The 57671-nt window shown below is 46.6% G+C and carries 53 protein-coding genes (2 of these 53 running past the window's edge); 30 read left to right on the plus strand and 23 right to left on the minus strand.

Going from position 1 to position 57671, the window contains the following annotated elements; genetic code table 11:
• Both ACFS25_RS21895 and ACFS25_RS21900 read right to left on the minus strand, forming a co-directional pair.
• Window positions 1-303, minus strand: the 5' portion of a protein-coding gene (locus ACFS25_RS21895; RefSeq protein ID WP_381505255.1) for an RNA polymerase sigma factor. 252 nt of this gene lie to the left of the window's left edge; 303 of the gene's 555 nt are visible here — the first part of the coding sequence; the start codon lies at window positions 301-303; its stop codon lies beyond the left edge, outside the window.
• 26 nt (window positions 304-329) lie between these two features.
• Window positions 330-587, minus strand: a complete 258-nt coding sequence (locus ACFS25_RS21900) for a hypothetical protein (RefSeq protein WP_381505258.1) — start codon at window positions 585-587, stop codon at window positions 330-332.
• A 128-nt stretch (window positions 588-715) separates the two neighbouring features.
• Here ACFS25_RS21900 and ACFS25_RS21905 point away from each other — a divergent pair, with 128 nt between their 5' ends.
• The 6 genes from ACFS25_RS21905 to ACFS25_RS21930 all read left to right on the plus strand — a co-directional run bounded on the left by ACFS25_RS21905 (window position 716) and on the right by ACFS25_RS21930 (window position 5785).
• Window positions 716-1816: a carboxylate-amine ligase gene (locus ACFS25_RS21905; protein ID WP_381505260.1), complete on the plus strand. Its 1101-nt coding sequence runs from the start codon at window positions 716-718 to the stop codon at window positions 1814-1816.
• Window positions 1817-1878: 62 nt separating this feature from the next.
• Entirely contained in the window at window positions 1879-2715 is an 837-nt protein-coding gene (locus ACFS25_RS21910) for a type 1 glutamine amidotransferase (RefSeq protein WP_381505262.1), read from the plus strand.
• 149 nt (window positions 2716-2864) lie between these two features.
• Window positions 2865-4091 (plus strand): hypothetical protein, encoded by a 1227-nt coding sequence (locus ACFS25_RS21915; RefSeq protein ID WP_381505264.1) that lies wholly within the window; start codon window positions 2865-2867, stop codon window positions 4089-4091.
• A 92-nt stretch (window positions 4092-4183) separates the two neighbouring features.
• Window positions 4184-4972, plus strand: coding sequence for a glucose 1-dehydrogenase (locus ACFS25_RS21920; protein ID WP_381505266.1), 789 nt, complete (start codon window positions 4184-4186; stop codon window positions 4970-4972).
• Between the two features lie 11 nt (window positions 4973-4983).
• Window positions 4984-5493: a DinB family protein gene (locus ACFS25_RS21925; RefSeq protein ID WP_381505268.1), complete on the plus strand. Its 510-nt coding sequence runs from the start codon at window positions 4984-4986 to the stop codon at window positions 5491-5493.
• A 106-nt stretch (window positions 5494-5599) separates the two neighbouring features.
• Window positions 5600-5785, plus strand: a complete 186-nt coding sequence (locus ACFS25_RS21930; RefSeq protein WP_381505270.1) for a hypothetical protein — start codon at window positions 5600-5602, stop codon at window positions 5783-5785.
• A gap of 73 nt (window positions 5786-5858) precedes the next feature.
• Here ACFS25_RS21930 and ACFS25_RS21935 read toward each other — a convergent pair whose 3' ends face one another.
• Window positions 5859-8138 carry an OmpA family protein gene (locus ACFS25_RS21935; protein ID WP_381505272.1) on the minus strand — a complete coding sequence of 760 codons (2280 nt, stop codon included), beginning with the start codon at window positions 8136-8138 and terminating at the stop codon, window positions 5859-5861.
• Window positions 8139-8257: 119 nt separating this feature from the next.
• Window positions 8258-9616 (minus strand): tRNA lysidine(34) synthetase TilS, encoded by a 1359-nt coding sequence (gene tilS / locus ACFS25_RS21940; protein WP_381505274.1) that lies wholly within the window; start codon window positions 9614-9616, stop codon window positions 8258-8260.
• A gap of 33 nt (window positions 9617-9649) precedes the next feature.
• Between tilS and ACFS25_RS21945 the strand changes: the two genes are divergently transcribed.
• The 10 genes from ACFS25_RS21945 to ACFS25_RS21990 all read left to right on the plus strand — a co-directional run bounded on the left by ACFS25_RS21945 (window position 9650) and on the right by ACFS25_RS21990 (window position 19225).
• Window positions 9650-11494, plus strand: a complete 1845-nt coding sequence (locus ACFS25_RS21945; RefSeq protein WP_381505276.1) for an OstA-like protein — start codon at window positions 9650-9652, stop codon at window positions 11492-11494.
• A gap of 115 nt (window positions 11495-11609) precedes the next feature.
• A complete protein-coding gene (locus ACFS25_RS21950) occupies window positions 11610-12266 on the plus strand; it encodes a T9SS type A sorting domain-containing protein (RefSeq protein WP_381505278.1) in 657 nt (218 codons plus the stop codon).
• Between the two features lie 124 nt (window positions 12267-12390).
• Window positions 12391-13290 (plus strand): outer membrane protein assembly factor BamD, encoded by a 900-nt coding sequence (locus tag ACFS25_RS21955; protein WP_381505280.1) that lies wholly within the window; start codon window positions 12391-12393, stop codon window positions 13288-13290.
• Between the two features lie 24 nt (window positions 13291-13314).
• Window positions 13315-13629, plus strand: a complete 315-nt coding sequence (locus tag ACFS25_RS21960) for a DNA-directed RNA polymerase subunit omega (protein ID WP_381505282.1) — start codon at window positions 13315-13317, stop codon at window positions 13627-13629.
• Between the two features lie 123 nt (window positions 13630-13752).
• Window positions 13753-14976, plus strand: coding sequence for a bifunctional phosphopantothenoylcysteine decarboxylase/phosphopantothenate--cysteine ligase CoaBC (gene coaBC, locus ACFS25_RS21965; protein ID WP_381505284.1), 1224 nt, complete (start codon window positions 13753-13755; stop codon window positions 14974-14976).
• Window positions 14977-15004: 28 nt separating this feature from the next.
• Entirely contained in the window at window positions 15005-15910 is a 906-nt protein-coding gene (porD, locus tag ACFS25_RS21970) for a type IX secretion system protein PorD (protein WP_381505287.1), read from the plus strand.
• Between the two features lie 67 nt (window positions 15911-15977).
• Window positions 15978-17651, plus strand: a complete 1674-nt coding sequence (gene recN / locus ACFS25_RS21975) for a DNA repair protein RecN (protein ID WP_381505288.1) — start codon at window positions 15978-15980, stop codon at window positions 17649-17651.
• 65 nt (window positions 17652-17716) lie between these two features.
• Entirely contained in the window at window positions 17717-18172 is a 456-nt protein-coding gene (locus ACFS25_RS21980) for a viral A-type inclusion protein (protein WP_381505290.1), read from the plus strand.
• 13 nt (window positions 18173-18185) lie between these two features.
• Window positions 18186-18809: an SCO family protein gene (locus ACFS25_RS21985; RefSeq protein ID WP_381505291.1), complete on the plus strand. Its 624-nt coding sequence runs from the start codon at window positions 18186-18188 to the stop codon at window positions 18807-18809.
• Entirely contained in the window at window positions 18806-19225 is a 420-nt protein-coding gene (locus ACFS25_RS21990; RefSeq protein WP_381505293.1) for a c-type cytochrome, read from the plus strand. Before ACFS25_RS21985 ends, ACFS25_RS21990 begins: the two co-directional genes overlap by 4 nt.
• A gap of 33 nt (window positions 19226-19258) precedes the next feature.
• Here the strand turns inward: ACFS25_RS21990 and lptC are convergent, their stop codons facing one another.
• The 3 genes from lptC to ACFS25_RS22005 form a co-directional block, all read right to left on the minus strand.
• Entirely contained in the window at window positions 19259-19789 is a 531-nt protein-coding gene (lptC, locus tag ACFS25_RS21995) for an LPS export ABC transporter periplasmic protein LptC (protein WP_381505295.1), read from the minus strand.
• Window positions 19790-19874: 85 nt separating this feature from the next.
• Entirely contained in the window at window positions 19875-21176 is a 1302-nt protein-coding gene (locus ACFS25_RS22000) for a hypothetical protein (RefSeq protein ID WP_381505297.1), read from the minus strand.
• Window positions 21133-21939: a type III pantothenate kinase gene (locus ACFS25_RS22005; RefSeq protein WP_381505298.1), complete on the minus strand. Its 807-nt coding sequence runs from the start codon at window positions 21937-21939 to the stop codon at window positions 21133-21135. The genes ACFS25_RS22000 and ACFS25_RS22005 overlap by 44 nt, the downstream gene beginning before the upstream one ends.
• 529 nt (window positions 21940-22468) lie before the next feature.
• Between ACFS25_RS22005 and rho the strand changes: the two genes are divergently transcribed.
• From rho to ACFS25_RS22020, 3 genes are all read left to right on the plus strand, one after another.
• Complete coding sequence (gene rho, locus ACFS25_RS22010) at window positions 22469-24760, plus strand: transcription termination factor Rho (protein WP_381505300.1); 2292 nt, start codon at window positions 22469-22471, stop codon at window positions 24758-24760.
• A 147-nt stretch (window positions 24761-24907) separates the two neighbouring features.
• Window positions 24908-25789: a sterol desaturase family protein gene (locus tag ACFS25_RS22015; protein WP_381505302.1), complete on the plus strand. Its 882-nt coding sequence runs from the start codon at window positions 24908-24910 to the stop codon at window positions 25787-25789.
• Between the two features lie 87 nt (window positions 25790-25876).
• Window positions 25877-26713: a ThuA domain-containing protein gene (locus ACFS25_RS22020; RefSeq protein WP_381505304.1), complete on the plus strand. Its 837-nt coding sequence runs from the start codon at window positions 25877-25879 to the stop codon at window positions 26711-26713.
• Window positions 26714-26801: 88 nt separating this feature from the next.
• Here ACFS25_RS22020 and ACFS25_RS22025 read toward each other — a convergent pair whose 3' ends face one another.
• The 3 genes from ACFS25_RS22025 to ACFS25_RS22035 form a co-directional block, all read right to left on the minus strand.
• Window positions 26802-29948 carry an efflux RND transporter permease subunit gene (locus ACFS25_RS22025; protein ID WP_381505305.1) on the minus strand — a complete coding sequence of 1049 codons (3147 nt, stop codon included), beginning with the start codon at window positions 29946-29948 and terminating at the stop codon, window positions 26802-26804.
• Between the two features lie 107 nt (window positions 29949-30055).
• On the minus strand, window positions 30056-31159 hold the full coding sequence (locus ACFS25_RS22030; RefSeq protein WP_381505307.1) for an efflux RND transporter periplasmic adaptor subunit: 1104 nt from the start codon (window positions 31157-31159) through the stop codon (window positions 30056-30058).
• 3 nt (window positions 31160-31162) lie between these two features.
• Entirely contained in the window at window positions 31163-32491 is a 1329-nt protein-coding gene (locus ACFS25_RS22035) for a TolC family protein (protein ID WP_381505309.1), read from the minus strand.
• A gap of 250 nt (window positions 32492-32741) precedes the next feature.
• Between ACFS25_RS22035 and ACFS25_RS22040 the strand changes: the two genes are divergently transcribed.
• From ACFS25_RS22040 to ACFS25_RS22050, 3 genes are all read left to right on the plus strand, one after another.
• Entirely contained in the window at window positions 32742-33422 is a 681-nt protein-coding gene (locus tag ACFS25_RS22040; RefSeq protein WP_381505311.1) for a response regulator transcription factor, read from the plus strand.
• 346 nt (window positions 33423-33768) lie between these two features.
• Window positions 33769-34479 (plus strand): hypothetical protein, encoded by a 711-nt coding sequence (locus tag ACFS25_RS22045; RefSeq protein WP_381505313.1) that lies wholly within the window; start codon window positions 33769-33771, stop codon window positions 34477-34479.
• Complete coding sequence (locus tag ACFS25_RS22050; protein WP_381505315.1) at window positions 34476-35210, plus strand: potassium channel family protein; 735 nt, start codon at window positions 34476-34478, stop codon at window positions 35208-35210. The genes ACFS25_RS22045 and ACFS25_RS22050 overlap by 4 nt, the downstream gene beginning before the upstream one ends.
• 85 nt (window positions 35211-35295) lie before the next feature.
• On the opposite strand, the gene ACFS25_RS22055 is transcribed toward ACFS25_RS22050, so the two are convergent.
• Together ACFS25_RS22055 and ACFS25_RS22060 are read right to left on the minus strand one after the other, a co-directional pair.
• On the minus strand, window positions 35296-36252 hold the full coding sequence (locus ACFS25_RS22055; RefSeq protein WP_381505316.1) for a polysaccharide deacetylase family protein: 957 nt from the start codon (window positions 36250-36252) through the stop codon (window positions 35296-35298).
• A gap of 8 nt (window positions 36253-36260) precedes the next feature.
• Window positions 36261-36566 carry a GNAT family N-acetyltransferase gene (locus ACFS25_RS22060; protein ID WP_381505318.1) on the minus strand — a complete coding sequence of 102 codons (306 nt, stop codon included), beginning with the start codon at window positions 36564-36566 and terminating at the stop codon, window positions 36261-36263.
• 97 nt (window positions 36567-36663) lie between these two features.
• Here ACFS25_RS22060 and ACFS25_RS22065 point away from each other — a divergent pair, with 97 nt between their 5' ends.
• The 3 genes from ACFS25_RS22065 to ACFS25_RS22075 all read left to right on the plus strand — a co-directional run bounded on the left by ACFS25_RS22065 (window position 36664) and on the right by ACFS25_RS22075 (window position 39075).
• Entirely contained in the window at window positions 36664-37632 is a 969-nt protein-coding gene (locus tag ACFS25_RS22065) for a helix-turn-helix transcriptional regulator (RefSeq protein WP_381505320.1), read from the plus strand.
• Window positions 37633-37750: 118 nt separating this feature from the next.
• Entirely contained in the window at window positions 37751-38182 is a 432-nt protein-coding gene (locus ACFS25_RS22070) for an SRPBCC family protein (protein WP_381505322.1), read from the plus strand.
• A gap of 446 nt (window positions 38183-38628) precedes the next feature.
• The gene (locus ACFS25_RS22075; RefSeq protein ID WP_381505324.1) at window positions 38629-39075 is read left to right on the plus strand and encodes a response regulator; all 447 of its coding nucleotides are present in this window, start codon (window positions 38629-38631) and stop codon (window positions 39073-39075) included.
• A 288-nt stretch (window positions 39076-39363) separates the two neighbouring features.
• On the opposite strand, the gene ACFS25_RS22080 is transcribed toward ACFS25_RS22075, so the two are convergent.
• The gene (locus tag ACFS25_RS22080; protein ID WP_381505326.1) at window positions 39364-40008 is read right to left on the minus strand and encodes a deoxynucleoside kinase; all 645 of its coding nucleotides are present in this window, start codon (window positions 40006-40008) and stop codon (window positions 39364-39366) included.
• Between the two features lie 165 nt (window positions 40009-40173).
• On the opposite strand from ACFS25_RS22080, the gene trhO reads away from it, so the two are divergent.
• Complete coding sequence (gene trhO / locus ACFS25_RS22085) at window positions 40174-41148, plus strand: oxygen-dependent tRNA uridine(34) hydroxylase TrhO (RefSeq protein ID WP_381505328.1); 975 nt, start codon at window positions 40174-40176, stop codon at window positions 41146-41148.
• 86 nt (window positions 41149-41234) lie between these two features.
• Here trhO and ACFS25_RS22090 read toward each other — a convergent pair whose 3' ends face one another.
• From ACFS25_RS22090 to ACFS25_RS22100, 3 genes are all read right to left on the minus strand, one after another.
• Window positions 41235-42494 carry a threonine synthase gene (locus ACFS25_RS22090; protein WP_381505330.1) on the minus strand — a complete coding sequence of 420 codons (1260 nt, stop codon included), beginning with the start codon at window positions 42492-42494 and terminating at the stop codon, window positions 41235-41237.
• 3 nt (window positions 42495-42497) lie between these two features.
• Window positions 42498-43403 (minus strand): LysR substrate-binding domain-containing protein, encoded by a 906-nt coding sequence (locus tag ACFS25_RS22095; RefSeq protein ID WP_381505332.1) that lies wholly within the window; start codon window positions 43401-43403, stop codon window positions 42498-42500.
• A 176-nt stretch (window positions 43404-43579) separates the two neighbouring features.
• Entirely contained in the window at window positions 43580-44590 is a 1011-nt protein-coding gene (locus ACFS25_RS22100; RefSeq protein WP_381507048.1) for a phytanoyl-CoA dioxygenase family protein, read from the minus strand.
• 153 nt (window positions 44591-44743) lie between these two features.
• On the opposite strand from ACFS25_RS22100, the gene ACFS25_RS22105 reads away from it, so the two are divergent.
• The 3 genes from ACFS25_RS22105 (at window position 44744) to ACFS25_RS22115 (ending at window position 48182) form a co-directional block, all read left to right on the plus strand.
• The gene (locus ACFS25_RS22105; RefSeq protein ID WP_381505334.1) at window positions 44744-45589 is read left to right on the plus strand and encodes an AraC family transcriptional regulator; all 846 of its coding nucleotides are present in this window, start codon (window positions 44744-44746) and stop codon (window positions 45587-45589) included.
• Between the two features lie 180 nt (window positions 45590-45769).
• Window positions 45770-46546: a 5'/3'-nucleotidase SurE gene (gene surE, locus ACFS25_RS22110; RefSeq protein WP_381505336.1), complete on the plus strand. Its 777-nt coding sequence runs from the start codon at window positions 45770-45772 to the stop codon at window positions 46544-46546.
• Between the two features lie 94 nt (window positions 46547-46640).
• Window positions 46641-48182, plus strand: a complete 1542-nt coding sequence (locus ACFS25_RS22115; protein WP_381505338.1) for a GH3 family domain-containing protein — start codon at window positions 46641-46643, stop codon at window positions 48180-48182.
• A 58-nt stretch (window positions 48183-48240) separates the two neighbouring features.
• Here the strand turns inward: ACFS25_RS22115 and ACFS25_RS22120 are convergent, their stop codons facing one another.
• Together ACFS25_RS22120 and ACFS25_RS22125 are read right to left on the minus strand one after the other, a co-directional pair.
• On the minus strand, window positions 48241-48879 hold the full coding sequence (locus ACFS25_RS22120; RefSeq protein WP_381505341.1) for a LysE family translocator: 639 nt from the start codon (window positions 48877-48879) through the stop codon (window positions 48241-48243).
• Between the two features lie 120 nt (window positions 48880-48999).
• A complete protein-coding gene (locus ACFS25_RS22125; RefSeq protein ID WP_381505343.1) occupies window positions 49000-49548 on the minus strand; it encodes an NUDIX domain-containing protein in 549 nt (182 codons plus the stop codon).
• 74 nt (window positions 49549-49622) lie between these two features.
• Here ACFS25_RS22125 and ACFS25_RS22130 point away from each other — a divergent pair, with 74 nt between their 5' ends.
• Window positions 49623-50630: a cation diffusion facilitator family transporter gene (locus ACFS25_RS22130; RefSeq protein ID WP_381505344.1), complete on the plus strand. Its 1008-nt coding sequence runs from the start codon at window positions 49623-49625 to the stop codon at window positions 50628-50630.
• Between the two features lie 306 nt (window positions 50631-50936).
• Here the strand turns inward: ACFS25_RS22130 and ACFS25_RS22135 are convergent, their stop codons facing one another.
• The 5 genes from ACFS25_RS22135 to pepT all read right to left on the minus strand — a co-directional run.
• Window positions 50937-53939: a PD-(D/E)XK nuclease family protein gene (locus ACFS25_RS22135; protein ID WP_381505346.1), complete on the minus strand. Its 3003-nt coding sequence runs from the start codon at window positions 53937-53939 to the stop codon at window positions 50937-50939.
• 89 nt (window positions 53940-54028) lie between these two features.
• Window positions 54029-54625, minus strand: a complete 597-nt coding sequence (gene miaE, locus ACFS25_RS22140) for a tRNA-(ms[2]io[6]A)-hydroxylase (protein WP_381505348.1) — start codon at window positions 54623-54625, stop codon at window positions 54029-54031.
• Between the two features lie 45 nt (window positions 54626-54670).
• Window positions 54671-55309 (minus strand): ribonuclease H1 domain-containing protein, encoded by a 639-nt coding sequence (locus ACFS25_RS22145; protein ID WP_381505350.1) that lies wholly within the window; start codon window positions 55307-55309, stop codon window positions 54671-54673.
• Window positions 55310-55424: 115 nt separating this feature from the next.
• A complete protein-coding gene (locus tag ACFS25_RS22150; protein ID WP_381505352.1) occupies window positions 55425-56393 on the minus strand; it encodes an MBL fold metallo-hydrolase in 969 nt (322 codons plus the stop codon).
• A 77-nt stretch (window positions 56394-56470) separates the two neighbouring features.
• Window positions 56471-57671, minus strand: the 3' portion of a protein-coding gene (gene pepT / locus ACFS25_RS22155) for a peptidase T (protein ID WP_381505354.1). 47 nt of this gene lie beyond the right edge of the window; the window shows 1201 of its 1248 coding nt (coding positions 48-1248); its start codon lies off the right edge, out of view; its stop codon occupies window positions 56471-56473.

A 57671-nucleotide genomic window follows, 5' to 3' on the forward strand; every position in this document is an offset into this window, starting at 1 on the left:
TAGCAGAATTTCCCTGAAACGAAAGTCGTCGTCGTCCTCCTCCTCGCCCATCAAGTCCGAAAAAGCGTCCTCTTTTTTCTTACGGTATGTATCCGTTATTTTATTTTTAGCTACCTGAAACAGCCACCCGCTCATGCTCTCAATTCCATCGAGGTCAACCACTTTGGTCAGTTGATACCAGACGTCCTGCAAAATATCTTCGGCATCTTCGTCTGATTTCACCTGTCCACGAATAAATCGAGACAGCCGGTTTCCGTACTGTTTGACTGTCTCGATTATATTTCGTTTGGGCGTTTCGGCCATATCAATGTAGTAAACCTATTCGTACGTTACGGTTGAGCCCGTTTATCCAGTTCCTGTAACACATCGGCTAATGTCCGAAACCGGTTAGCATCGCCAATTAAACTTAGTCCCGACATAATAAGTGCAAAACCACCTGTACTAATCCAGAACCAGGGACCTGTATTTGTTTCTGCAAGCTTAGAGCCATGCAATAATACCGCTAACCCGCTTCCAAGCACCATAGCCCCACTTCCTCCGAACAGCCAGTACTTTGTAATTAGTTTTTTTTCACGTTCCGTTCTCATACTCTGACGGTTTGGTTTTCAATTCTTCAGAAAACCATTTGTGCTGTATCAGGTTTACAAAAAAAATGTATCTTACCCCTTAGTTTATATCAACTTGTTGACCTATTTGATTCTAACTGATAACGCCAATGCCTGAATTTACCCTTGGTATCGAGGAAGAGTTTCAAACGATTGACCCCAATACGGGCGAGTTGCGTTCGCACATGTCGAAGATTGTCGACGGTGGCCAAATTGTCCTTCACGAACGGGTAAAGGCCGAAATGCACCAGGCCGTTGTTGAAGTTGGCACCAATATCTGCCATAATATTCATGAGGCTCGCCAAGAGGTGACCTACCTCCGAAAGATGATTATTGAATTGGCAGAGAAGCAAAATTTAAAAATTGCGGCTGCCGGTACACACCCTTTTTCCGATTGGCAGGATCAATTAATCACGCCCAACGAACGATACGACCAACTCATTGAAGAGCTGCGCGATGTAGCCCGTTCGAACCTGATTTTTGGCCTGCACGTACACGTGGGTATCGAAAGTCGCAATGAGGGCATCCAGATCATGAATGCAGTGCGGTATTTTCTACCCCATATTTACGCGCTTTCGACCAACTCTCCGTTTTGGCGAGGCCGTAATACGGGCTTCAAGTCCTACCGCTCGAAAGTATTCGACAAATTCCCACGTACCGGGATTCCTGACTTCTTTTCGTCGGCGAATGAATACGACGAATACATCAATCTGCTGGTGAAAACTGGTTGCATCGACAACGGCAAGAAAATCTGGTGGGATATTCGGCTGCACCCTTTCTTCGACACCATTGAGTTTCGCATCTGCGATATTCCCATGCGTGTAGACGAAACCATTTGCTTAGCCGCGATTATGCAGGCCCTAGTCGCTAAGATTTATAAACTTCACAAACAGAACCTTAACTTTCAGCCATACCGGCGTATTCTGATTAACGAAAATAAGTGGCGGGCCGCCCGATATGGTATTGAAGGAAAATTGATTGATTTTGGCAAGCAGGAGGAAGTACCTACGCACCACCTGATTCATGAATTGCTCAATTTTATTGATGATGTCGTCGATGAACTCGGTAGCCGCTCTGAGTGCGAATACGTTCTAAAAATCCTTGAAATGGGCACCGGAGCGGACCGTCAACTGGCTGTTTTCCAACAGACCAATGACTTGAAGCAAGTTGTAAATTATATTGTCGAGGAAACTTCTTTTGGCGTCATATAGTTATTTCTAAATCATTTAGTTACTAGATCACTCAACTACTAATTAGCCGTAACAGATACTTTATGAGCTTAGTAAAAATTGCCGTTCTCGATATGAATAACAACCATGCCAACGAGGGCATGCGCTGTATTTTACACTTAATTCGGAACGTACAGGGTAATGATCACGCCGAACTCTCGTTTGATGTATTTGATGTTCGGGCGAATAATGAAATTCCTGATTTAGACTACGATATTTATATATCGTCGGGTGGACCGGGTAGCCCAATGGCCTCATCAGATGCCTGGGAAGCACGCTACTTTGCGTTAATTGACCAGATTTTTGACTGGAACATCCATAATGAGCGCAAAAAATATGTGTTTCTCATCTGCCACTCCTTTCAGCTCGTTACCCGACACCTTAATTTAGGTTTACTGAGCCGACGCCGATCGACTTCATTCGGTATTTTCCCAATACATAAAACGGACGAAGGGTCTTTAGATCCGTTGCTAAAGGATTTGCCTGATCCATTTTATGCAGTTGATTCGCGGGACTATCAGATTACGGACCCGAATGTTGAGCGCATGGAGAGCCGGGGAGCTAGTATTTTGTGTTTAGAGAAAATCAGACCCCATGTAGCGCTTGATCGGGCAGTGATGGCTATGCGCTTCTCACCTGAAGTTGTCGGCACTCAGTTTCACCCCGAAGCCGACAATGAGGGGATGCTTCGCTACTTCCTGAAAGACGAGAAACGCAATCATATCATTTCAAATTTTGGCCGGGAAAAATACCATGATATGGTCGCTTATTTGCAGGACCCGGATAAGATTGCCCTGACTGAGTCCGTTATCTTACCAGGATTTTTGCGTCAGGCTATTCATTCATTATCGGTTACACTTGAAGAACCACAAGTTGCCTGATATCGGCTTTAACGTTCCCCCGATTTCCGGGGGAACGTTAATTTATTTTCTATTAAGCCCGATCACCAGAGCAGATTTATCCTATTGATTCCACGAGCTGGACTACGCATCTCGAACCCCGCGTCCTGATCGGAATAACAAAATAGCTTATGATCCAACCCGTCCGCGAAGCGTATAACCAAGCCTTTAGCCCGGAACGCTATCGGGATTTTTTGGGCACAATTGATACCGACTTGCCCGGTCAGCTAGACTTTCGTGTTGCTGAAACGCCCATTTTCGTCCCGAAAGTTCTGACTGACAAGATTTTACAAGCTTGCGATGACATCATCGCCGTTATCGCCCGTGATGACTTTAAGGCGTTGACAGAAAAGGCGATTCCAGCGGAACAACATGTTCCGAATGAGCCAGACAACGGACTTGACGCACATACACAGTTTATGGCTGTTGATTTTGCCGTTTGTAGAGATGCATCCGGCGGGCCAGCACACGGAGAATTAACACCACAATTAATTGAGTTACAGGGGTTTCCGTCGCTCTATAATTTCCAGCCTTATCTTGCTACCCTTTTCCGTAGCTTCTATCCTATTCCAGATAACCTTTCGCACTTGTTCACCGTTGCTAACAACGCGGAGTATCTGGAACAGCTGCGCCAGATGATTGTGGGCGACTGCTTGCCGGAAGAAGTAATTCTATTAGAAATCTACCCCGAAAAGCAAAAAACGCGTATTGATTTTATGCTGACGGAAAAGCAACTCGGCGTAGCCGCTGTCTGTCTCACAAAAATCAGAAAAGAGGGGCGGAATCTGTTTTATGAGAAAGAGGGGCGGCAGATTCGCATTAAACGAATTTATAACCGCTTAATTTTCGATGACCTGCAAAACTACCCCGGTCTACGAACAGACTTTCACCTCACCGATGATGTAGATGTTGAATGGGTTGGGCACCCAAACTGGTTTTTTCGCCTTAGTAAATACACGCTTCCTTTACTGAAAAGCCCTTACGTTCCAGCCAGCTATTATCTGTCTGACTTGGGCACTTACCCCACCGACCTGGAAAATTACGTACTGAAACCACTATTCTCGTTTGCAGGCAGTGGGGTCAAGCTGAACATCACTACCGACGATCTCGACGCGATTCCGTCCTATCAACGTGATGGATATCTGATTCAGCGCAAAGTCAAATACGAACCGATTATTCAATCACCCGATGGCCTGGTTAAATGTGAAATTCGGATGCTGTTCATCTGGCCTAAAGAGGATGCCAGGCCGACGCTTCTGACTAATCTGGGTCGCTTGAGCCGGGGCGAAATGATTGGCGTCAACTTCAATAAAAATAAAGACTGGGTTGGTGGTACTGTCTGTTTTTTCGAAAAGTAAACGTAAATTCCTGAAGCCTGGAGTTCTATATCCGGGTTTATAATCTGTAGTTTTCTACTTGGATATGGATGTCCAGGTTGTCCCAGAACCGTATGGAACATCAACCCCCGCTGGTAGCTGAAAAAGCTATTTTCGATCTCACCGGCAAGGTGGCCGTTATTACGGGTGCCAGCAAAGGCATTGGTGAAGATATGGCCCGGCTATTTGCCCGCTTTGGCGCGAAGGTTATTGTTAGCAGCCGAAAACAGGACGCCTGCGATGCTCTTGCCACCGATATTCGGGCGAACGGTGGAGACGCTACGGGCATTGCTGCTCACGTAGGCGATATGGCCCAGCTTCAACAGTTAGTAGACAAGAGTATTGCAACCTATGGAGGCATTGATATTCTGGTCAATAACGCGGCCTCAAACCCCGTTTTTGGTCCCTCGCTCGACTGCGATGGGGCGGCTTTCGACAAGATTATGCAGGCAAATGTGAAAGCACCTTTTGAGTTGAGTAAGCTATGCTATCCGAGTATGAAATCGCGGGGCGGAGGTAGTATCATTATGATAAGCAGCATTGCCGGACATACGCCTGATCCTGGCCTGGGCATGTATAGCGTCAGCAAAGCATCGTTAAACATGCTCACCAAAGTACTGGCTAAAGAATGGGGTCCCGATGGTATCCGCGTTAACGCTATTTGTCCCGGTCTGATTAAAACCAAGTTTAGCCAAGCTCTGTGGCAGGACGAAAAAATTCTGGATCACTTTACAAAACGCATTCCTATTGCGCGTATGGGCACGACTGACGAAATTAGTCCGCTGGCTCTATTTCTGGCCTCCAATGCCTCGTCGTACAGCACGGGCAGCCTGTTTTACGCCGATGGCGGGACAGTAATTTAATTCTTGCCGAAATGTCTACCGAAACGCGCGAAGTCTGGCTGCGAGGACCATTACCCGACCTATCTCCCTTACTTCAGCCGATTGCTCACGCGCTTATGCAGGCTCGTGAAGAAGTGTATGTGCTGATGGACAATTTTCCAGAAACCTTACTCTGGGAACGTCCTGCCAATGTAGCCTCCGTTAGTTTCCATTTACAGCACCTGACGGGTGTGCTTGACCGGATCTTTACCTATGCCCGAAATGAATCTCTTTCGCCTGGTCAGTTAAGGGCATTAGAATCAGAGGGAAAACCTGATGCAACTACGTCATCCGTTAAGGAGTTAGTTCGCCAATTTGATAAACAGGTTGAACAGGCCCTTGCTCAACTCCGCACCACCGATGAGAAAATACTGACCGAAGCGCGCGGTGTTGGACGATCACAATTGCCTTCAACAGTAATTGGCTTACTGACGCACGCAGCCGAGCATACGATGCGCCATGTGGGCCAATTATCGGTAACTGTTAGGGTGATAACAGTTTAACCTTTTTTTAAGTTATCATTCATCGGTATTTAATAAATCCAGCCGATCTTTCACCCGAAAAGCCTGCTACTCAGGTGGGCTATCACCTAAAACCATTCTCAATACCATGAAAAAGTCAATTTTGGCTGCCTTCGTCGTAGCCGCCCTTTGTGGAAGTACTACTTTTGCCAATACCCCTTCACAAGACAAGCCAGTTAGTAAAACAACTACGACTGTTAAGAAAAGCGGTCCAACCAAAACCACGACTGCTACCACGAAATCGGTTCATAAGAAGCACGTTAAGACATCGTAGATAAATACGTACCAACAAAAATGGCTCGCGTTAACGCGAGCCATTTTTGTTGGTACGATAGGACAAACCTCATTTATTGCACAGCCATAATCTTAAACTCGGTTCGGCGGTTTTGCTGGTGATCGTTTTCCGAGCAATTCACCCCATCAATACAACCGTTAATGATTTCCGACTCGCCATAGCCACGAGCTATCAACCGGTTGGCCGGCACTCCCCGCGACACGAGGTAATCCATAGCAGCTCTCGCCCGATTTTCCGACAACCGAATGTTGTACGTATCCGTAGCGCGGGCGTCGGTGTGTGAGCGTAACTCGATTTGCATTTGCGGATATTCTTTCAAAATCCCCAGTACATGATCGAGTTCACGAGCCGCATCTGCGCGGATGAAAAACTTGTTCAGGTCGTAATAAATATTCTTTAGCTGAAATATATCACCAACACCGTAGAGGCCGAGTGAGTCGGTGAGAACCTGCGATTTGCGCTTCGTTTTACCATATTGTGCTTTTTTGGTGGCATAGCGATCCTTTTGAGCGGTAATTGTGTACGGCGCATTAGGCTTCATGGCGAACTCATAGCCCCCATCAGGACCCGTCATGACTGTCTGCTCCGATTTGTCTTTATCATTACGCAGAGTCACTTTCACACCGGTAGCGGGTTGTTGGTTCACTTCCGTCTTTATTACGCCTTTCACGACCGTATTTTCCGACCGTTCGAGATAAATAGATACATTCAGCACGGGTCTTGGTGACTGTGTCAGGGTTGAGAAACGAATGCTGTTCATAGCAAACCCTTCTTTAATAGCCCTGAACTCGTATTCCGTATTTGAATCCACACACAAATCAGTGCGACCATTAACATTTGTTAGGCGCAAGTCATGATTTAACCCGTTCCGCAAGATACGTACGTCAGCATTTTCAAGTGGCGAACCAGTTTTAGCATCAAACACCAAAATATTCAGCTGCTTGCAGGCCCGTCGGAATGAATAAATGTCGTCGTCACTGATGCCTTTTTTGCGGTTGCTGCTGAAGTAACCGGTCGTGCGATTTCTATCGGTAATAAACCCAAAATCATCTTTTTCAGAGTTGATAGGCGCGCCCGCGTTCTGAACACCTTTGTAGGCAATCCCGTCTTTTAGTTCGGCAACAAACACGTCTAAACCACCTAAACCTTCGTGCCCATCGGAGGAGAAATAAAGATTTTCGCCCTCGGCGGCAAACGGAAACATCTCGTTGCCTTCCGTATTAATCTCTTTACCCATGTTGACGGGCGTTCCCCACTGGCCATTATTGAACTCAACCACATAAATGTCGGTACCCCCATAACCACCCGGCATATCCGACACAAAATACATTTTTGTGTTATCGGGCGAGAAGGCAGGGTGGCCTACTGAGTACTCATTACTATTGAAAGGCACTTCCTGAATATCAACCCACTTACCATTTCTGTTCACGGAAGAATACAATTTCAATTTTTTGACGCCATCCGAACTCTTACCCGATTTCCCTTTACTGGCGTTATTTCTGGTAAAGACAATGTAGTTCTGATCTTTTGTGAACGTCATTGGCCCCTCATGGTACTTCGTGTTGAGCGTTCTACTAAAAATTTCGGCTTTGGTCAATGGTTTCATTTCGACTGCACTCTCAGGTCCGTCTATTTTGGTTTCGCTGCCGCCACCCAAAACAGACGAGCTAACCGCCCGCAGATCTGAACCGGGCACACGCAACTGATTGGTATCTGGATGAAAATACAAATCTAAAAAGGGCGTCTGGTTCCAGTTAAAGACGCGTTTCACAACACCCGATTCATCGCGGGCCGATACAAATACTAACCCATTTTTGTAATACATTGGGCTAAAATCAGCCTGACGCGAATTGATAGGCAGGTTATATATGCGGTACGATGATGAGTCCTGATAAAAACGGCTCATGTCCATATAAGACACGGTAAAACGGCGTCCGCGCAAATCCTGACCTTGTTTTTCGCCATATTGGCTATACATTTTTTGCGAATCCCGGTATTTGCCGTTAGCTGCCAGCGACTGTGCATAATACAGATAAACCTCGCTATCTAAGTCGGTATATGATTTTATCAGTTCGCCGTAAACACGCTCAGCATTGCGTGTATCCTGCAACTTTCGATAGCTGTACCCGAGTTTAATCATAGCATCCCGGGTTTCAGCAGGTTCCTTCTTTTTGTCGGCCCGCAAAAACTCCTCGTACGCCCGCACTGCGCTGACATAGCTAAGGTTTTCAAATTGCTTGTTAGCCGCTCGTAGCCGCGCACTTTGTGCCTGAACAGTCAGACTCCAGAAGGCCAGTCCTGCCAGTAGCAAGACACGTACAATTCGGTTCATGAATATTAATAAGTTAATTACTTTTGGGGCTTGTCCGAAACCTATCAAATAGAATGCCAACTTTTAAAAAAGTCGTCATTGACTGTCCTGTAAGTTAATGTTATTCGTTTTTTGTTACCTTACAAATGTACCTTACTCGATTTCACTTGCCAGATAAATCGCCCAATTCGGCGCGTTTTTGTCGTTATGCGGAAGGAATGCGCAATCCGGCGACCAATTACCCAAGCGATTTTATCGCCCGACAATAGTACAGCCGTTTCTTCCCGCTCAGTAAGGCTTACTTTCAAATCATTTAGTAAATCGCTGACCAGTTTGTGGCCGTTCAGCCCTAGAGGCCTTAGTTTGTCGCCCTGCTTCCAGGAGCGAACAGTCAGTGGAAACGTCAGTTGGTCGGCATCCAGACAAGCAATGTTCGAATCAATTGGTAGCCGAAAATCGGCTGGTTTATCGAACACTTCAGTAGTCAACATAAAATTCCCCTCGACTTCTACTACCTCAGTTGGCCAGTCAGTTAACGTTATTTTATAATTGATCCCTACTGGTAAGGGGGCTAGTAAAAAACCAGATCGCTCATGTACAACCCGGTGTGTGGTTGACTGAATTACCAGCCCGGAGGGTTGAGTCAGGGCCTTAACAAGTTGCCGTATCTGCTCGTCTACAAAGCCAAACGGTTTTAGCCATTCCGAGAGCCGAAAAGCCAGTTCAGAGAGTACGAGCAGTTTAGCGATCGGGAGTAACGTCCCCTCGCCGTGTGGTTCAGCAATGGCCTGCCAGGAACGATCGATTTCGGCCCGCATTAAGGTCTCTGCAGCTCGTAACCGCTCAACGGTGCGCGGCAGCGTTTGCCATAATCCCGGATTCAGCTCGTTGAGAACCGGCACAACGTGATGGCGAATTCGATTGCGGGCATACTTGTCGTCGGCATTAGAGCTATCCTCCCGGTACAGCAAGCTATGTTCTTTTGCATAAGCGGCCAATTTGTCGCGCGTGGCAAATAATAGTGGCCGGACAACCTGATTCTGCCGGACCGAAATACCGTGTAACCCGGCTAATCCGGTACCGCGCGTCAGGTTGAGCAACAGCGTTTCGAGCACGTCATTTTGGTGATGAGCCGTAGCGACGTAAGCGTACGAGTTCTCCTGAAGCAATTGGGCAAACCAAACGTAGCGGAGTTCGCGAGCCGCCATTTGAATAGAGACACCCCGCGCACTAGCAACAGCCGCCGTATCGAAACAGGTCAGGTGAAACGGAACCCCGTAGTCGTCTGCCTTGTTTTGAACGAAAACAGCATCGGCATCGGATTCTGCTCCGCGTAAGCCAAAGTTAACGTGAGCGATAGCAAACGGTTGGCCGGATCGGTGGAATAGCTCTGCCATCACCACCGAATCTACCCCACCGCTAACGGCCAGAAGTACTTTATCGGTTGGGTTGAACAGTCGATTGTCGTTAATAAATCCTAAAAATTCCACGTCAACCATTTGTAGTCGGCCCTAAGCCGTAGTTTTGTGACCATGATTCGTTTGCTTGCACATTTTCTTACCGCTTTCGTTCTGCTTGGTTCTCTGCTTGTGTCGGCCGATTCGCTGGCGCAAGTTGGATCTCCGTCGTCCGGTCGCCCGCCAATTCCTGGCAGTGCAGTCGACAAAGTTGAGTTATTGCCCGGTTCCGACAGTTTAGTGGGCATGACTATTCCGGGTCAGGTTGTTCGAAAAATATACAACAACGTCCGGTTTCGTCAGAAAGGGGTTTTGCTGTATTGTGATCTCGCCATTCAGAACGCGACGACCAATGTGATCGAAGCGTATGGCAATGTCCAGATCATCCAGGGTGATACCATTACTGTTCGGGGCGATACCATGTTTTATTATGGCAACACGCGCCAGGCTAACGTACGTGGTCATGTAAGTATGCGTGACCGTAAAATGACCCTTACAACGGCTCAACTTGAGTACGATATGTTGTCGGGCATTGCCCACTACCCTACTCCCGGCCGCATTGTCGATAAAGAAAACGTGCTGACTAGTCGCGAAGGATATTACAATACCCGTACCAAGCTATTTACGTTTCACCAAAATGTTCGCTTAGTAAACCCCAAAGGTACGCTCACGGCTGATTCACTGCTGTATAATTCCTTAACCCGGCTTGCCATTTTTCAGGGACCAACGCGCATTACAAACAAAGACGGTGTTTTAACAGCAGTTGAAGGGCAATACAACACAACATCAGGCATTTCAAACTTCCAGCATCGGGCAACGGTCGAAACGCCAAAATACCGACTGACGGGCGATTCGTTATACTACGATAATATATCTGAGTTGGGTATTGCCAAAGGCAACGTCATTATGGTTGCCAAAGACCGAAAAGCTGTTATTACGGGCGACCATGTCCGATACAATGGGAAAGCGGGTATTTCGCGGGTAACAGGTCATCCCGTTGCCAAAAGCATTGCCAATGAAGCCACCAAAGACACGCTCTATTTACGGGCTGATACGTTGTTTTCCTACGATAACAAATTAACGAATACCCGCCGATTGCTCGGCCAGAAAAACGTATTTCTTTATAAATCAGACTTACAAAGTAAATGCGATTCGCTCATCTACGATATGGCCGATTCGACCATTTATTTTTTCAAAAAACCTATTGTCTGGAGTCAGAATAAATACCAGATGGAAGCTGATTCGATGCGGGCTATATTCAAAAATAATAAAATTAATACGCTGTTTCTCAAAACAAAATCGTTCGTCATTTCGCTTGATACGCTTAAGAACTATAACCAAATAAAAGGACGTACGGTGACGGCTTATTTTACGACAAAAATCGTATCGACAACGGTTACAGGAACAAGTCCATCCGGCCCAAAAGCCCCGGCAATCGTCAATGCGTCAAGTTCTGTTTCGGCACTTGCAACGAATATACCTTCTAAACGCGTATTGACTCCAAAAAGCGGAGCACCAGTTTCAACTACAGTATTGGCTCAGGAGCAAACTGTTATTGACAGGGTTCTGGTAGATGGTAATGGTCAAAGTATCTACTACGCTGTTGACGAAAAAAATAGATTAATCGGGCTGAACCATGTTGAATCCAGCCGAATGAACATTGAATTCACCGATAATAAGGTTGGCCGGATTCGGTTTTACGGACATCCGGATTCGCAACTCATACCACCTAAAGAATTGACTCCTGACGCTCAGGAACTCGACGGTTTTCGGTGGCGAGAGGCAGAGAAGCCAACAAAGAACCAGGTTTTATGGCTCGAAACACCGCCAACGGAACAACCATTAATTAGAAAACCATTAAAAAAGAAAACAACAATTAAACCTTTAGCCCAAAAATTGGTTCAAAAGGGTAATAATTAACCTTTTAAGGTAATAATTATCTCTTTTAACAATTTTTTAAACAATTGCCCGTTGACTTTCTCTTTTAAGATAGATAGGTTTGTGGTTAATACGTGTGTACATGAAGTAGACTTACATGAAACAAATTATACTTATTGGTGTATTGATGGGCTTGCTAACGGCAACTATCCCGCTTCAGGCCCAGGTTGCCCAGCGAGATTCGGATGCTCGTAAAGGAAGCCGTCTCGAATTGGGACGGACGTCGCCAGTACGCAAAACAACGACTCCGGGCTTACCGTCACAGCGGTTTTCAATTGCCCCAAGTCCTACGCTATCAGGTCTTGACCGGTCCATGACGCTGAACAAAAATAGTGCTATCAATGCGCACTATCGTTCCCTGCTGATGACACATTCTGGTGCAAAGGCAACTGCTCATGTAACTGCCGTCGAGAATGCGCAAACGGTTGAGAGTGCTACACGTCCAGCCATTCCCGCTCAGGAAGGAAAAGGTGAAAACAAGCTCTACAACAACGAAAAATTGTGGGTTTCTAATGCCTATCCAAACCCTGCCGACGATGTCGCCGAAGTGGATTATCAATTTACTGGTGCGAATGAGGCAAAACTAGTCTTACTTAATGTATTAGGTGCGCCCGTTGCTGAGTATGAGCTGGAGCGCAATGAGCGTAAGGTTCAGATTGGCACCCGCCTTCTGGATACAGGTTATTATCTTTACCAACTTTCGGTTGATGGAAAAAAAGTAGCCACCAAAAGACTACTCGTTCGCCATCAGTAAAGAGTGAAGAGTACTGTTAAAATAGTATAAAATACGTCAGTCAGTTACTGTTTTCAGCACTATACCGGGCTACATCGTCGTTAAAACGGTGCAGCCTGTTTTTTTTTTGTATCTTTGCAAACATATGCAACACCGTCATATTGGTAAGATTTTGTTAGGGATTTGGGTAGTGTTTCTACTTGGCTCATGCAGTCCATTTTCAAAATTACAGAAAAGTGGGAGCGATGACGAAAAGTACAAAGGGGCTACTCAATACTATAAAAAAGGGGATTGGTATCGTGCAGGGCTACTATTCGAAGAGTTAATCCCAGTCCTCAAAGGTAGTACAGAGTCAGAAATGGCTCAGTTCTACTACGCTTACACACAGTACCAGCAACAGCAGTATCTGCTTAGTGCTACGCTTTTCAAGAAGTTTTATGAGACATTTGCGCGCTCAGATTATGCTCAGGAGGCTATGTATATGTATGCCTACTCGCTATATAAAGACACGCCCTCGTTTAATCTTGACCAATCGAATACGCTAACGGCAACTTCGGCTTTGCAAGATTTTGTTAATGCCTACCCTGATAGTAAGTATAAAGAAGAATCTACGAAATTGATTCTGGAACTGCGGGGTAAGCTGGAACGAAAAGCCTACGAAAAAGCCAGATTATATTATAAAACCAGTGGTTTCAACATTGCTTCCTACAAATCGGCAGTTATTGCAATTAATAACTTCCAGAAGGAATTCCCCGACTCGGAATACAACGAAGAACTGGCTTATTTAAAAGTCGATGCCGAATTTAGCTTAGCGCAGAATAGTTTGGAAACCAAACAGAAGGAACGTTATAAGGAGGCAATCGGTTATCACCAAGCGTTTGTAGACAAATACCCAACCAGTCAATTTCTGAAGCAGTCTGAGAAGATGTATGACACTAGTCAGAAAGAGATCGACCGCTTGGATAAATTAGAACAGGAGCGCGAAAAAGAAAGAGAAAAACTGAAAGATGCCGCTCGCCCGGCAAAGGTGACGGCAGCAAATTAATATAGTTTATTGTTAACTAAGTATATGGCAACAAATCCATCTATCATTACCCGCAATAGCGACAAGATTGCGATTCAAACCGGAAATCTGTATGAATCGGTTTCGATTATCTCGAAACGTGCCCGCCAGATTGCGACGAAGAATAAAGAAGAACTGAGCAACAAATTGTCGGAATTCGTTTCGGCAGTTGACAACCTCGAAGAAGTCTTTGAAAACCGCGAACAAATCGAAATTTCGAAGTTCTACGAGCGGATGCCGAAGCCAACGTCTATTGCCATTGATGAATTTTTGGACGGTAAAATTTACTGGCGCTATAACGAAGAAGACGCTCAGCAGTAAGGTAAACTGTTTAGCTTTTCAAGAACCGCACGGTATATTACCGTGCGGTTCTTAGTGTTTTAACGAACTGATTTTCATGAGAAACATACTTAAATTCGTACCCTTCTCTTTAGTACTCATTAGATGTCAGTAGCAGGCAAACGAATTCTCTTAGGTGTTACAGGCAGCATTTCGGCGTATAAATCGGCCTTGTTAGTTCGGCTTCTGGTGAAAGCGGGTGCCGAGGTGCAGGTGGTTATGACGGAGTCGGCACAGATGTTTATTACCCCCCTGACGCTGGCTACATTGTCGAAACGGCCCGTATTATCGGCCTTTGTTACTAGTCAACATGACCGCCCTGGAGATAGCAGCTGGAATAATCATGTTGAATTGGGTCTATGGGCCGATGCCATTGTAATAGCACCCGCATCCGCTCATACCCTGGCTCGTTGTGCGACCGGCTTCTGTGATGACCTGCTGTCGGCCGTTTATTTATCGGCTCGCTGCCCGGTCTTCTTTGCCCCGGCAATGGATGTTGACATGTATCATCATCCAACAACTGTTGAAAATCTGCGCCGACTCGAATCATTTGGCAACCACATCATCCGGGCCGAATATGGCGAACTGGCCAGCGGTTTAGTAGGTGAAGGACGATTGGCTGAGCCTGAAGCCATTATTCAGACACTTGACGCATTTTGGACAGGGAGCCGAGATCAACATTTGTTAGCTGGGAAGCATGTCTTGATAACGGCGGGACCGACGCAGGAATCCATTGATCCGGTGCGTTATATTAGTAATCACTCGACGGGCAAAATGGGGTATGCCATTGCCCGAGCCTTTGCTAAGGCCGGGGCTGGTGTTACGTTAGTGAGTGGTCCTACAGCCCTTAACCTCCCCGCCCCCGGCATTCGGCGTGTTGATGTACGCTCCGCACAAGAGATGTTTGAAGCTACACAGGTCGCTTTTGCCGATGCCGACATTGTTGTGTTGAGTGCGGCTGTTGCCGACTATACGCCAGCTTACCCCGCCGACCGAAAGATTAAAAAGAAAGAAGCTGTCTTTTCACTTGAATTAACCCAAACCATAGACATTGCCGCTACTCTAGGAGCCCAAAAGCGACCGGGACAGTTACTTATGGGGTTTGCTCTCGAAACGGACAATGAGCGCGAGAATGCATTAAAAAAGCTTCACGTTAAGAATTTAGACTGGATTGTGTTAAATTCACTTCGTGATTTGGGAGCAGGTTTCGGGCACGACACCAACAAAATTACCGTTATTGATAAAGAAGAACAAGCTCATGAATTTGCCCTCAAATCGAAGGATGAAGTGGCACAGGATTTGGTGAGTTTAGTCCTAAAATCGCTGTGAGACATGGCGATATACTAAGTCAGCGATAATGAAAACCATACAAATTTTATTGCTATTAATTTTCCTTATCGGGTCAGCGCGGGCGCAGGAGCTGAACTGTCAGGTGACGATTAATTCCGATCAGTTGTTTGCGCAACAAAAAACCGATTTCTCTTATGTGAACCAGTTGAAAGGCATCATTACCGAATTCATGAACAACCGGCGATGGAGCAATGATCAGTTTACGGTAACGGAGCGCATTAATTGTTCGATAAATATTAACCTGTTAAAATCCCTGACGCAGGGAGCCTTTGAAGCAACTGCACAAATCATCGTGTCGCGGCCCGTGTATGGCACAAACTACGAAACAACGACGTTTAGTTACGTTGATCGGGCTTTTAACTTCGTGTATCTGCCAACGACACCCGTTTATTTTCGGGAAAATCAATTTTCCGATGACCTGACGTCCCTGCTAGCCTTCTATGCCAATGTTATTCTGGCTATGGATTATGACACCTTCAGCAAGCAGGGTGGTAATCCATTCATACAACGCGCCTATTCCATTACAAATCTGGCTCAACAAGGGTCACCCAATGGAGCCTGGCAAACCGGCGGTGACCGCCGAAATCGGTACTGGCTGATCGAGAATCTGCAAAATCAGCAATTAATTCCCTTTCGAGATGGTATATACAACTATCATCGGCAGGGGTTAGATGTCTTTGCTGCCAATCCAGTGCAGGTACGCAAACAAATGCTTACTTTGCTGACAACGATCCGTACCATTGGCTTACAACTGCCTAATTCGGTGTTACTCAGTTCTTTTTTCGACGCAAAATCGCAGGAGATATACAACATACTCTACGAGGGAACGCCGACCGAACGCAAGCAAGCCTTTGATTTACTTTCATTTTTAGACCCTTCCAAAACAGAAAATTACCGAAAATTGATACAGTGAGCAGTTGCCAGTAAGTACTTTTTCACTTATTTTCTGTTTACTCTGTACGGCTAACTAATCACTGATTTTGCTTTCGCATTTACTCATAAAAAATTACGCGCTGATTGATGAACTCGAACTTTCGCCCGACCGTGAACTCAACATTGTCACGGGCGAAACGGGAGCAGGAAAGTCAATCATACTGGGTGCCATTGGGTTGCTTCTTGGCAATCGGGCCGATACGCGCGTCTTATACAATCCCGAACAGAAATGCATCATCGAAGGTACATTTGGTGTATCGGGCTATCGTATCGAACGTATTTTTGAAGATGAAGAATTAGATTATTCCGATACGTGCATTGTTCGTCGTGAAATTAGTGTGAGTGGAAAATCGCGGGCGTTTGTCAACGATACACCTGTCAATCTCGAAACGCTTCGGCGCATAACGAGCCAGATGATGGACATTCACTCGCAACACGATTCGGTCTTGCTTGGCTCCAATGAATACCAGTTGGAGATTATGGATACGTACGCTCAAAACGATGAACGGCTGCGAACCTATCGTACAGATTATCAGAGTTATCGGGCAAAGAAATCGCACTACGATCAGTTGCAGACTGAGGCTTCGGCCATGCGCAAAGAGTTTGATTACAATAATTTTTTGTACGAAGAATTAGTAAAAGCGCAGCTACAACCCGACGAGCAGGAAACTCTCGAACAGGAGCTAACGATTCTTGAAAACGCCGAAGATATTAAAGAACGACTGCAAGTGGCGTATGAGTATCTAGCCAATACGGAGCAATCGGTTATTGACTTTTTGAAGACTACAGTTAGTAACCTGGCTTATATCAGCAAGTTATCGAATCAGTATGATCAATTGCAGCAACGGGCGCAAAGTAGTCTGATTGAATTGCGCGACTTAGCCGATGAAATCAGCATCGAGCAAGACCATGTTGAGATAGATGATACCCGCGCCGAAACCATTCGTGAGCGGCTGAATCTGATGTACCAGCTTCAAACCAAACACCAGCTGAAAAACGTAGCGGCTTTAATTTTGCTGCGCAATGAACTCGGTCAGAAGGTGAGCAAAGTATTAAATCTGGATGATGCGCTGACCGATGCCAAAGCCCAGGCTGAAGCAGCCCGCGCGCAACTCCAGATCAGCGCCGACTCCTTATCGATCTCCCGAAGAGAAGTTATTCAACCTATTGAGATCGAGATTGGTAACTTGCTGAACGATCTCGGTATGCCAAACGCATCACTAAAAATACAGGCAGAGACGGGTAAACCGACATCAACGGGCACGGATACCATCTCATTTTTGTTCAGTGCGAACAAGGGTGTTAAACCACAACAGTTGAAAAACGTAGCCTCTGGTGGTGAATTTTCGCGGCTGATGATGGCGATTAAGTACATACTGACTAGTAAACGATCATTACCTACTATTGTCTTCGACGAAATTGACGCTGGCGTATCGGGCGAGATTGCCATCAAAATGGGCAATATGATGCGCCATATGTCGCACAGTCACCAGATTATTGCCATCACGCATCTCCATCAGATAGCCGGTCAGGGCACAGCGCATTACTTTGTTTATAAAGATCATTCTGCCGCCAAAACTGTTAGTCGTATAAAGAAACTAACGTTGGAAGAGCGGGTCAACGAAATTGCTCAAATGATTGGCGGAAAAAATCCATCACCTAGCGCGCTCAAAAATGCCCGTGAAATTTTGAAACAACGCGTTGCACCACTAGCAAAATGACCAATGGTGCAGCCCACTTCCTGTGTTATATTGTCTTACTACCCTAACCCAAACATTCATTTTTAATGAGTAAACTTATTGTTTCCATTGCCGGACTGCTCATTTTGTCTGGAACTTTCTGGTCTTGCAATTCGGGCGAGGAAACTGTTAAAGAAACCGAAAACGAAGTGTTTGCCATCCATGATGAAGTAATGCCCAAAATTGATGACATTATGAAGCTGCGAAAGCAGTTGAAACAACGAATTACATCGCTCGATAGTCTGAAATCAACCGGCTCAGCGGCTGCTACGCTTCGTACAGATGAAGAGAAGGAACAGGCTAGCCGCTTAAGTCGTAATCTGGTTGTTGCAGATAGTTTGATGATGGAATGGATGAGCCGATATAATGGCGATACCCTCGCTAAATTATCATCTGACGAAGCTCTGAGTTATTTGACCGGGCAAAAAGATAAAATTATCGATGTCAAAACAAAAGTTAATGCCAGTATTGAACAAGCTCGCCAATTTTTGGGCAAGAAATAAAAAATTAACTGTAATGGTCAGCACGGCCATTATTCTGTCGAGTTGCGACACGTCTACCAATGGCAAACTTCCTATTTTGGGTCAACGGGAGGCCGTCACGAAAATTGTCGATGGCAAATCAGTAACCGATTCAGTCTACCAGACAATCCCCGATTTCAAATTTATTAGTCAGTACGGGGATACGGTTACGGCCAAAACGCTCGACAATAAAATCTACGTAGCCGATTTCTTCTTCACCAGTTGCCCAACGATTTGCCCCAAAATGAAAGTGCAACTGAAGCGGGTGTATGAAAGGTTTAAGGGAAATTCGAACGTAATGCTGCTTTCACATACCATCGATCCCGCTCACGATTCAGTAGCCGTACTGAAGGAGTTTGCGCAGAATCTCGGTGTCATGAGTCGGCAATGGCTATTCGTTACAGGCGACCGCGACAAAATTTACGACATCGGCCAAAATAGCTACATGGTCACAGCTCAGGCCGATTCGTCGGCACCGGGAGGTGTTGTTCATAGTGGTGCGTTTATTTTGGTCGACAAAGCCAAGCACATTCGGGGTATTTACGATGGCACTACAGAAGCCGGGGTTGACAAATTAATGAACGATATGGACCGGTTACTAGCCGAAGACAAACCATGATGCGCTTAGCCGGAATAGTAGTTACCATTTTTGCATTTGCCAGTATTCTCTCCTGCCAGAGTGACGAAGAAATTAAGAGACAGCGGTACATTACGGAAGGTATTCTAATTTATAAAAATAACTGCGCCAACTGCCATCAAACTAAAGGTGAGGGTCTGGCGGCTCTATACCCACCTATTGCCGGATCAGATTATTTAGCCGATAAAAAGAGTGTGATTTGCTTGATCAGGTATGGCCAGCAGGGACCAATCGTCGTCAATGGCAAAAAGTATAATCGTCTTATGCCCGCACAACCGCAATTTAGTGATCTTGAAGTGGCTGAGTTAGTTACTTATATCTATAACGAATGGGGCGGCCAGAAGAAGTTGATAGGTGTTAAAGAAGTTACACCAATTCTGGCACAGTGTAAAAAGTAAGTGGTGCCGGGTTCTCAAACCCGGCACCACTTACTAAATTCCGTTTTCCATATTGAAAATCCCCGTTGGCTTACGAATGGAATACTGACTAAAATCCTGATTCGCATCTAAGCCAATCCCATAAAGTTTTTCGCCCGTTAGCTGGCTTAGAATAGTCACCCGCTTGTCGGTAAATACTTTTTTTGTCTGCGGTTTCCAATTCAACTCGGGCGTGAGAAGCTTTTCCTGCTTCTGCTTGTTGACGACGACCACATTTCCCATAACAACATACACATCTTTCGCCTTATCATAACGGCCCGAATCAGATCGAATGGTCGTTATCTCCTCACCAGTCGGGCTGTAAAACACAATATTGACGGGTTTTGGATAGCGTCGGTCATCATTGACGTACCGAAATTGCTTTGCCGTTGTTAGCTTAACCTTCAGCTTAGCTGCTTCACTGTACAACAGCTTCACGTCATTAATTTCTTCAATTGGTCCCGTGTAAGGAGCTATTTTTTTAGTCTCTTTGGGTTTTTCGCAAGCTGTCAATAAGAATGAAAAAAGTAGAATCGTTCCGCTCATGCGAAAGAATGAAGAATTGAAGGCAGCTTTTAGCTCCCTTGTTCTTCCAGGATTTACATTATCCATGCTACGTTTTCTGTTCACGTTAGTCAACAACCTGTTTGCGGAACCACCAGTCGTTGAGTGAGAAGCCAAGTCCTATGCGCACATATTGTTCCTTAATTTGTGTACCGCTTAACACTCCCCGCTGCCCACCGACGAGCGATAGGGTTACGTGGTTAACAAAATAAGCTCCTAAGGGTAACGACATCCCCAGGCTACCGTTTATATCGGTAAGCTGTGCACCACTAACCATATAAGGCAATTTATTATATTGAAACCCAGCGCGGAACGTAATTAAATCGCGGTAACGGGTTGAAGTAGGTTTAGGCGTATACTCCACACCTCCTGCAACGGTCATACCATCGGCCAGGCCTCCGGGTTTATTCTCGGCGGTACGGTACTGGCTCCACTTTTGAAAGCCTACATCTATCCCAACCAGAAGCGTATTTCCCTTTTCAATGCTGGCACCGAAGTGCATTTGCTGCGGCAATGTTGACTGCGCATTTGAATTTAGCTGTAACGTATCAGGTGCAGCAATAGCTTGGCCACTTAGCGAAGTCTGCTGATAGATGTTCGTCTGAGTCGCACTAATATGCATTTTAGGATCATAAGTAGCCCCAAAGTTAAGCGTCCAGGTATCGTTCAATTTAGGTCGCCAGGCAGCGCCCAACTTCCAGACGACGTCGCTATAATTCGTCCGATTCAAATGGGTTACAAGTATATCGGTGCTACTAACAATCGCTCGTGCATCCGATGAATTAGTAATGTTGCCAAATAGAAACGAAGCCTCTACGCCAGCATAAATATTTTTTGTTACCCGCACACCGTTGGCAAAGGTCACTTTATTCAATCCGCCCCGCCCCGTATAATTATATTGTGCGGTATAAGGGGTGCCCGGTACGGCCTGGAATTTCTGAATGTTATAATTTACGTAGGTGTAGGGTCTTAAGCTCAACGATATATTCCAGCGGGAATTCGCGGGAAAAGACAAAGCCAGATACCCTAAATTGCCGGCAAAATTGCTTTGGCTCTTCAGCGTATTACTGATGTTCTGACTTATGGTTTTCGATTGGCCAACCAACCCGACCTCAAATACGGTAAAACGCGTTCTGCGGGCCAGCAGGGCGGGGTTTTGCAAATTCAGGTAGAACGAACTGGTATTACTGATGCCAACGTCGCCCATTCCCATATTTGTTACATTACCCTGGCTATATAATTCTCCGATGCCCAGAGCTGAATAGGGTGAGTTACCCAATCCCTGCGCCAATACCATCGGCGATGTCGCGGCAACAGCCAGCAAACTATGCGTTAACGTCTGGCGTATTCGCTTGTAAATTCTCAACATTATAGCGTAAAATTCGATTCAATCCAATCAGTACCAATTCAGGCATCACAAATATCGGGGGTTTAAGACGACTTTCAAAGGAAGACGCATCACCCCCGCACACCAATACCACAATCCCCGGTCGTTCCCGACGATAGTTTTCGATTATACCATTCATTTCGAAGGCCAATCCATTCATCACGCCACTCTGCATAGCTTGCTGCGTATTCTTGCCCGTTAGAGCAGGCCAGATGTCTCCCAAATCGGTGGGAGCCTCAACCAGCGGCAAGCGGGCTGTTTGCTCGTGCATTGCCCGAAATCGCATTCGCAATCCCGGCGAAATTAGGCCACCCTGAAATACAGCATCCCAGTCTACAAGATCAGCCGTCAGGCAGGTTCCCAAGTCAAGAACAACACAGTCCTGACCTGGAAATAAAGTCGTGGCACCTACCGCAGCCGCCACTCGATCGGCCCCAAGGGTAGCAGGCGTGTCATATGCCTTCCGGATAGGTACAGGCAGTTGGCTATCCAATATCCAAAAATCGGTACCTAAATCGGTTAGCTGACTACGAATATCACTACCGGGGCGACTCGTTGACGAAACCAATACCTGAGATACCGGACGATTAACAAAGTCGGTTAGTAAAGCATCGGGCGAGTCATAACGCCCAATTTCTACCAGTTCCGAACCAATAAACCAGCCCGTTTTCAGGCTAGAGTTTCCCCAGTCAATAACCAGATTCGTAGAATTTGTAAAGCTGGGGTAAAGCGTTTTGGTTTCCATTCGCGTCTCGTAAGTCAACGTTGCTTGTGGATACAAAATTTGTCATTCTCCAGCGTTTTAAGGATTTTTAACGACACATTAAATTTTACTTGATTTTGAATAAAAACTAAACGTTGGAAACATTTGCTACAGAATAACGTTATGTTGACAAAGCCGTAACAAAATACTATATTTGCTACCATCAATCCGGTCGGCAAGTAGTGTTGCCAGCAAAGCAACAATTCATCGCTACGGCAAACCTCCGTTTTCAAACGTTTTGACAACCACCGAGTCTGGCCCCACCAGTCGGTTGTGTTTGGATTAGGCAAATCACCTCAGTTTATATTTTTTGATTGATTTATTTTCATCACGTAATTACTTGAATCTGTTGAGGTTGATTTGATTTGTTAAATCGGTAGCTCCACTTTTAGGCCGCTAGTAGCCTGCTAATTTGCCCGTCAAAACGGTCATTTCACTAGTTCAATAACTCCCAACTTTTATTTTCACCGTCCAGGCGGTTCTTTTAAGGTTTATTGCCAACCTGACCTCTATGTTTAAGAAAGAAGAATTAGATATGAAGCTTCTCTCAGAGCTTCACCCCATTGCCGAGCAATTTGGCATTCGTAACATCAGTAAATTCACGAAAGAAAAACTCGTTTACGAAATTATAAAACAGCAATCCGAGCGCCCCAGCCAGGATGTGCCGAGTCCCGATGCAGTAGCACCGGTTGAAGAAGCCCCCCGGCGTGGACGGCGCACAAAAGCGGTTGCCGCCCCCGATGCAGAAACAGCACCCCTACCGGTAGCGGTAGAGACAGTAGCTGCAACTCCAATAGTAGTAGCAGCTCCAGAAACTGCCCGCCCCCGTCAGCGTGGCCGTCGTGATCAGGATGTTGTAACCGAACCAGTCGCCGTAACGGAGCCAGTTGTTGCAGCCGAACCGACTGTAATCGTTGATAACGCTGCTTCGGCATCCGAAGAAATTGCCGCCCCGATTAACGAACCGACACCAGCACCCGTAGTTAACGGTAGCGCCCCTGTCGAACCAGTAGCAGAAACAGTTGTACAGACTGATCAACCGGTACGTCAGCCCCGCGAGAACCGCGACCAAACGGTCAATCCAGGTCAACGCAACAACTTGCCGAATCAGCCGGTCCGAAACCGCAACGACAGTGATGGTACAACAACGCCAACAGACCGGAACCTTCGGACGAATAATCCCCGCAACGACCGAACCGGAACTGGTCGGCCAGATATAAACCAGCAGCGCAACCAGCGTCCAGAGAGTACACAACCAGGACCACGGGATGCACGACCACGTTTTGATGCAAATCGCGATCGTACCGACGGTCAGCGTGACAACAATGCCCAGCGACGCGATCAACGCCCACGTACACAACGTGTTGTAACAGACGAGGCTGGATTGAATTACAATGGTCAGGCTGACGAAGAATTTATGACGCCAACCGTTGTAACCGAAGACAACGCGGCCAACATGCAGTCAGCGGGCGAACCAGCAGCGTCTAATTCGACAGATTCGGCTACAGCGACCGAAACAGTAGAGGCTCCTACCGAAACCCAGGAAGGGCAACAGCCGCAATCCGAATCAGACCAATCAGATCAGCCTGGACAGTCAGATCAACCAACGCAACCGCAACCCACACGGGAAGCTCAGGAATACCAAAATCGCATTCGTCGTCAGTACAATCAGCACATTCGTGAGTTCGACGGAATTATCGACAATGAGGGCGTTCTGGAAATTATGCAGGATGGCGGTTACGGCTTTTTACGCTCGGCCGACTATAACTACTTAGCCAGTCCCGACGATATTTATGTGTCGCCTTCACAGATCAAACTATTTGGCCTGAAAACCGGTGACACCGTTCGTGGAGCAATTCGCCCACCAAAAGAAGGTGAAAAATACTTTGCCCTACTGCGCGTTTCAACTGTTAATGGAAAGACAACGGAAGAAATTCGCGACCGCATTCCATTTGAGTATTTGACTCCCCTTTTCCCCGAAGAACAACTTCATTTAAGCAACCGTCCCGAAAATTATTCGTCGCGGGTGTTGGACTTGTTTGCTCCTATCGGTAAAGGTCAGCGCGGCATGATTGTCGCTCAACCCAAAACAGGTAAGACAGTACTGCTGAAAGAAATTGCCAACGCCATCACCAAGAATCACCCGGAGGTGTATCTGATTGTATTGCTGATTGACGAACGCCCTGAAGAAGTAACCGACATGGCCCGCAGTGTAAACGCTGAAGTAATTTCGTCAACCTTTGATGAGCAGGCCGACCGGCACGTAAAAGTGTCGAGTATGGTGCTCGAAAAAGCAAAGCGAATGGTTGAATGTGGTCATGACGTGGTAATTCTATTGGATTCTATCACGCGCTTGGCACGGGCCTATAACACTGTTGTTCCATCGTCGGGTAAGATTTTGTCGGGTGGTGTGGATGCCAATGCCCTACACCGGCCAAAACGTTTCTTTGGTGCTGCCCGGAACGTAGAGAACGGTGGTTCGCTTACCATTATCGCTACTGCCCTGATTGATACGGGTTCGAAAATGGACGAAGTTATCTTTGAAGAATTCAAAGGTACGGGTAACATGGAACTCCAACTCGACCGCAAACTGGCTAACAAACGGGTTTATCCGGCTGTTGATGTTATGGCATCGGGTACGCGTCGGGAAGACCTGTTGCTGGATAAAGAAACCTTGCAACGTGTCTGGATTCTTCGCAAACATATGGCCGACATGAATCCTATGGAAGGTATGGACTTCTTGCTTAGCCACATGAAAGGCACCCGGACTAATGAGGAATTTCTGACCTCGATGAACCGGTAGAACACACTAACGAAGTTATAAAAGAGAGGCACAAAGCACACGGAGAGTCAAAAACTCTGTGTACTTTGTGCCTCTCTTTTTAATCCAGTTGTTAGCTGTTGAAAACCTGTTAGACTCCATGTAACTTGCACAAAAGTTAGAAAAACTATGAGAGACCTAATTCAATATGCCATTCCCGGCTTTGTTGTACTGCTGTTTGCGGAGGTAATTGTAACGGCAATTCAGCACAAGGACTATTACGAAACAAAGGACACGGCCAGTAGTCTGGCTATGGGAATTGGGAATGTGATTGTTGGTTTTGTCGGGAAGCTACTTGTGTTTGGAACGCTTTCGCTGGTCTATCAATTTCGGCTGTTTACGATTGATATGACGCAGTGGTGGGCCTGGGCAATCCTGTTTTTTGCCGATGATTTTAGTTATTACTGGTTTCACCGGATTAGCCACAGTAGCCGGTATTTCTGGGCCTCGCATGTAGTGCATCACTCCTCTATGAAGTACAATCTCGGTACGGCACTTCGTCAAACCTGGACGGGAAACATAACTGGCGCGTTTGTCTTCTGGCTTTGGCTACCCCTTGTCGGCTTTTCGCCAGTGGCGATTATGACCATGCAGGCAATCAGTTTGTTGTATCAGTTCTGGATTCATACCGAACATATCAACAAGTTCCCGGCATTCATTGAATTCATCTTCAATACGCCATCACACCATCGGGTACATCACGGCTCCGACCTCAACTATTTAGACAAAAATCATGCGGGCGTCCTTGTAATCTGGGACCGGATTTTTGGCACGTTTGAACTCGAACACAACCGCCCTACTTATGGACTGACCAGCAATATCAACTCGCATAATCCAGTGCGAATTGCCTTTCACGAATGGGTAGCTATTGGGCAGGATCTTCGTGGTGCCCGATCATTTCGGGACGCCTTGGGTTACATTTTTGGTCCACCGGGCTGGAGTCATGATGGCTCTCGGAAAACGACAAAACAATTACGCGAGAAACAGCCTACTATTACAGAACATGTGTAGCACATTTATTGCTAACTCATCATAAAGTTTAGTTATCAACCTGGCTGTAATAAAATTAATTTTAATTTATTAGTATCAGTAAAAATTATGCTGTTATTCATTAAGAAAACCATCCGGATAATTCTTTTTTGTCTGCTGTGCTGTGGTTCAGTCAGGGCTCAAGCTAGCAAGCCAAAATTCAATGTGATTGCCTTTTATACGGCCAAAAACGATAAAGCACATATTAGTTTTGTACATGAGGCCAATCGATGGTTTTCTAAAACGGCAACCAATAACAATTTCACTTATGACTCAACAACTAACTGGAATAATCTTACCACTGAATTTTTATCGCACTATCAAGTTGTGCTATTTTTAGATACCCGCCCGGAAGCACCTGACCAACGGGAAGCATTCAAAAAATATATGGAAAATGGGGGTGCCTGGATGGGCTTCCACTTTGCGGGATTTGCCCTCACTCCTTCCACGTATCCTCAAAACTGGGACTGGTATCACAACGAGTTTTTAGGATCTGGCTCTTACAAAAGCAACACCTGGCGGCCTACAGCGGCTATTTTGCGAGTCGAAGATCGAAAACATCCAGCGACAAAACACTTGCCCGAAACCTTCAAATCGGCTCCTAATGAGTGGTACAGATGGACAAATGATTTACGAACTAACCCCAATATAAAAATCCTTTTGTCAATCGATTCAACAAGTTTCCCACTTGGCACCGGACCCAAGTTACATGAGATATGGCATAGTGGTTATTACCCTGTCGTTTGGACGAATAAAAACTACAAAATGCTGTATGTAAATATGGGGCACAATGACATTGATTATGACAACAAAACGGATAAAGAGTTGTCATTCACCTTTGCCAATGACACTCAAAATAAACTCATTATTGACAGCCTTTTGTGGCTAGGTAGTGGCAAGAAGTAGAAAGTTTTTTCAATATTAAACGAAAAAGGGTGGTGGAAGATTTGAGAATCTTCCACCACCCTTTTTCGTTTATTCAAGCCTTTATTTTTTACGGATGAACCGGCATCTGAACCTCTTTCGCTTCTTTTCGAGCCAGTTCTTTCCGCGCCCGCCGACTATGAATAAGTTCGTAGGTGACGGGCAAAATCAACAGCGACAAGACTGTACAAGTCATTAGTCCCCCGATCATAACCGTAGCTAATGGCTTCTGCGTTTCAGAACCAATTCCGGTCGAAAGGGCAGCGGGTAACAAGCCGAGTGAAGCCATCAGGGCGGTCATTACAACGGGTCGAACCCGCGTTAGAGCCCCTTCACGAATGGCCTCGCTGATGGGCAATTTGTTATGCAGATTTTCCTTGAATCGGTTAATCAGAATAACACCATCCTGCACCGATACGCCAAACAGACAAATGAAGCCTACCCCCGCCGAGATACTGAAATTGATTCCTGTCAACCACAGAGCCAGCATACCACCGATAAGTGCAAACGGCACGTTCAGAATAATTAGGGTGGCATCGAGCGCACTGCCGAACGTAAACAGCAAAATCAGGAAAATAATGGTGATACTGATCGGCACGACGATAGCCAATTGCCGTTCAGCCCGTGTCTGATTTTCAAACTCCCCAGCCCAGCGCATCTGAAAGCCATCGGGCAGTTTAACCTGATCTTTCACACGCTGTTGTGCGTCGGCAATCGTACTACCGAGGTCACGGTTACGTACCGAGAATTTGATGGCGATAAAGCGGGCGTTATTTTCCCGATACACAAAAGCCGGTCCTGAACGTGTGCTGATATCAGCAAGTTCTTTGAGCGGGATTTTAGAACCCGACCGTGTTGGCACCATCAAATTTTCAATCAAATCAGGTGAGAAACGAAACCGTTCGTCATAGCGCACTTTAATATCAAATCGACGTTCGCCCTCATAAAATTGTGTGACAGTTTTCCCTCCAATGGCGGTTTCAATGACCGACTGCGCTACGTCTGTGGGAACATTATACCGGGCCAGTTTTTGTGGGTCGAGTTGAATACGAAATTCCGGTTGGCCAAGATTACGAAATACACCGAGGTCGCTTACACCAGGCACATTCTTCATCACGTTGAAAACTTTTGTCGCTTCTTTATCCAGCACGTTCAAATCCTGCCCGATAATTTTGATAGCCATTGAGCCTTTCACCCCCGAAACGGCTTCTTCGACGTTATCAGAAATAGGCTGAGAAAAGTTGAACGACACACCCCTGAACCGCGCTAACTTCTTCTGCATCTGTGTTACTAACTCGTCCTTCGAGATGTCACTCTTCCAGTCTTCTTTTGGGTAGAGGTCTACAAAAAACTCATTATTAAAGAAGCCTGTCGGGTCGGTACCGTCATTGGGGCGGCCCGTTTGCGAGATGACGCCCCGCACCTCTGGAAACTCAGCGAAAATTGCCCGAAACTTGCGCGTATATGCGTAACTCTCGTCCAGCGACACCGAATAAGGCAAACTAGCCCGGACATAAATTGACCCTTCGTTCAACTGCGGCAAAAACTCCGACCCAATATGAAACATGAACAGGTACAGGGAAAAGCCTAAGGCACCCAGCGCAATAGCAACAATAGAGGCTGGTTTGCGAATGGCCCAGTTCAGGGCAGGAACATATATTTTCTCCAGACCAGAAACAATTGGGTTGTGCCGTTCGCGCACATTCTTATTTAACAGGAGGCTGCACAAAAGTGGAATCAATGTCAGGCTGACAATGAGCGAACCCGTCAGAGCAAATCCAATCGTCCAGGCCAGTGGGCTAAACAGCTTTCCTTCTACTTTCTGAAACGTAAAAATCGGCAGTAAAGCCGTGATAATGATCACTTTCGAGGTGAAGATAGATTTACCCAGTTCAGTAGCGTTTTGGGCAATCCAGCTTAGTTTCGAGCGACGGTTGAACTTCATCATGCCCATTTGATCGGCCCGGTGTGCCAGCATCACAAACAAGCCCTCAACCATAACAACGGCCCCGTCAATGATAATACCAAAGTCTAAGGCACCGATACTAAGCAAGTTAGCGGTCATTCCCTTTAGGCGCAGGCAGATAAACGCAAACAAAAGAGCCAGCGGAATGACGATGGCAACTGTAAGTGTCGTACGCCAGTCAGCCAGGAAAATCAGTAAAATGAGCGTTACCAGGAAAATACCCATTAACACGTTTTCGCCCACCGTGTGCAGGGTATAATTATTTAGCGTCGTACGGTCGTAGAACGTTTTGATTCTGACATCTTTAGGCAAAATCTGATTGTTCAGTTCATCAATTTTGGCCTTCAGCGCTGGAATTACGTCGTTGGGATTTTCGCCCTTACGCATCACTACAATACACTCTACTACATCGTCCTGTTTGTCGCGCCCCACAATGCCCAATCGGGGTTGGAATGATTCTTTGACCGTAGCCACATCACGCACCTTAATTGGTACGCCATTTACGTTGTCAATGATGATACCAGCTACATCGTCGGGTTTAGTCAGCAAACCAATGCCACGTACCACCAGCGCCTGATTGCCCTGCTTGATAACATCGCCCCCAACGTTGATGTTACTTTGCTGGATAGCCTGATCCACATCAAGAGCCGTAAAACCATAGTTGGCCAGCAATGTTGGGTTCAAACTCACCTCGATGGTTTTCACTTTACCGCCAAAACTAACTACGTCGGCAATACCGGCTACGCTCTTGATCTGCCGCTCGATAACCCAATCCTGAAGGGTTTTCAACTCCGTGATATCTCTGGTTTTACTTTCGAGTGTGAAGCGATAAATCTCACCCGTTGGGCCGTAGGGTGGCTCTACTTCGGCACTCACTCCATCAGGGAGGTCAACACTGGCAATGCGGTTGGCTACGTTGGTTTGGGCAGTAAAATTGTCTACACCATCCTCAAAAATCATTGTCACTACCGACAACCCAAATAAAGATACTGACCGTAACGTACTCTTGCGTGGCACAGAGTTAAGTTCCGTTTCGAGCGGCAAGGTAACGAAGCGTTCAACTTCTTCGGCCGAGCGACCGGGCCACTGTGTAATAACAACTACGTTGGTATTCGTAACGTCGGGGAATGTTTCGACGGGTGTATTCAGAAAAGCAAAAACGCCCCCAATAATGATCAGCCCAATGCCAAAAAAGACGGCAAAGCGGTTCGTCAGGGCAAATGTGATGACACTACGAATGAATTTGTTCATGATGTTGTATGTATAGCCGCGACAAAATTGCGGTTCATGACCGGATGAGTTTTGACTTAATAAACGTGAGCATAAGATGCCTGGTTGGGCGTCTGCGTCTACAAAGGCTAATCGGTCAAATCATTGTATAACAACAAACTACCTTCTGTTACGACGATATTACCCGGTTTGAGGTTTCCCCCCGACACGAAGGCATAGCGCGTTGTATTCTTCATTACTTTCACTTCGCGGGCTTCGTATTTGTCTTTCCCCGTCTGCACAATAACGTAGTAATGATCACGATCGAACACAACGGCTTTTTGCGGAACTGCCAGCGACTTTTCACCCCCATTTGTACTGGATCTAGGCAGATGTACGTGAATCGTGGCGAACATATCAGGTTTCAGCAACCCGTCTTTATTAGGCAGTACGATGCGTACCTTCAGCACCCTAGCCTGTTCATCCAATACACTGCTCACATTACTAATAATCCCTTTGAAGGTCTTGTCCGGATAAGCTAGCACCTGAATATCAACAGGTTGCCCTTGTTTGATTTCTGGAATATCCTGTTCATACACATTGGCCATAACCCAAATTTGCTGAAGGCTCGAAATGGTGTAGAGTGGGTTCTGGTTATCGGCTCGTAAGTCCTGTCCAGTATTTACGTTTTTCTCAACGATGTATCCCGTAATGGGCGCTTTTACCGAAAAGGACGGTTCTCCCGTTCCCGCTGTGCTCCCCCCGTATACCCGCAGAATATTCGACGATTTGCTTAGTTCATCCTGCGATTTTTTGACGTTATTTTTCGCCGTTAAAAAATCCGTTTCCGAGGCAAATCCCGATTTGTACTGCGCCGATATGTTTTTCAGTTGTTGCTGTGCTACTTCCAGATCTGACTTATCGGCCTGATAATCATTTGTATAATTCGAGATATCGCCGGAGCGAATCAAGGCTAAATCCTGCCCTTTCTGCACGTAGGCCCCCAGAGAAGCCGTTGTTTTCTGGACGTTACCACTCACTAGTGGAAACACCCGAACCACATTGTCCTGGTCGAAGGTAACGGTACCATTCAGGGTCAGTTCGTCTTCGGGGTTCATCTGCCGAACCGAATCGGTCAGATAACTACTACTCGAATCGGCACTGGATGTTGGGGCTTTATCAGTTTCCTCATTTTTATGCCCACACGCAGCCAGCCCTAAGCCAATGAGCAAAGGGATTAGTGTCTTTTTCATAAATTAGTAGAACCGTGTGTTAGTGGTATAATTCAGTAACTGCTGCGTGTTGAAAAGATTATTTTGCAGGTTGATGTTATTCAATTGCGCCTGCTGATAGGTCCTGATTTTATCTAAATAATCCAGTAGTCCAATTGTACGATTATTATACGCCTTGGTCGCTTCCACGGAGATATTCTGTATGCGGTCCAGATAACCATCAGGTCGGCCATTCAATTGCCCATAATACGTGTTGAGTTTATCATAAGCATTCAGAACGTCGCTCTGCACAACGGTCTGCTGGTTTTCCAAGCCAATCGTCACACTTTTCAGCGTAGTCTCCGCCGACCGGATGGCGCCCTGATTGCGGTTACGCACCGGCAAATCCATTGATGCCTGGAACCCGGTAAAGTTATTATACGCATTACCATATTTCTCAAAAAACAGCCCTGCCGTCAAGTCGGGTGTCCGGCGGGCTTTTTCCAGCATCACACTACGCTCGGCATTGTTAATCTGCTCCTGCGACAGGCCAATGTCGGGCCGGTTGGTCAGAGCCGAGTCGAGGGCTATTGCCAGATCCGGGACGGTCGTTCTGCGGGCCGGTAGTTCGGTAGGTAAAATGAACGTTCTGGCAGGCTGACGTAACAGCACCCGGAGCGTAGCCTGCCCATCGGCAACCTGCGCCCGATAGATAGCACTGTTGGCCTGAAGATCCCGCAGGGCAACTTCGAGTCGGGTAACTTCATAGGGAGCTACCCCACCTGTCCGGAGCGCAATTCGATACGATTCGAGCAGCCGCTGTTGCCGGGTCAGTTCATCCTCAAACAAACGTAGTGCCTGTAAATCATAGTACAGGTTAGCATACGTTGTATAGAGCTGATAATGAAGCGTCCGCATTACATCGCGAAAAGCCAGACGAGCCAATGACCGGTTACTTTCGGCCAGAGCGACTAATTTACTTCGCTTGCCAGCCAGCAAAATTACCTGCTGCAATTGCACAGCGTAATAGCCGCTATTATACGTACCCGCGTCTTTATCAGCTTGTGAGGGCGCTCCATACTGCAAAAACTTTTTGGTATTTGGGTTATACAAGTTTCCCTGAAACCAAAGATTTGGGTTGGGACGCAGACCAGCCTGCGTAATAGCCGCATCAGCAATATCGATCTGATAGCGCTGGGCCAGTAATTGGAAGTTGCGTTCCACGAACTGCTGTTCGAGTTGCGGGAGACTCACGCGAGCCGTGTCAACAACGGTGACTGTGGAAGTTGTTTGCGCTGATAAATTAGAATTTATACTTAGCAAACTCACTAAAATACCGACACCACAAAGGGGAATTAATTTAAAACGAGACATAAGTTGAACGCGGGACAAACTAAGATCCGGCTGATTTGTGCGCAAGTAGCAAACTCGCAGTTAACGTGTGGTTAAAGCCTTATTAATTATTTCTTAAAAATGTAGAAGCCACCTTAACCAAGGGATTACCATCAAAACCACCGTATAAATACTTAAATTTTTTTAAAGAATTTTTAATTAGTATTTAAAGCCGATTTAAAGTCGGCTTATCACATTTGCAGATAAAATAAATCCGGCTGGTTATTGACGTATGAAAATTTTACTAATTCAAAGCGATCATATCTACCTCGACTTTCTGTATCGAACTTTAGGGGGACGTCAATATACATTAGAAATGGCTACCGATGGCTATACCGGACTTGCCATGGGGCTTCATGCCCGTTTTGACCTGATTCTACTCGATACTAATTTACTGCGCATGGACGGGCTGGATGTAATTCGGCGACTCAGACAGGAAAACGACTCAACACCGGTTTTGCTCCTGTCGAGATTCGGTGATTCGGCTGATAAAGCGAAAGGGCTGTATGCCGGAGCCGACGATTATATGGTTAGTCCTTGTGACCCCGACGAACTATTGGCTCGTATTTACGCCCTGCACCGCCGACGGACTGGTGGGTTCAACGCCCCGTCCATTTTGAGCGTTGACAACCTCGAACTAAACGTCGCCGAAAAAGTAGCGTATCGGGCTAATCAGCGCATCAAACTAACAGCCCGCGAATTTCAACTGCTCGAATTTCTTATTAAAAATGTCGGACGTGTTGTCACAAAAGCGCAGATTCTCGAAAAAGTATGGGACAATGTTCCCGTTAGCCAAACGAATAAAGTTGAGGTATACATCAATTTCTTACGAAAGAAGATTGACCGCGACTTTGACCGTAAGCTTATTCATACGGCAATGGGCATAGGGTACCTCCTTAAATCAGGTTTATGAAACAACATTATTCGTTTTCCAGAGTAATCTGTTCATGCCAAGCTACAAAAATCATTATGTTGATTTTGTCTATTTTTACTTCTGATTTTCTGAAGGCAGGTGGATCTGGTTTCGTGATGGGCGATGGGGGTTTGCCCAATCATTAAGTCCGAAAATAGCCTGGAGATAGTTTACAAAACCCGGCTTTCCTATACGCTTTACATAACCCTAGACCATCAATTAAGTCAAAATCCGGGCTGTTACGGGGACCGGGAGCCAGTGAATCTGTTAGCCAATTGGACACATATTGAGTTTTAATCAAACGCTCAGTTGAACTCAAGACATTTTTTTAGGTTAGTAGTTCATTATGATTGCTGTTTGCTTGCTTACGTTTTCACTCCTAACATTCCGGCCTGATTCACTCGCCCCGGCTGATACGACTCGGCCAATACATTACCCTATCAAACCCGCTTTTAATCTCGATTTTCGGGATTCGTTTCTCGAACGCCAGCATGTTAATGTACTGGGGATTAACGCCGGTATTGAGTTTGGTCCTAAACGTCATCAGCTAACGCTCGGCTACTATTGGATTAATTATGCTACCTATCTACGCCTGATTAACTGGCGACGCGATGCAGCCCGGCGTATCAATCTCGATTATTACACCCGTACCGATTTGTGGTTCGTGAGTATGCAATACTGGTGGAATCTGATCAATAATAAGCGGTGGATGGTTAGCTTTCCGGGCGAAATTGGTGGAGGGGTGGCGTATGCACTCCCGCTCGACCTGGCTAGAAATAATCCGATAGATAGAACCCACCGGAGTTTTCTGGTGCCCTTGCAGGTAGGGGCGTATGCCCAATGGAAAGCTACACGCTGGGTAGGACTTACAGCGCAGGTAGGGTACCGAGTTTCCGTTTTTCAGACTGATATTAACGAGAATTTTAACGGAAGCTATTACAGCGTTGGTATCTCTATTTATCCTGCATTGCCTACAGACATTTGGCGATGGGTAAGAAAAGGAGACCGTATTTCGCCAACACACCCACCTAAGCCCCAACCAGACAGCAAAAAATGAAGCCCACTGCCCCGCCAAAACTAACGATACATCAGTTTATTATGCTGGTGCTATCGATTTATGTTGTCATAGCGTTGCTGATTCGAGAGTTGGTAAGTATAGACGAGCAAAACCGCCAGTTACTCGACCATATTGATACGGGTATTTGCTTTTATTTTTTGTACGATTTCTTTTTGCGGCTTTATCAGGCACCTGACAAATGGCAGTTTCTGCGCTGGGGCTGGATTGATTTGCTGGCCAGCATTCCTGCCTTAGACTGGTTTCGATTGGGGCAGTTGGTGCGAGTGGTCCGAATTCTGCGGATGGTCCGGTCGTTTCGGTCTATCCGCGAATTTTTGCACTACTTCTTTCGAGATAAGGCCAATGGTACACTGGCCGTTGTATTACTCAGTTCAATGTTGCTGATGACCTTCGGCGCAATAGCGATTCTCTATGTTGAACGGGTGCCTGAGGCCAACATAAAGACGCCTTCCGATGCACTTTGGTGGGCGTTTGTTACCATTACAACCGTTGGCTACGGCGACCGTTTTCCCGTCACAACCACTGGCCGTCTGATTGCCTCTGTTCTAATGGTTGCCGGGGTAGGCTTGTTTGGTACATTCACGGGGTACGTTGCTAACTTCTTCGTGGAAGATGAACAAGAACAGACTGAGAACGACATTCAAACACTCATTAGTGAAGTTCAGCAACTACGGCTAAAACTTGAAGAAATGGAAAAGAAGCTGATGTAAGCGTGAATGATATTTGTAGCAACTTATGAGTCAATTACCCTTCTGTTACAGGGCTTTCTTATAAAAAGGCTCTCTGTAAAATTGCTTATTTCCCCTTCGCCACACTCGTTGGCAAGTCATAAAGCAGCCACGTTTTATTACGGATAAACGAAGATTTTGCCCGAATCAGGTTGATAAAATCCGTAATGCCCAACGGTTCATTGCCGTTGGCGTGAATCAGCACCAAACTCCCCTGTTTGGGTTGTTGGTTTTTAGCCAACCACGCATCGCTGCCAATGGGCAATAACCCGAACGCCAGTATCCGATCAAATACGGCTTTATCGGATACTAAACCTGGAAATCGAAAGAAAACAGACGGCGTTAACCCGTTCTTCAGCATGGCCTGCTCGTTCAATATAACTTCATCATTGAGGTTGGTTGCTGCTTCGAGCAGAAAGTTAATTGGCAGCGGTAACTGCGGGTTATAGCGGTGATGAAAGGAGTGGTTGACCCATGTAATAGCTAAATCGCCCCGGCTAACCAAACTTTTCAGGTAGGCCAGATCCTGGGGGTGATTTTCCATCCAAAGACCCGTGATTGTAATGGTTACGGGAATCGGTTTTTCTTCCGGCTCAAATGCCTCAATCAACTGCTCAAATACCGAGCGGGTTAAGGGCTTTATAGAAGGGCAAAGGTCTATTGTCAGGCTGAAGCCCCGTTCGGTCGTATCGGCGCGTTCGATTCCGGCATCCTGTAAATTATAGTCTCGTTGCTGCTCCAGTTTCAACGCCCGCATGTAGGGCGTCTGGGCAACTTGCTGCATAACAGCCGACCATGGCAATGGCCGAACCTGAGTTGCTGATAGCGATACGACCGCCGTTTCGAGGGTTTGCGGGTTTAGAATCAGGTATCGGGTTTGGGCAGTTTGCTGCCACTGACGCAGCACAATTCGCCGAGGTTGCTGAGTCGTCAGTCCGAAAAATACGCGGTAGCTTGTTACTTGTGCAAACGCACCTGTGCTGACCCAAAGAGACAGTATAAAAGTGAACAGGAAATGATGCATTCAGATACTCAAAAGTCGCTGGCGTTATAGGCGGTTGACACGAGTCGATTCCAGTCGGGATGGCGTTTTAAATAGACAACAACAAATGGACAAAGCGGCACAATTTTAAGGTTGTTTTGATCAATGTACTCTAGCACACCTTCGACTAGCTGTGAACCAACGCCGTGTCCTTCCAGACTAGAATCAACTTCGGTATGCGTAAGCGCGAGCGTTTCGTCATCTACATGCTGGTACTCAACGATGGAGATTTTGCCCTCTGTTTCTAGCTCAAATCGGTGGCGGTGGGTATTGTTTTTGATATGGGTTGCGTTCATGTCATTCAAACGTTTAGTAGCTCTTTTACATAAAAAAATGCCTGCTCGTTCAGTCAAACCAATGTAATTTGCAAATTACGTCTCTTGTATTCCTGCTATGAACCGTCTTGACCGTTTAACCGCCATCCTGATTCATCTGCAAACCAAACGTGTTGTTCGCGCCCAGGAGTTGGCCGACCGCTTCGGTATTAGTTTGCGTACCGTTTACCGCGATGTCCGGTCGCTGGAAGAAGCGGGTGTCCCAATTGGAGCCGAAGCAGGTGTTGGCTATTTCCTGACCGATTACCATCTGCCACCAGTAATGTTTACCAGTGCCGAAGCCAGCGCATTGTTGCTGGGCGGTAAGTTAATTGAAAAATGGGCGGATCAGTCGGTGCGGACAAAATTTGAGTCAGCCTTATTCAAGATTAAGTCCGTCCTGAAACGCGCTGATCAGGAACATCTGGACGATCTGGACGCGCAGGTAAATGTAGCCAACAACGTATATCGCATACCTTATTCTGACGACTTGCTGAACGATATACAACAAGCCATTGCCCGGCATCACGTTCTCACACTCCAATATCATTCCCAATACAACGACGCCGAAACCCAGCGCGAAGTTGAGCCTGTCGGGCTGTATCATAACCACATGAGTTGGCACCTTATCGCTTTCTGCCGAACTCGCCAAGATTACCGGGACTTTCGCGTTGACCGTATTCGCCAACTTACTGATACAGAGCAGCGATTCTCGCGTCATAACCGGCTCTCGTTGCAGGAATACCTCGACCGGATAGGTAATACCGATATGCCCACGGTGGCCGTAACAATTGTGTTTCGCAAGGCCATTACCCGATATTTGCAGGAGCAAAAACATATGTATGGATTTCAACGCGAAGATGATTTGGGCGACCATATCCGAATGCATTTTCAAACCCCCTACATAGAAGGTTTGGCCCGCTGGCTGCTCATGATTGGCACCTCGGCAACCATTGAGCAACCGGATATGCTACTAACCATTATGCAAAAATTAACCGAAGATATACAGGCTCATTACGCTGAACATCCTGTTACCGATATGCCCTAAGGCCACTATACAGAAGGCCATTTGAGTCAAATATGAAGACAATTTACGACCCTGCTGACATACTGCTGTCAGTAGAATACCTGAACTTTATCCTACAACTAAACTAAACGCTTTCTATATGAGACAAGACCTGATTGTGTCAAAGTCTATCGATGTTAACGCCAACTTATCAACCGTTTGGCAGGCATTGACGACCCCGGAAATCATTAAAGAATACCTGTTCGGCACAGAAACGGTGACTGATTGGCAAGTGGGAAGTCCTATAATTTTTCAGGGCGAATATGAAGGACACATCTATCAGGATAAAGGGGTTATCCTTGAAAACATTTTGAATGAACAACTGACTTATAGCTATTGGAGTGGATTTTCTGGGGTGGAAGATAAACCGGAGAATCAGTCCATTATAACGTACACATTGACCAAAATAGGTGACAATCAAACTAGATTTACCTGGACACAAAAAGGGTATGCGACTGAAGAAGTCTACCACCATTCTAAAGACGGTATGGACGAGTTTCTTGAGCAAATAAAGGGTATAATGGAACGTTAAGGATAGTTTTATTGCACAAGGTAAATTAGTAAACTAAATGTGCTGATAACGGTTAATTAATTATCAGCATTTAAGTCGAAGCGAAGAATGTGGAAAATGATTATCTAACCCTAAATCGGTTTGATAAGTAGAGAACATCAAGAAATAAAGCTACTTTTAGGCTATAGGTTTAGAGTTATTTTTTGGATGAAATCAGATTTACATATTGAAACCAACAAATTTATTTATATACTAACAAGTAGTTCCTCTTTCGGAGAGCCGATCCGGTAGTAACTATCGTGCGGATGTACAGTATTTGTTCCAATAACTCAAAAGATAACTCAGCGGAGAGAAAATTTATGTCTTTATACGCGGTGGATTGTCTATTTAATGTGATCGATTCTGTCTTTTATTTGAGTGCTCTTACTTTTCCTAAATTTAGTTTTCAGAACTGCCTTTAAAAAATCATGCCGCATTCATTTCCAATTCTATTAGTAGACGACGATCCCTTAATTGCTGACATTTTAGTGCGAGCATCGTCGAGTAGCTTTCCAGAAGCATCGTTTACTCATGTTAGCAGTTTTGATGAAGCAAAAAGGTACATTGAGGAATTGGAAGGGAAGGGTCCGAAAATAGTTTTACTTGATATCGATTTACAAGATAAGGTTGATGGATTGGACTTCTTGGCCTTATTGCGTGCCCATCCAAAAGGCCGCTCATTGCCTGTGGTTATGCTGTCGGCCAGTAAAACGCCCGGTTTAGTTGAACGTGCTTATTCATTTGGAGCGTCTTCTTTTACGACCAAGCCATTTAGTTTTGCAGACTGGAAAAAGTATTTAAGTAACTTAAGAACGTACTGGCATGAGACAGTTACGCTGTTAGACGTGAGACATTATAAGGAAGATGCACGTTAATACAACAGCCAGAAGTTGCCGATGCATTTGAGAAATAATAATCAGTCTCGTTTAGTCAATCAGCCTATTTTCCGGGAAATAGTACCTAGGTTGATGGAATCAACTGAGTGATTTTATTGACGGCAAGGTAGATTTTCAATCCAGCCTGCTCAACCTAGCGTATGTACTTTTTTCCGCTCTCCACATAGCAGGTCGCTTTACCCAACCGGGAGCGGCCTGTTTTATATTGAACCAGCCTATAAATTTGTGTTTTGGGACCACTAAAAGGTTTTCTCCATCATTCCTAATTCAACCTATTTTTCTCAATTGGGTGTCAACCTGACGTACTACTGCGTCAAAATCGGCTGATCGTTTCGCATAATCTATTGCATCAACATCTAAAATTAGCACGGGTCCCAACTGATAGGAATCCAAAAATTCTTTATATAGTCGATTTAAGTTGCTCAGGTAATCGTCGCTAATGGACTGCTCGAACAAACGACCACGTTTCTTAATCTGCTCGCGGAGTTTAGGTAAACTGGCACGAAGATAAATCATCAAATCGGGTGGCCGAACCAGACTCATCATGTTTGTAAACAACTGGCGGTAAGTCTCATAATCGCGCACTGTCATATCACCACTCTCATACAGGTTGCGGGCAAAAATGGCAGCATCCTCATAGATAGTCCGGTCTTGCACCACCGTATGCTGGTAATCGGGGCTAGCCTGATTAGCCAGTTGGATGTCAATTATTTTTTTAACCTGTGCAAATCGGCTATTCAGGAAATAGATTTGCAGGTTAAACGACCAACGTGGCATATCATCGTAAAAATCAGCCAGATACGGATTCCCGTCAACGGCTTCATAGAGCACTTCCCACCCGTAATGTTCGGCTAACTGTTCGGCCAGCGTTGTTTTGCCAGCCCCAATATTTCCTGTAATAGCGATGTGCATAGAAAAGCGAAAAGGAGGAGAAATAGAAAAGTGACGAAAAGGAGGTACGATGAGTTTCTTCCTACGTTTCTCTCCTACCACTTATGGAACGAAGTTTAGCAAATTGGGTTTAATTTTGTCACGGAGAACAATTGAGCAGCGTATTTTTGCTCTTTGCTTTTAATTATGAAATCATACCGCGTCCTTCTATACTATATTTATTCACCCATCGAAAATCCTGACCAATATCGGGAGGAGCACCATTTGCTATGCCTGCAATTAAACCTGCTGGGACGAATTATTGTCGCTCCCGAAGGGCTGAACGGCACAGTGTCTGGGCTAACCGCCGACTGTGAGAGGTACATGGCATCTCTCAGGGCCGATCCGCGTTTTGCCGGTGTTGCCTTTAAGATAGACGAAACCGATGGACATACGTTTCAGAAATTGCACGTTCGGGTGAAAGCCGAAATTGTCCACTCCGAATTCTCCGTTGATCCGCTACGGCAAACGGGTATTCACCTTGAACCAGAGGACTTCCGGCAATTCAAAAATGACCCTGACGTAGTTTTGGTAGATATGCGCTCGAACTACGAGCACGAAGTTGGCAAATTTAAAGGAGCCATCACGTTCAACATGGAAAACCTGCGTGAACTCCCCGACCATATCCACGAAATCGAACACCTGCGCGACAAGAAAATCATCACCTATTGCACGGGTGGCATTAAGTGCGAAAAAGCGTCGGCTTACCTTCTTGCCCAAGGGTTTGAAAACGTTTATCAGCTTCACGGCGGCATTATAAGATATGGTCTGGAAGCTGGTGGCGAAGATTTCGATGGTGAATGCTACGTGTTTGATAACCGCGTAACGGTGCCTATCAATCACGTAAATCCCGTTACGGTATCTGTCTGCTATCGTTGCGGCACACCCACCAGCCGGATGATTAACTGCGCTAGTCCGGTTTGCAATAATCACATTACCCTCTGCGAAAACTGCGGAGATGAACACGGTGGAACCTGCGCCGATGTCTGCAAACAGGATCCCAACTTGCGCACCTATGATGGTACAGGCTATTACGGCAAACTAACGCAAAGCTACTCCCCTGTTCAGGGTTTTAAAAGCCGACAGGGACAGCGGTTGGATGTGAGCATTGGTGGTATGTAAACCATTTCGCCGGGTTTTAACCCGGCGAAAATGCAACAGCAACGATAGTACCACAATCAACTAGTGGCACTTAGCTTGACAATTGGTTACCGGTGCCATTTCCCTTTTATGTTGTCTAAGTATTTCTGTCCGGAGCCGGTATTAAGTAACAATACGTGTTCATCTGGCTGGAGCCAACCCTGATGCAGTAGTTTTTTCGTGGCCGCCCAGATGGCTCCGCCTTCAGGAGCGGCAAAAATGCCCTCGTGTCGGCAAAGCTCACTGACGCCTTCCAGCATATCATCTTCTGAAACAGCGATAGCTGTCCCACCAGACTCGCGTAGTACGCTCATCATCAAGGGTTCACCAATGGGACGCGGCACAGCCAGGCCATTAGCGAGCGTCGGTTTTCCAATGTACTGCTTGCTGTTAATCTGTTTCCCCAGATAGGTATCGACAACTGGCGCGCAATTCTCTGCCTGTACAGCCACCATGCGAGGCAACCGTTGCTCCTTAGCCAGCCATCCCAGGGCCTTCATTTCGTGAAATGCTTTCCATATTCCTATCAAACCCGTTCCGCCACCTGTTGGATACATGATCACATCCGGTAGCTGCCAATTTAGTTGCTCAGCTATTTCATAGCCCATCGTTTTCTTGCCTTCCAGCCGATACGGTTCTTTCAACGTCGATACATCGAAATAAGCGCCCTGTTGGTTCAATTCCTGTACTTTAGCCGCACAGTCGTTAATAAGGCCATCTACCTGAATAAGGTTGGCATTGTAGCCAATACACTCCTCTTTGAAGGCATCGGGGGTGTGGCGCGGCATCACAACTACGGCCTCTAAACCCGCTCTGGCGCAATAAGCAGCCATAGCCACTCCTGCATTACCGGCAGTCGGTATAATACAGGCTTGCTCACCGAGTTCTTTTGCCTTGGAAATGGCCATGCACAGCCCTCTTGCCTTGAACGATCCAGTCGGGTTAAGCCCTTCATCTTTCAGCGTAAGGTGGCGAAAACTATAAGTATCAGCTAATCGGTTGAGTGTTAACAGGGGCGTAAATCCTTCTCCTAACGAAATTTGATTTTCGGGCTGGATGACGGGTAACAGTTCCTCGTATCGCCAGAGCGACTTGGTACGCGTCACTAGACCTGCTTTCAGTACACTACCAACGTCGATGGTATATTGACAAAGTAGCGGTGCCTGGCAGCAACTCGATAAGGTTTGACGGACAAACGCGTTATGGGTTGACCCGCACTGCGAACAATGCAAATCGCTTAAAAGTGATGAAGTGGTGGTAAGTGTCATGGTTGTATTTTCCCGAAAAGTCCCGGTTAACAACGCATGAAGCAAATACCATTTTGGCATGAGTTATTCCTTAATGGAATAATGTCGTTTCGTGAAGTGAATAAACGTACTGACTAAGCGGTTGCTTTCTGTGCCTTTTCGCTGGATGAAATAAAAGGTGCGCTGAAGGGTCAAATCCTGAATAGGGACCACAACCAGTTCTCCCGCAGCCAATTCTTTAATGATAGCGCGCTTAGGTAAAAAAGCAAGACAGGTATCGGCCAATGCAAAATTTTTGAGTGCTTCGGTGCCCCCCAAGCGGATCAGTATTCGCAGAGACGCCATACTAACTCCCTTCTTACTCAACTCATCTTCGATAATAGCCAGTGTCCCTGACCCATTCTCGCGTATTGCCAATAGGATAGTCGGCAAGTCGGCCACAGTGAGTATTTGCTCCCGTAACGGGCTTTTTGACGAACATACGGCCAGCACATCATCCGTCATAAAGGGCGTATACGTCAGCGTATTAACACGGGTAAGACCTTCCACAATACCAACGTCAATCTCATGGTCCAGCAACGCATTTTGGATTGCGCCTGAATTGCGGTTAAGCACATTAATCTGAATACTGCTGTACTGCTGCAAGTAAGCTGAAAGAACGGGCGGCAGAACGTATAAGCTAATGGTTGTACTAGCGCCAATAGCCAGTTTGGTTAATGGCAAAAATTTTTCGTTTATCTGCTGAAGCTCCTGGTGTAATTCTTCCTGTAACTGACCGGCTTCCAGCAGTTTGCTGTACAGCATCTGGCCCGCTTTCGTTAAACTTATGTGATTCCCATGTCGTTCGAACAGCCCTATTTTATAGAAATACTCCAACGACTTTATGTGCTTACTAATCGCCGACTGACTAAGAAACAGCGTTTGACTGGCTTTGGTAAAGCTTAATAAACGAGCCACTTCCATGAAAATCAGGTGGCGGGATGAAAGCATAATAGGTTATCTTTTTTGCTGCGTAACAACGCCAAAGATAATCTAACTAACCTATATATGAATCGACCGTCTACGCTAGATGAAGCACAAGTTTTTTTCTGACGGGGTTACAGGATTGAACAAGATTTAAGAGTAGAGAAAATCTTGTTCAATCCTGTAACCCCGTCAGAAATAGTTTATTCTGGCGTTTCCCAACTGTCTAAACCCAGCAGTTTACGCCCCAGTGGAGAAAGTTCGGCGGTTTGAAAATGCTCCTTCTCCCAGTTGCGCGGATCACCCGGAAAGGCGTACCCTTCAGGAGCCTGCCGGTCGCGCCAGGACGAAATGCGCCACTGTCGCAATTCTTCATTGTCCTCCTGAGCGGGCATCATCGAAATATATTGCGCCATTCTGACTTTATCTGCCGAAAGATTCGGGCGAATACCATGCGGTTGCGTACTGTTGAAAATCAGTAGGTCACCAGCTTCCATTTTCACCTTTACAAAGTCGAACCCTGTTGTATCGGGCTTGAAGCGGTTTCGGTCGGAGGGTTGGGTTAACTTCCATGTATCATAGGTGCGGTATAGTTCGGGAAGGCATTGAAAACCACCCATGTTTTCATCAGTCTGGTCGGCCAGCGCCAACACTCCCTGCACGTTTTGCGGACGGGTTTCGGGGTCATAATCCCAATGGATGAACCCTTTAAACTCGTAGCCTGGACGAATCGGCAAATTTAGGTTAGCCCGGTCGATGGTTACCCATAATTTTTCGGTACCCCAAATATCTACGAAGGCGTCATAAATACGTGGATACTGTCGGTTGTCCCACTCGTACTGATGGTTGTAAAGTTCAACCATACCGCTGTTGGTCAACTCTTTCATTTTCATTTCGGCACGAGGTGGCGCATACCAGGTAGCTTGATCGTTGGGATCTTTCTCTTCAAACTCCCACAGGAAATTAGCAAGCCGATCAGCGTTTTCTTTAGGAACAGCCTGTTTGATAACGATATAGCCGTTTTCTTTCCAGAACCGCCAGTCGTCTTCAGATAATACACGTAATGGCTTGTCAGAAGAACGGTCGTTAAGCTTTATTTTGCTGCTGGTGGCGGTAGACGGATTGCCCGGAATGTCTTTATGCGCATTATCGGGAATCATTTCGGCAGGCGTACCTATCGCAGGTACACCTGCCGGAGTCATTGTGGGTTGCATCGTTTCCATGAGCCAGTAGGATGTTAGGGTGTTTTTGTTGGATCAAAGGTAGTTATCATTACCACTGCGTTTCCACAACAATACTGGCCGGTTTTTGCACTATATTGCTCTTCTACTAGCTAATCCTGTCAATATTAAACAGTTTAACGCAAAATGAAGCTGGCTTTAGAGCAAATCCGGCCTGATACGGATAGTTCATTTCACATTCTTCTGACGCCCCGCCTGAACGATGTTTTTTTGTGGCATTATCATCCGGAGTACGAAATCGTTTACATAACCGGGGCCAACGGAACACGGCATGTGGGAGATCATATTTCACGCTATGAAGGCAGTGACCTGGTTTTCATCGGCCCAAATATTCCGCATTTAAACTTCGATTACGGGGTCAAAACCGATCACCGGAAGGTTGTGGTGCAGCTCAAAGAAAGCTTTTTAGGCGACCAGTTCTGGCAAGCCCCGGAGTTTGCAGCCATTGCCCGTTTGTTCGAGATGGCCCGCACCGGCGTTTCCTTCCACGGCGAAACCAAACGCGTTGTTGGCGAACGACTCGAAGCCCTGCCCACGCTCCCGCCCTTCGAGCGAATCATGGCATTGTTGGCCATTTTTCAGCACTTAGCAACGAGCACAGACATAACGCGACTACACGGCAAACCCGTCACGAACGCTTATAACCTGAAAGAACAACAGCGATTGAAACACACGTATCAATTTATTGAGGACAACTACCAGCGGAAACTAGACATCGCTGAGGTTGCCAAGTTGACCAGCCTGACAACGGCGGCTTTCTGCCGATACTTCAAACGCATGACCCGCCTGACATTTACGCAGTTTCTGAATCAGTACCGCATTAGTCAGGCCCAGAAATTACTTATTCTCAACAGCAACGTAACGGAAGCCTGTTTCGCCAGCGGCTTTGAGAGTTTGTCATACTTTAACAAGATTTTCCGGCGCGTAACAGGCGAGAATCCGCTACAGTTCAAGAAACGACACCAGAGTTGATAATTGGTGTTCGTTGTGGCGTCGGCGGGGCCGCCCTTTAGGTTTGAGCACCTGACATCAGAACCACCTACCTGGCTCATCAATGTCCCTCATGGGTGAGTGTGAAAGCGGAAATTTCATCTACACCTTCGCCCGTATTTGCGTAGCTTAGCGTAATTAATAGTCAATAAACCACAATTCATGGCTGAGCAAAAGCCTCTGATTTTGATTACGAACGACGACGGTATTACGGCCCACGGCATTCGTACGCTCGTTGAATTAATGAAACAGTTGGGTTCGGTAGTGGTCGTAGCGCCCAACAGCCCGCAATCGGGTATGGGACACGCAATTACGATTTCCAATCCAATACGACTCTATCCATCCGACATTTTTGGCGATGTTCCGGCCTACGAATGTTCCGGTACTCCAGCCGACTGTGTAAAACTGGCAAAGCATCATGTACTAAAAGACCGTGCTCCGGATTTAGTCGTTAGTGGCATCAACCACGGCGGCAATTCATCCATCAGTATCCTATATTCAGGAACAATGTCGGCAGCTATCGAAGCAGCTATTGAGGGCATTCCGGCTATCGGCTTCTCACTCGGCGACTTCACCAGCCAACCCGATTTTTCGCACACGCACGATCATATTCTGACCATTGCCCGAAATGTACTGGAACGTGGCATAAAGCCCGGAACAGCTTTAAATGTAAACTTCCCGGCTCGCACAGCCGAACCCCTGAAAGGAATCCGAATCTGTCGGCAGGCCAACGCCAAATGGCAGGAAGTATTTGATGAAAGACGGGATCCGCATGGCCGCCGGTACTTTTGGCTGGCGGGCGATTTCGTTAACTTTGACACCCATGCCGAAGACACCGACGAGTATGCTTTATCGCAAAATTATACGTCTATTGTGCCGTGCCAGTACGATCTGACAGCCTATGGCATGGTGGACACATTGAAAAACTGGAATTTATAAACTGATTCACGAAGTATGAATGGAGCCACCCGTTCGGTTCGATTCTCTAATCGATATTCTGTTTACTTCGTAAATCAAAAAAATCGTAAATCACTTGGCACTATTAGGAAATTTGCTCAAAAACGGCATTCGGTTATCGAATGTTGTCCGGCTGCGGAAGTTCGACGCACTTCGCCAGCAGCGCAAAGCCTTCCGTAAGCTCATCCGAAAAGCTCAATTTACAAAGTTTGGAGAAGCATATCATTTTGATGAATTACTCCGTGCAACTGAGTTTGGTACCGATCGGGAGTTCTATCAGAAATACAAACAGTACGTGCCTATCCACGACTACAACCAAATGTTCGACGGTTGGTGGAAGCATACGCTGGCAGGTGAACAAAACGTAGCCTGGCCCGGACAGGTGAAGTATTTTGCGCTTAGTTCGGGTACGTCAGAAGCGGCTACAAAATATATTCCGGTCACGAAGGCAATGTCGAAAGCCATTCAGCGGACCAGTATTCGCCAGATTCTTACGCTCGGCAAGTATCAGAATCTTCCCTCTACTCTCTACGAAAAGGGCTGTTTAATGCTCGGCGGCAGTACTGATTTAAAGGCTCGGGAAGGGCACTTCGAAGGTGATTTAAGCGGAATTACTGCTAGCAAAATCCCCCTTTGGTTCGAGCGATTCTACAAACCTGGCCGCGACATTGCTCAGGAACGTGACTGGGCACATAAATTAGATGAAATAACAGAGCAGGCCGCCAGTTGGGATATTGGCTATGTGGTGGGTGTGCCAGCCTGGATTCAGTTGCTGATGGAGAAAATCATTGCCCGTTACAATGTCAAAACGATCCACGATATCTGGCCAAATCTAATGGTATTTTGCCACGGGGGAGTCTCGTTCGAACCTTACCGTCAGGGTTTTGAAAAACTCCTCGCCCACCCCATCACGTACATTGAAACGTATCTGGCTTCTGAGGGCTTCATTGCCTACCAAACCCACCCCGATGCCGAAGGAATGCAATTGGTGCTGAATAACGGCCTCTTTTTTGAATTTATTCCGTTTAATGAGCAGAACTTCTCATCTGATGGTGAGGTAGTTGAGAAGCCCGAAACCTTAATGATCGACGAGGTTGAGGAGGGCAAAGAATATGCTCTCTTGATTTCGACTTGTTCCGGTGCCTGGCGTTATCTGATTGGTGATACCATCCGGTTTGTGAATAAAAGTCGCGCCGAAATCGTGATTACAGGTCGAACAAAACACTTTTTGAGTCTGTGTGGCGAACACCTCTCCGTCGATAATATGAATAAGGCCGTTGAGACCGTTTCCGACGAATTGGGTATCTCAATACGCGAGTTCACGGTGGCAGGCGTAGCGCACGACACGTTGTTTGCCCATCATTGGTATATTGGAACGAACGACAAAGTAGACGCTGACGTACTCCGCGACCATATTGATGCTAAACTCAAAGAGCTCAATGACGACTACGCCGTTGAACGTGGGCACGCCCTGAAAGACATTTCCGTGACTGTACTTCCGACGAAGACCTTCTACGACTGGATGGAATCTAAAGGTAAAATGGGCGGGCAGAATAAATTTCCGCGCGTCCTGAAAAAGGCGATGATTGGAGAATGGGAACGTTTTCTTTCCAAGTGAGGAATCAAGAAATCAAGAAACATCGGTCAATAGACACTATCCTACTACTGTCAAAATTTTACCAATCCATTGCTTTCGACAGTGGTTCGAGAAGACGGGTGTAGGCAATATTGACCGCGCCAATTAAAAATACAACGCCCGTTACGCGGTTGAAAATGAGCACGACACGGGGAGTGAAAAGCCGTTTGAGCCGGTTAGCGTAGTAGGCCAATGCCGATTCAGTCGTGAACACGCCCACCAGAGCAGCAATCATAAATCCATATTGCTGAGCATCAGAGTAATGCAGGTGCGAACGGATATAGGCCACAATAGCCACCCACGATACAAAATTGACGGGGTTGAGCGCATTAAGGAAAAACCCAGTAGTGAAGTAATAGACGAAATTGCCGAAACTGGTTTTAGGATAAGCGAGCCGGGGAGTACCTTTCAGAATGTTGACTAACCCCATTGCTACCAGAAAAATCACCCCGACAAGGGCCATTAAATTTTCAAAACCCTGCACTTTCGGGATAAACGCCGTACCGAGCAAAGCCGCCAGCACAAACAATGTATCACCCGTAATAACGCCGAAAACAATTTTCATTCCGGAGCGAAATCCATTGTCAACACTATTTTGAATCAGAGCAAAAAACACCGTTCCGAACGTCAGGCAAAGAGCAACACCAACTAAAAAACCGAGAAGAATTGGTAAGAACACAGATAATAAAATTTAGAGTTTTGGCAGTTGGTTTATAGTAGAGTAATTCGTGACTCATTAATGCATCTATAGCGACCGACGGACCGCCCTAAACCATAAACCAAATACGGTAAGCTGGGTTTAAATTCCCCTCAATCGGGCCACAATTAACAGACCGCTCACGCTAAGAGAATCAGTAATTCGGCTGGTCATAGCCATCTCAACGGCTTCGGCCAGAGGCAGCTTCCAGATTCGAAGGTCTTCCGTTTCTTCGGGAGCGTGCTCACCCTGCACCAACTCTTCAGCGATGTACAGAAACCCTTCTTCGTCGGTGGCTGAATTTGAGGTATGAATACGGGCGATTTTGGTCCATATCCGGGCCTCCAGGCCCGTCTCTTCTTTTAGTTCGCGCTTAGCGGAATCGAGTGGGTCGGTGCCAAGGGGCGAGCCACCTTCGGGAATCTCCCAGGAGTATTCATTTAGTGGATAGCGGTACTGCCCAACGAGATAGGTGTTACCATCAGCATCGATAGGAATCACGCCAACTGCTTTGTTTTTAAAACTAACAACACCATAAATTCCCGGTGTATCAGCGGGTGTAATTACCTCTTCGTGCCGGATTGATAACCAGGGATTTTCGTACTTAACTGATGAATTGAGCGTCTGCCAGGGATTTTCAGTCGTGTTCATAGTGGCGAAAGTACGAACAATCCCCATACGAATCGTTAGCTTTGCAGCATCTAACCTCTTTTCAGTAAGGCTTCATGAGTGCCAGTCAACAAACGAAATACCGGTGGATGCGCATCTCGCTGGGACTTAGCATCGTTCTGCTGGTTCTAAAATTCACCGCCTATTTCCTGACCTCGTCAACGGCTATTCTCTCTGACGCTGTCGAATCCATTGTCAACGTAATTGCCAGTGGCTTTGCCTTCTACAGCATTTATTTATCCGGGCAGCCCCGCGACCAGAATCATCCGTATGGGCATGGCAAAGTTGAATTTTTATCATCAGGTTTTGAGGGATCTATGATCCTCTCGGCTGGTTTAGTGATTATCTGGCAGGCCATTCTCAGCTTTTACGAACCCAAAGTACTCACTAATCTGAATTGGGGTTTTGCCCTCGTGGGCCTGACAGCCGTGGCTAATGCCTTTGTTGGTTGGATGCTCATCCGGGCGGGCCGTCAAACCGATTCTGCCGCTCTGACAGCCGATGGCAAGCACCTGCTCACGGATACCTTTAGTAGTATTGTGGTTATGGTAGGTGTGGCGCTAGTTGGATTGACCGGAAAACATTGGATTGACAGTGTGCTCTCACTGGTGCTTTCGGTAGTGATTATCTACAACGGATTTCAGATAACACGTCAGTCGGTGGCCCGATTGATGGATGAAACTGATATTCCAACCCTCCACCGCGTTGTGTCGCTGTTGACTGTCCATAAAGACCGCAACTGGATTGATGTACATAACCTACGCGTTCAGAAATACGGTGCCGATTTACACATCGACTGCCACCTTACGTTGCCGTATTACTGGAAATTAAATCAGGTTCATGAAGAGGTACATCATTTCGAGGACACGATTAAAGACGGGTTTCAGGCTGAAGTCGAAATCTTTGTTCATACCGATCCCTGCGAGAAAGAGTGCTGCCATTACTGCCGTGTAGCCAATTGTCCCGTGCGGGCATTTGCCTTCGTCAATGACGTAGAATGGACCGCCGACAACCTGCCGCTCAATCAGAAGCACTTTGTAACGTTGGTCGTATCACGGCCCTAGTGCGTAAAATTCCTGCTTATTTACGGCAACTCTGCCCCAAATACCGATAGCTGGTAGCTCTTGGTAAAACCTGTTGATTTGTAATTCTGATATGGGCTAGCTACCCATGTTAGCGTCTGTGAACACCTATAACTAAGACAAGAATTTATTTTTATAAAAATAGTTGTATTAATTCTTTTTATTTACCAATTTTGTCTCACTTGTTACTCAGGTAGCATACAAAATTGCTTTTATTCAATTCAGGTTGTATTCAAATGGGAAAGGCTGGTCGTAGTACGACCAGCCTTTTTTTATACATGTTTGTATCTATCGTCCGCAAATGCCTTTATAATCGCAGAACTGACAGATTTCAATTTGATCCGTTTTTTTGAAGGGCTGGTCAGAATCCAGCAGCTGGCGAATCAGTTGCCGCAACAACTCCTCCGAGTCGTCTATGTACTGCGCCGGGCTATCATTCTCGCCAAACCGTACCGGGTTTGTTTTGAAGCCGCCAGTAACATCACGAAATGAATAAAAACCTGCTTCGACGGGTATGTCCTCAACCTGAAAAATATCCCGTTTGGCTTTGTCGCGCGGGAAGCCGCCATGTTCACTTATATTTTTGAGGGCCAGGTATCGATAGAGCCATAGCTGCCGCATTTTATCTTCTTTACCATCTTTCAAAAGTTTTTCAGTCAGGTCTTTGGGCGTCTTATCGGACAAATCTACTTTACCGGTTTTATAGTCAACGATGCGGATTTGATCGCCGTACTGTTCGATTCTGTCTACTTTCCCGGCAATACGAACCCGGATAGACGCCTGTCCATCGAGGGGCACGGTTAGGTAGGTTTCGAGGGTTTGCTCCGTACCGATCACGGTTAATCCGGTAAGGGCGTTCTGCTGCCGCTGAAAATCGAGCATCAGTTTCTGAGCCAGTTCGTACAGCAACAGATTCATACCCGACTCAATAACCCGTCCTTTCATAGACCGGGCAAACTCTTCCTCCAGCAGATTTTTAATAATCGATTCATCAATAGGTAACGCTTTCATCCGGTACTCAAGATCGAGCCGCTCCATTACTTTGTGCAGCCAGCTTCCAAACTCAGCTGCACCCATTTTCTCTTCAATATCTTCTTCTTCGCTAATGTTAACTACCCGGCTGAAATAGAACCGCATGGAACAACTCACGAACTGATTTAAATAAGACGGATATAACCCTCTCGTTTCGAGCATCTTGATCAAATCGGCTCGGATAGCCTCAGTTTTGGGAACACGTAGGTCGGTCAAATCAGCTACCGTATTGGTCCCTGCCCGACCGAAGCGAACGGTTGGGTGACTAATGCGAATAAGTCCGTTTGAGCGGGGTACAAGTTCGTGCTCAAGCTGCCTGATAAAGCGACTTGGCTCACCCTTGCTATTACCGTAAGCATCAGTCGAAGTAGTGTGTAACAGTACAATTTCACTGGCTCGTTGCAGCAGTCGGTAAAAGTGGTAAGCCATCACGGCCTCCTGCTCCCGGTAGGTCGGCAGGTGTAGTTCAGAGGCTATGTCAAACGGAATTAGCGAATTTAACTTTCGGGATTGCGGTAAAATGCCTTCGTTGACGGAGAGAACAATGACCCGGTCAAAATCTAAAGCCCGCGTTTCGAGCATCCCCATAATCTGCAACTGACTCTTGCCCTCACTGGTGAACGGAATGCTCGTTTGCCGAATTAGTTCGTAAAGGAACTGACGAAAACTCCGCACGGTGACAGCAGTACCGCTCTCAGACTGCCGGTCCAGCGTGGCTTCGAGTTGCTTGAGCAGGGTAAAAAATAAATATAAGTACTCAATTTCGATAGCGTCCTGACTGGCGCGGTAAACATCGCGGAGAAGTTCAATCAGGTCGTAGAACGTGCGAATGGCTTTCATTGGCTCCTCGTTGGGCCAGCGTGTAAACAATACGCGCACAAGCGGGTCGTTCTGCCCTAATTCTCTAATTTCATTTTCGGTTAGATATACCCGCTGCTCTTTGACAATCACCTTCGCAATCCACTGAAACAGGGGCTCGGGCGGAAGCGGTTCACCTACCCCCGACACACCACTCGGTCCCGACGGGTCACTGCACATAAGTCCCCGAATACGCTCGTACTGCTTGACAAATGGGTGATTAAGAACCTTGACGACATGACGATGGTGGAACTTTGGAATCTTCAGGTCGCGGCCATCCTTCGTCCGAAATTCATGTACTGTCCGTTGCATCTCAAACAACGTATCGACAAGCGTAAACATCAACGACGACCGCAGCGATAATCCCATTGTGACGTTTAAGTCAGTCACGTTTTCGTCGAGCGCATAAAGTACCGGCACTAGCAGCGTTTCATCAGCCAGCACAATAGCCGTTCGTTTAGCCCTTGGTTGGTCATCTCCAGATTGACCACTAGTTTGCCACTCACTATAAATCTTCCCGGCTACTTTCGTCTGCATACTGGCGTTAGGTACGCCGACTACGCGAATATTTTTTGGCGACCCAAGCAGATTATTGGACAGTTGGGCAAGGTCTTCGTGATTTTGTTTCGAAAAAAACCAGCCATTTTCTTTATACCGGCGCAAAAATTCACCGGCTTCCTGGCGCCGGTCGTCCATATAATACTGGTCGGTATCCCAGATAAGTTCGGCTTTTTGCGCATCAACCAGCACACGAATGATGTGTTCTTCGGCCCGGCTGAGGGCATTGAACCCCACAAAATAGACCCGTTCGTAAGCCAGATTATCCCGAATCAGCAACTCAATATTCTGAGCCAGAAGACGATAAGCCATACCCCGGTACGCCAGCCGTTGATCCGTTAGGCGTTGGTGCAGCGCATGATAGGCCGTTTGAAGATTCTCGAAAAGTTTGAAATACCGGGTAGTACCGGGTGTTTCAGCAATGAGTTTTGCTGACGACGGCATATCTACCTGCCAGCGTTCGAGGGCTTTGGCGGCTGTGAGGTAGCTGAACAGCTCATGGGGGTTAACCAGATACTGATCAATACGGTCAAAATCGGCCAGCAGCACCGATGCCCAACCAATAAACTGCTCGAACTCGACTAACGGGTCAATTTCTTTGAAAACGTCGTACAGTTCAAAGAGCAAACTGACAGAATCAATCAACTGAACACCAGCCGACTGAGTAATAAAATCGTCAACGGCAAGCGCATGGGGAGCCAGAAACGGCCTGTCGGAGAGTGCGGCCAGTTCATCTAAAAACACGGATACAGCCCGGCGCGTGGGTAAAATGACCCAAACGTCGTTCAGACTGGGGCCATGAGCATCAAAAACGCGTTTAGCCGTTTGGCGAAGAAAAGTCATCAGTTATTCGGTGAGTCGGACCCTGCGTCCCAGACAGTAAAGATACAACTTGTCATCCACTGACTGGCTCTTTAACCGCCCAACTCTTTTCAGTGGAGTCGATCTCCCCGAATGGTTAGATTAGCCATAATGTCGGCTTCAACAGCCAGAAATTCTTTCCAGCGTTCCCGAACACGCTCGGCGGGTAGATAGGTTTCAGCCAGGTCAATAAAGCTTCGGTAATGGCCTGCTTCCGAAATCATCAGTTCGTGGTAAAATTTCTGTAGACCCTCATCGGCAATGTGTTCAGAAAGCAGTTTGAAGCGTTCGCAACTTCGGGCTTCAATCAGGGCATTTATAAGCAAACTATCCATCAACTGCTCTTTCTGGTCACCAATGGACCGGCGCAGTCGGGTTCGAAGTTGATTCACATATTCGTCTTTACGCTGCCGCCCAAGTGAGATAGCACGCTTACGAAGTTCGGTCAATACCCGCTGAAAATGCCCCCATTCTTCAGCCACGATGGGCGTAAGTATCTCAACTAGTTTGTGTTTGTCGGCATAGATGACTATGAGCGATATGCACGATGAAGCCGCTTTTTGCTCGCACCAGGCATGATCAATCAGAATCTCCCCAATATTCATTTCGGCAATATTGACCCAGCGTGGATCGGTAGGCAATTCGAGACCTAAAGTGGTGAGAGACATAGCAGAAGACGAAAATCATTATCCAGTAATCAAGACCCATTCCGTTTATTTTCGGCCAAAATCCGCCGGATTCTCACCCCAAACGGTCGTTTCCCATTTCAAAACCGGGTTGGCGAATTGGTGTGTCTGGAGCCAGGTTTCAGCCCGATCAAGGAGTTCAAATAGCTCGGCATTATGAGACGTTTCTTCAAGTTTAGTATTGGCTTTTTTCTTTTTCACCCAACCAATGGCCGTTCGGGAATCTGAATAAACGGGAATGTTACTATTCTTTTGATGAAGCAACGCCAACGCGTGAACAATGGCCAAAAACTCACCGATGTTATTGGTTCCATCCACGTAGGGGCCTTTCAAAAATAACTTTTGCTTCGTTGCCAGGTAAATGCCCTGGTACTCCATATCGCCAGAGGCCGTATTCCAGGCGGCATCGACCACCAAACTATCCTGAATGGGTAAACCAACCAAAGCGGCTAACTTACCTTGTTTAGCCGTTGGTTTAGGAGCCTGACCGATGTGAACATGGGGTTTGTCGGTGAAGGCTTTCAACGCTGCCGGTTTGCTATCGAATGATTTAAACAAAGGTTTGGCGAACCCGTCTGTCTGGGCTTTGGCGTCATCCCAATTGTCGTAAACGCCGGGCTTCCGACCGTGCCAGACAACGTAAAATTTGGGCTTTTTTGCGGCCATACTCATTCAATTGACATGTAATTAATAACTGCCAAAAGTACATAATCGGGGTTTGTTAACAAAAAAAGGCTCTACCACCTGGACAGAGCCTTTTATATTTTCTATTATCTCCGAGTTAGTCGGTATTGTCATCATTCGGCCAAAGTGCATACCACAATACCCCCGCCAACAAACCCCATCCGATAGCACGCGCTACATGGAAAGACACCGGCGTGGGCATATCAACAATACCGTTCTCATCGGTTATGGCTGGTTGCTTTACGTAACGACCCTCCGATGGGATAGAACGGGCGTCAAACTCATGCGCCAGTTTGTTCAAACCTAATTTAAGGTCGAGACCGCGTACCGACACCCCATGACCCGTTCCGGCGGCTGATGGATTAAGGTTGTTTAGTTTCAAAACCGACTGTTTGGCGGCTTGCCAGTCGCAGGTAAAGTAAGCAGGTGGCCCGTGAAACTCTTCGCGTTGGGTCGCCACTGCTGTAATCGCGTTCTGATTTGTTGTCACAAAAGCGTCGCCGGCAATGAGCGTCCGGTCTTTATCGCGAAAGAGCGAAATATGGCCGGGCGCATGACCAGGGGTATGAATAGCCCGCCAATCCGGTAACTCCGGAATTTTACCATTATCAGCAATAGCCTGTATATGGTCGCCGAGGTCAATGGGTCCAATCGGAAACACCCATGACATATACGACATACCACCCCCACCAATGGCGGGGTCTGGTGGTGGATAACTTGATTTACCCTGTAAATAAGGCAACTCGAGTTTATGTGCATAAACCGGCACATCCCATTCCCCCAGCAACGTTTCCAGCGAACCCGTATGATCGGCATGGCCGTGCGTCAGAATAATGGCGTCGGGTTTGGCACCAGGACCGAATAGTTGTTCGGCTCGCTTCTTGATCTGCTTAGAATACCCCATAAAACCGGCATCAACCAACACCCAGGGGTTGCCGGGGCCGGGGGTTCCAATAAAGAACACGTTGACAAATAACGTCTTTATACCAGCCACATCGGCGGTAACGTCGTAAGGAGTTCTGGCGTCGGTTTCGGTCGGCGCATCAATGTCAAATTGACTTTCCATGGGCGTTGAGTTTTAGTAGCTGGTCAACCCATAGATTCAGTAGATTGTTCGGCAAATTGTACGAACGGGACACTACGCTAACTCCGCTCCTCCCACACTTGCGCAATGTTCACGATTACGGCAACGGCTTTTTTCATGTCCTGCACCGATACCCACTCCTGCCGCGAATGAAAGGCATGTTCACCCGCAAATATATTTGGACATGGCAAGCCCATAAATGACAGGCGAGACCCATCTGTACCACCCCGAATGCTGCGTCGTTTGGCCGACAGCCCCGCTCTCCGAATAGCTTCGAAGGCATTTTCGACTATCGAGGGATGCTGGTCCAACACGTCTTTCATGTTGCGATACTGCTCTTTTACAACAAACTGCGCTGACGAACCGGGATAATTGGTGAGTATGTCGTTTAGCTGATTTTGAAGGTAGGTTTCCTTTTCCTGCAAGCCTACTTCGGTAAAGTCGCGGATGATGAATTCAAGGATAGCCTGATCCTGATTCCCTTCCATACGTGTTGGATGCACGAAACCCTCTTTTTCTGCCGTCGTTTCGGGCGAAAGCGCATTCTTGGGTAAGGCAGCGAGCAGATCAGCGGCAATTTTCAGAGCGTTTTCGAGTTTACCCTTCGCAAAGCCGGGGTGTGTACTCACGCCCTGAATGGTAATTTTAACGGCATCCGCCGAGAACGTTTCATCCTCTAACGTACCGAGGGCTTCACCATCGATTGTATAGGCAAAATCAGCACTGAGTTTCTGAATATCAACTTTTTCGGTGCCACGTCCCACCTCCTCGTCGGGTGTAAAGAGCAACCGGATTTGGCCGTGTTTAACGTCTGGATGGGTCAGCAAATAATGTGTTGCGTCCATAATTTCAGCCAATCCCGCTTTATTATCAGCGCCCAACAACGTTGTGCCACTTGCCGTAATGATGTCATTCCCAACCTGATTGGTAAGGTCTGGATGGTCGGCGACACGAATAACCTGAGATGAATCGTCTGGCAGCAAAATGTCAACACCATTCCATTGCTGATGAATAATTGGCTTCACACCTGCACCAGTTACATCAGGTGACGTATCTACGTGCGAACAAAAGCAAATGGTAGGCACATTTGCTTTACCTGTATTGGCCGGAATGGTCGCGTAAACATAGCCCCACTCGTCCAGTTCAGCATCGGCAATGCCCATGTCGAGTAACTCCTGCACCAGTACCCGACTTAGGTCTTTCTGTTTTTCCGTACTTGGGTTAGCCGTCGATTGTGGGTCAGATTGCGTGTCAATCTGT

The sequence above is a fragment of the Spirosoma flavum genome (genome assembly GCF_042686045.1).
GTDB lineage: Bacteria > Bacteroidota > Bacteroidia > Cytophagales > Spirosomataceae > Spirosoma > Spirosoma flavum.

Coding starts and splice junctions, on each gene's coding strand:
- ACFS25_RS21900 (WP_381505258.1), bottom strand. CDS start 587: ATGAGAACGGAACGTGAAAAAAAACTAATTACAAAGTACTGGCTGTTC.
- ACFS25_RS21905 (WP_381505260.1), top strand. CDS start 716: ATGCCTGAATTTACCCTTGGTATCGAGGAAGAGTTTCAAACGATTGAC.
- ACFS25_RS21910 (WP_381505262.1), top strand. CDS start 1,879: ATGAGCTTAGTAAAAATTGCCGTTCTCGATATGAATAACAACCATGCC.
- ACFS25_RS21915 (WP_381505264.1), top strand. CDS start 2,865: ATGATCCAACCCGTCCGCGAAGCGTATAACCAAGCCTTTAGCCCGGAA.
- ACFS25_RS21920 (WP_381505266.1), top strand. CDS start 4,184: ATGGAACATCAACCCCCGCTGGTAGCTGAAAAAGCTATTTTCGATCTC.
- ACFS25_RS21925 (WP_381505268.1), top strand. CDS start 4,984: ATGTCTACCGAAACGCGCGAAGTCTGGCTGCGAGGACCATTACCCGAC.
- ACFS25_RS21930 (WP_381505270.1), top strand. CDS start 5,600: ATGAAAAAGTCAATTTTGGCTGCCTTCGTCGTAGCCGCCCTTTGTGGA.
- ACFS25_RS21935 (WP_381505272.1), bottom strand. CDS start 8,138: ATGAACCGAATTGTACGTGTCTTGCTACTGGCAGGACTGGCCTTCTGG.
- tilS (WP_381505274.1), bottom strand. CDS start 9,616: ATGGTTGACGTGGAATTTTTAGGATTTATTAACGACAATCGACTGTTC.
- ACFS25_RS21945 (WP_381505276.1), top strand. CDS start 9,650: ATGATTCGTTTGCTTGCACATTTTCTTACCGCTTTCGTTCTGCTTGGT.
- ACFS25_RS21950 (WP_381505278.1), top strand. CDS start 11,610: ATGAAACAAATTATACTTATTGGTGTATTGATGGGCTTGCTAACGGCA.
- ACFS25_RS21955 (WP_381505280.1), top strand. CDS start 12,391: ATGCAACACCGTCATATTGGTAAGATTTTGTTAGGGATTTGGGTAGTG.
- ACFS25_RS21960 (WP_381505282.1), top strand. CDS start 13,315: ATGGCAACAAATCCATCTATCATTACCCGCAATAGCGACAAGATTGCG.
- coaBC (WP_381505284.1), top strand. CDS start 13,753: ATGTCAGTAGCAGGCAAACGAATTCTCTTAGGTGTTACAGGCAGCATT.
- porD (WP_381505287.1), top strand. CDS start 15,005: ATGAAAACCATACAAATTTTATTGCTATTAATTTTCCTTATCGGGTCA.
- ACFS25_RS21980 (WP_381505290.1), top strand. CDS start 17,717: ATGAGTAAACTTATTGTTTCCATTGCCGGACTGCTCATTTTGTCTGGA.
- ACFS25_RS21985 (WP_381505291.1), top strand. CDS start 18,186: ATGGTCAGCACGGCCATTATTCTGTCGAGTTGCGACACGTCTACCAAT.
- ACFS25_RS21990 (WP_381505293.1), top strand. CDS start 18,806: ATGATGCGCTTAGCCGGAATAGTAGTTACCATTTTTGCATTTGCCAGT.
- lptC (WP_381505295.1), bottom strand. CDS start 19,789: ATGAGCGGAACGATTCTACTTTTTTCATTCTTATTGACAGCTTGCGAA.
- ACFS25_RS22000 (WP_381505297.1), bottom strand. CDS start 21,176: ATGTTGAGAATTTACAAGCGAATACGCCAGACGTTAACGCATAGTTTG.
- ACFS25_RS22005 (WP_381505298.1), bottom strand. CDS start 21,939: ATGGAAACCAAAACGCTTTACCCCAGCTTTACAAATTCTACGAATCTG.
- rho (WP_381505300.1), top strand. CDS start 22,469: ATGTTTAAGAAAGAAGAATTAGATATGAAGCTTCTCTCAGAGCTTCAC.
- ACFS25_RS22015 (WP_381505302.1), top strand. CDS start 24,908: ATGAGAGACCTAATTCAATATGCCATTCCCGGCTTTGTTGTACTGCTG.
- ACFS25_RS22020 (WP_381505304.1), top strand. CDS start 25,877: ATGCTGTTATTCATTAAGAAAACCATCCGGATAATTCTTTTTTGTCTG.
- ACFS25_RS22025 (WP_381505305.1), bottom strand. CDS start 29,948: ATGAACAAATTCATTCGTAGTGTCATCACATTTGCCCTGACGAACCGC.
- ACFS25_RS22030 (WP_381505307.1), bottom strand. CDS start 31,159: ATGAAAAAGACACTAATCCCTTTGCTCATTGGCTTAGGGCTGGCTGCG.
- ACFS25_RS22035 (WP_381505309.1), bottom strand. CDS start 32,491: ATGTCTCGTTTTAAATTAATTCCCCTTTGTGGTGTCGGTATTTTAGTG.
- ACFS25_RS22040 (WP_381505311.1), top strand. CDS start 32,742: ATGAAAATTTTACTAATTCAAAGCGATCATATCTACCTCGACTTTCTG.
- ACFS25_RS22045 (WP_381505313.1), top strand. CDS start 33,769: ATGATTGCTGTTTGCTTGCTTACGTTTTCACTCCTAACATTCCGGCCT.
- ACFS25_RS22050 (WP_381505315.1), top strand. CDS start 34,476: ATGAAGCCCACTGCCCCGCCAAAACTAACGATACATCAGTTTATTATG.
- ACFS25_RS22055 (WP_381505316.1), bottom strand. CDS start 36,252: ATGCATCATTTCCTGTTCACTTTTATACTGTCTCTTTGGGTCAGCACA.
- ACFS25_RS22060 (WP_381505318.1), bottom strand. CDS start 36,566: ATGAACGCAACCCATATCAAAAACAATACCCACCGCCACCGATTTGAG.
- ACFS25_RS22065 (WP_381505320.1), top strand. CDS start 36,664: ATGAACCGTCTTGACCGTTTAACCGCCATCCTGATTCATCTGCAAACC.
- ACFS25_RS22070 (WP_381505322.1), top strand. CDS start 37,751: ATGAGACAAGACCTGATTGTGTCAAAGTCTATCGATGTTAACGCCAAC.
- ACFS25_RS22075 (WP_381505324.1), top strand. CDS start 38,629: ATGCCGCATTCATTTCCAATTCTATTAGTAGACGACGATCCCTTAATT.
- ACFS25_RS22080 (WP_381505326.1), bottom strand. CDS start 40,008: ATGCACATCGCTATTACAGGAAATATTGGGGCTGGCAAAACAACGCTG.
- trhO (WP_381505328.1), top strand. CDS start 40,174: ATGAAATCATACCGCGTCCTTCTATACTATATTTATTCACCCATCGAA.
- ACFS25_RS22090 (WP_381505330.1), bottom strand. CDS start 42,494: ATGCCAAAATGGTATTTGCTTCATGCGTTGTTAACCGGGACTTTTCGG.
- ACFS25_RS22095 (WP_381505332.1), bottom strand. CDS start 43,403: ATGCTTTCATCCCGCCACCTGATTTTCATGGAAGTGGCTCGTTTATTA.
- ACFS25_RS22100 (WP_381507048.1), bottom strand. CDS start 44,590: ATGCAACCCACAATGACTCCGGCAGGTGTACCTGCGATAGGTACGCCT.
- ACFS25_RS22105 (WP_381505334.1), top strand. CDS start 44,744: ATGAAGCTGGCTTTAGAGCAAATCCGGCCTGATACGGATAGTTCATTT.
- surE (WP_381505336.1), top strand. CDS start 45,770: ATGGCTGAGCAAAAGCCTCTGATTTTGATTACGAACGACGACGGTATT.
- ACFS25_RS22125 (WP_381505343.1), bottom strand. CDS start 49,548: ATGAACACGACTGAAAATCCCTGGCAGACGCTCAATTCATCAGTTAAG.
- ACFS25_RS22130 (WP_381505344.1), top strand. CDS start 49,623: ATGAGTGCCAGTCAACAAACGAAATACCGGTGGATGCGCATCTCGCTG.
- ACFS25_RS22135 (WP_381505346.1), bottom strand. CDS start 53,939: ATGACTTTTCTTCGCCAAACGGCTAAACGCGTTTTTGATGCTCATGGC.
- miaE (WP_381505348.1), bottom strand. CDS start 54,625: ATGTCTCTCACCACTTTAGGTCTCGAATTGCCTACCGATCCACGCTGG.
- ACFS25_RS22145 (WP_381505350.1), bottom strand. CDS start 55,309: ATGGCCGCAAAAAAGCCCAAATTTTACGTTGTCTGGCACGGTCGGAAG.
- ACFS25_RS22150 (WP_381505352.1), bottom strand. CDS start 56,393: ATGGAAAGTCAATTTGACATTGATGCGCCGACCGAAACCGACGCCAGA.